This is a genomic window from Bradyrhizobium sp. Arg816 (genome assembly GCF_029989365.1).
Lineage (GTDB): Bacteria > Pseudomonadota > Alphaproteobacteria > Rhizobiales > Xanthobacteraceae > Bradyrhizobium.
This window is the reverse complement of sequence record NZ_JAPRAQ010000027.1, coordinates 1-57,209: the sequence shown is the minus strand read 5'-3', so window position 1 is coordinate 57,209 and position 57,209 is coordinate 1. Positions and strand designations below refer to the sequence as shown.

At 64.5% G+C, this 57,209-nt stretch carries 49 protein-coding genes; 30 read left to right on the top strand and 19 right to left on the bottom strand.

What is annotated here, in order from left to right:
- Window positions 1-147: 147 nt before the first annotated feature.
- Window positions 148-1,221 carry a tartrate dehydrogenase gene (locus tag OWC48_RS38830; protein WP_282524730.1) on the top strand — a complete coding sequence of 358 codons (1,074 nt, stop codon included), beginning with the start codon at window positions 148-150 and terminating at the stop codon, window positions 1,219-1,221.
- 196 nt (window positions 1,222-1,417) lie between these two features.
- Here the strand turns inward: OWC48_RS38830 and OWC48_RS38825 are convergent, their stop codons facing one another.
- From OWC48_RS38825 to OWC48_RS38805, 5 genes are all read right to left on the bottom strand, one after another.
- Entirely contained in the window at window positions 1,418-2,059 is a 642-nt protein-coding gene (locus tag OWC48_RS38825; protein ID WP_282524729.1) for a suppressor of fused domain protein, read from the bottom strand.
- Window positions 2,060-2,224: 165 nt separating this feature from the next.
- Complete coding sequence (locus tag OWC48_RS38820) at window positions 2,225-3,298, bottom strand: malate/lactate/ureidoglycolate dehydrogenase (RefSeq protein ID WP_282524728.1); 1,074 nt, start codon at window positions 3,296-3,298, stop codon at window positions 2,225-2,227.
- A gap of 11 nt (window positions 3,299-3,309) precedes the next feature.
- The gene (locus OWC48_RS38815; protein ID WP_282524727.1) at window positions 3,310-4,221 is read right to left on the bottom strand and encodes an NAD(P)-dependent oxidoreductase; all 912 of its coding nucleotides are present in this window, start codon (window positions 4,219-4,221) and stop codon (window positions 3,310-3,312) included.
- 12 nt (window positions 4,222-4,233) lie between these two features.
- On the bottom strand, window positions 4,234-5,484 hold the full coding sequence (locus OWC48_RS38810; RefSeq protein WP_282524726.1) for a Zn-dependent hydrolase: 1,251 nt from the start codon (window positions 5,482-5,484) through the stop codon (window positions 4,234-4,236).
- 32 nt (window positions 5,485-5,516) lie between these two features.
- A complete protein-coding gene (locus tag OWC48_RS38805) occupies window positions 5,517-6,434 on the bottom strand; it encodes a LysR family transcriptional regulator (protein WP_282524725.1) in 918 nt (305 codons plus the stop codon).
- A 120-nt stretch (window positions 6,435-6,554) separates the two neighbouring features.
- Between OWC48_RS38805 and OWC48_RS38800 the strand changes: the two genes are divergently transcribed.
- The 6 genes from OWC48_RS38800 (at window position 6,555) to OWC48_RS38775 (ending at window position 12,155) form a co-directional block, all read left to right on the top strand.
- Window positions 6,555-7,370 (top strand): putative hydro-lyase, encoded by an 816-nt coding sequence (locus OWC48_RS38800; protein ID WP_282524724.1) that lies wholly within the window; start codon window positions 6,555-6,557, stop codon window positions 7,368-7,370.
- 89 nt (window positions 7,371-7,459) lie between these two features.
- Window positions 7,460-8,704, top strand: a complete 1,245-nt coding sequence (locus OWC48_RS38795) for an ABC transporter substrate-binding protein (RefSeq protein ID WP_282524723.1) — start codon at window positions 7,460-7,462, stop codon at window positions 8,702-8,704.
- 173 nt (window positions 8,705-8,877) lie between these two features.
- Window positions 8,878-9,756 carry a branched-chain amino acid ABC transporter permease gene (locus OWC48_RS38790; protein WP_014496898.1) on the top strand — a complete coding sequence of 293 codons (879 nt, stop codon included), beginning with the start codon at window positions 8,878-8,880 and terminating at the stop codon, window positions 9,754-9,756.
- Complete coding sequence (locus OWC48_RS38785; protein ID WP_282524722.1) at window positions 9,756-10,739, top strand: branched-chain amino acid ABC transporter permease; 984 nt, start codon at window positions 9,756-9,758, stop codon at window positions 10,737-10,739. The genes OWC48_RS38790 and OWC48_RS38785 overlap by 1 nt, the downstream gene beginning before the upstream one ends.
- A complete protein-coding gene (locus tag OWC48_RS38780) occupies window positions 10,736-11,467 on the top strand; it encodes an ABC transporter ATP-binding protein (protein WP_028146884.1) in 732 nt (243 codons plus the stop codon). Before OWC48_RS38785 ends, OWC48_RS38780 begins: the two co-directional genes overlap by 4 nt.
- Window positions 11,451-12,155 (top strand): ABC transporter ATP-binding protein, encoded by a 705-nt coding sequence (locus OWC48_RS38775; RefSeq protein WP_282524721.1) that lies wholly within the window; start codon window positions 11,451-11,453, stop codon window positions 12,153-12,155. The genes OWC48_RS38780 and OWC48_RS38775 overlap by 17 nt, the downstream gene beginning before the upstream one ends.
- A gap of 182 nt (window positions 12,156-12,337) precedes the next feature.
- Here the strand turns inward: OWC48_RS38775 and OWC48_RS38770 are convergent, their stop codons facing one another.
- Complete coding sequence (locus OWC48_RS38770; protein WP_282524720.1) at window positions 12,338-13,012, bottom strand: aldolase; 675 nt, start codon at window positions 13,010-13,012, stop codon at window positions 12,338-12,340.
- A 105-nt stretch (window positions 13,013-13,117) separates the two neighbouring features.
- Between OWC48_RS38770 and ltnD the strand changes: the two genes are divergently transcribed.
- The 6 genes from ltnD (at window position 13,118) to OWC48_RS38740 (ending at window position 22,585) form a co-directional block, all read left to right on the top strand.
- Entirely contained in the window at window positions 13,118-14,035 is a 918-nt protein-coding gene (gene ltnD / locus OWC48_RS38765; RefSeq protein ID WP_282524719.1) for an L-threonate dehydrogenase, read from the top strand.
- 17 nt (window positions 14,036-14,052) lie between these two features.
- On the top strand, window positions 14,053-14,835 hold the full coding sequence (gene otnI, locus OWC48_RS38760; protein WP_282524718.1) for a 2-oxo-tetronate isomerase: 783 nt from the start codon (window positions 14,053-14,055) through the stop codon (window positions 14,833-14,835).
- Window positions 14,832-16,109 carry a 3-oxo-tetronate kinase gene (otnK, locus tag OWC48_RS38755; RefSeq protein ID WP_282524717.1) on the top strand — a complete coding sequence of 426 codons (1,278 nt, stop codon included), beginning with the start codon at window positions 14,832-14,834 and terminating at the stop codon, window positions 16,107-16,109. The genes otnI and otnK overlap by 4 nt, the downstream gene beginning before the upstream one ends.
- Window positions 16,110-16,277: 168 nt before the next feature.
- Window positions 16,278-17,969 carry a methyl-accepting chemotaxis protein gene (locus tag OWC48_RS38750; RefSeq protein WP_282524716.1) on the top strand — a complete coding sequence of 564 codons (1,692 nt, stop codon included), beginning with the start codon at window positions 16,278-16,280 and terminating at the stop codon, window positions 17,967-17,969.
- A gap of 247 nt (window positions 17,970-18,216) precedes the next feature.
- Window positions 18,217-21,396 carry an efflux RND transporter permease subunit gene (locus OWC48_RS38745; RefSeq protein ID WP_282524715.1) on the top strand — a complete coding sequence of 1,060 codons (3,180 nt, stop codon included), beginning with the start codon at window positions 18,217-18,219 and terminating at the stop codon, window positions 21,394-21,396.
- Window positions 21,383-22,585, top strand: a complete 1,203-nt coding sequence (locus OWC48_RS38740; RefSeq protein WP_282524714.1) for an efflux RND transporter periplasmic adaptor subunit — start codon at window positions 21,383-21,385, stop codon at window positions 22,583-22,585. The genes OWC48_RS38745 and OWC48_RS38740 overlap by 14 nt, the downstream gene beginning before the upstream one ends.
- Window positions 22,586-22,622: 37 nt before the next feature.
- Here OWC48_RS38740 and OWC48_RS38735 read toward each other — a convergent pair whose 3' ends face one another.
- Both OWC48_RS38735 and OWC48_RS38730 read right to left on the bottom strand, forming a co-directional pair.
- Entirely contained in the window at window positions 22,623-24,128 is a 1,506-nt protein-coding gene (locus OWC48_RS38735; protein ID WP_282524784.1) for an acetyl-CoA acetyltransferase, read from the bottom strand.
- Window positions 24,129-24,297: 169 nt separating this feature from the next.
- Window positions 24,298-25,431, bottom strand: a complete 1,134-nt coding sequence (locus tag OWC48_RS38730; protein WP_282524713.1) for a nitronate monooxygenase — start codon at window positions 25,429-25,431, stop codon at window positions 24,298-24,300.
- A 255-nt stretch (window positions 25,432-25,686) separates the two neighbouring features.
- Here OWC48_RS38730 and OWC48_RS38725 point away from each other — a divergent pair, with 255 nt between their 5' ends.
- A complete protein-coding gene (locus tag OWC48_RS38725) occupies window positions 25,687-27,360 on the top strand; it encodes an NAD(P)/FAD-dependent oxidoreductase (RefSeq protein WP_282524712.1) in 1,674 nt (557 codons plus the stop codon).
- A 232-nt stretch (window positions 27,361-27,592) separates the two neighbouring features.
- Window positions 27,593-28,474 (top strand): glutathione-dependent disulfide-bond oxidoreductase, encoded by an 882-nt coding sequence (yghU, locus tag OWC48_RS38720; protein ID WP_282524711.1) that lies wholly within the window; start codon window positions 27,593-27,595, stop codon window positions 28,472-28,474.
- A gap of 137 nt (window positions 28,475-28,611) precedes the next feature.
- Here yghU and OWC48_RS38715 read toward each other — a convergent pair whose 3' ends face one another.
- Both OWC48_RS38715 and OWC48_RS38710 read right to left on the bottom strand, forming a co-directional pair.
- Complete coding sequence (locus OWC48_RS38715; RefSeq protein WP_282524710.1) at window positions 28,612-29,229, bottom strand: flavin reductase family protein; 618 nt, start codon at window positions 29,227-29,229, stop codon at window positions 28,612-28,614.
- Between the two features lie 196 nt (window positions 29,230-29,425).
- Window positions 29,426-30,703 (bottom strand): acyl-CoA dehydrogenase family protein, encoded by a 1,278-nt coding sequence (locus OWC48_RS38710; protein ID WP_282524709.1) that lies wholly within the window; start codon window positions 30,701-30,703, stop codon window positions 29,426-29,428.
- 352 nt (window positions 30,704-31,055) lie between these two features.
- Here OWC48_RS38710 and OWC48_RS38705 point away from each other — a divergent pair, with 352 nt between their 5' ends.
- Window positions 31,056-32,291 carry an ATP-binding protein gene (locus tag OWC48_RS38705; RefSeq protein WP_282524708.1) on the top strand — a complete coding sequence of 412 codons (1,236 nt, stop codon included), beginning with the start codon at window positions 31,056-31,058 and terminating at the stop codon, window positions 32,289-32,291.
- Between the two features lie 64 nt (window positions 32,292-32,355).
- On the opposite strand, the gene OWC48_RS38700 is transcribed toward OWC48_RS38705, so the two are convergent.
- Window positions 32,356-32,733 (bottom strand): VOC family protein, encoded by a 378-nt coding sequence (locus OWC48_RS38700; RefSeq protein ID WP_282524707.1) that lies wholly within the window; start codon window positions 32,731-32,733, stop codon window positions 32,356-32,358.
- Between the two features lie 108 nt (window positions 32,734-32,841).
- Window positions 32,842-33,621 (bottom strand): SDR family NAD(P)-dependent oxidoreductase, encoded by a 780-nt coding sequence (locus tag OWC48_RS38695; protein ID WP_282524706.1) that lies wholly within the window; start codon window positions 33,619-33,621, stop codon window positions 32,842-32,844.
- A gap of 179 nt (window positions 33,622-33,800) precedes the next feature.
- Between OWC48_RS38695 and OWC48_RS38690 the strand changes: the two genes are divergently transcribed.
- The 3 genes from OWC48_RS38690 to OWC48_RS38680 are packed head-to-tail and all read left to right on the top strand — an operon-like array spanning window position 33,801 to window position 35,952.
- On the top strand, window positions 33,801-34,589 hold the full coding sequence (locus tag OWC48_RS38690) for an enoyl-CoA hydratase/isomerase (RefSeq protein WP_282524705.1): 789 nt from the start codon (window positions 33,801-33,803) through the stop codon (window positions 34,587-34,589).
- Window positions 34,586-35,572, top strand: a complete 987-nt coding sequence (locus tag OWC48_RS38685; protein ID WP_282524704.1) for a phosphotransferase family protein — start codon at window positions 34,586-34,588, stop codon at window positions 35,570-35,572. Before OWC48_RS38690 ends, OWC48_RS38685 begins: the two co-directional genes overlap by 4 nt.
- Window positions 35,573-35,574: 2 nt before the next feature.
- On the top strand, window positions 35,575-35,952 hold the full coding sequence (locus OWC48_RS38680) for a DUF6285 domain-containing protein (RefSeq protein WP_282524703.1): 378 nt from the start codon (window positions 35,575-35,577) through the stop codon (window positions 35,950-35,952).
- 168 nt (window positions 35,953-36,120) lie between these two features.
- Here OWC48_RS38680 and OWC48_RS38675 read toward each other — a convergent pair whose 3' ends face one another.
- A complete protein-coding gene (locus tag OWC48_RS38675) occupies window positions 36,121-36,900 on the bottom strand; it encodes an enoyl-CoA hydratase-related protein (RefSeq protein ID WP_282524702.1) in 780 nt (259 codons plus the stop codon).
- Window positions 36,901-37,112: 212 nt separating this feature from the next.
- On the opposite strand from OWC48_RS38675, the gene OWC48_RS38670 reads away from it, so the two are divergent.
- The gene (locus OWC48_RS38670) at window positions 37,113-38,387 is read left to right on the top strand and encodes an acyl-CoA dehydrogenase family protein (protein ID WP_282524701.1); all 1,275 of its coding nucleotides are present in this window, start codon (window positions 37,113-37,115) and stop codon (window positions 38,385-38,387) included.
- Window positions 38,388-38,510: 123 nt separating this feature from the next.
- Here the strand turns inward: OWC48_RS38670 and OWC48_RS38665 are convergent, their stop codons facing one another.
- Window positions 38,511-40,091: a fatty acid--CoA ligase gene (locus OWC48_RS38665; protein ID WP_282524700.1), complete on the bottom strand. Its 1,581-nt coding sequence runs from the start codon at window positions 40,089-40,091 to the stop codon at window positions 38,511-38,513.
- A 210-nt stretch (window positions 40,092-40,301) separates the two neighbouring features.
- Complete coding sequence (locus tag OWC48_RS38660; protein WP_282524699.1) at window positions 40,302-41,174, bottom strand: SDR family oxidoreductase; 873 nt, start codon at window positions 41,172-41,174, stop codon at window positions 40,302-40,304.
- Window positions 41,175-41,279: 105 nt separating this feature from the next.
- On the opposite strand from OWC48_RS38660, the gene OWC48_RS38655 reads away from it, so the two are divergent.
- From OWC48_RS38655 to ppc, 6 genes are all read left to right on the top strand, one after another.
- Window positions 41,280-42,089, top strand: a complete 810-nt coding sequence (locus OWC48_RS38655; protein WP_282524698.1) for a crotonase/enoyl-CoA hydratase family protein — start codon at window positions 41,280-41,282, stop codon at window positions 42,087-42,089.
- Between the two features lie 126 nt (window positions 42,090-42,215).
- Window positions 42,216-43,760: an acyl-CoA synthetase gene (locus OWC48_RS38650; protein WP_282524697.1), complete on the top strand. Its 1,545-nt coding sequence runs from the start codon at window positions 42,216-42,218 to the stop codon at window positions 43,758-43,760.
- A 111-nt stretch (window positions 43,761-43,871) separates the two neighbouring features.
- Entirely contained in the window at window positions 43,872-44,666 is a 795-nt protein-coding gene (locus OWC48_RS38645; RefSeq protein WP_282524696.1) for an enoyl-CoA hydratase/isomerase family protein, read from the top strand.
- A gap of 87 nt (window positions 44,667-44,753) precedes the next feature.
- Window positions 44,754-45,833, top strand: a complete 1,080-nt coding sequence (locus OWC48_RS38640) for a rhomboid family intramembrane serine protease (RefSeq protein WP_282524695.1) — start codon at window positions 44,754-44,756, stop codon at window positions 45,831-45,833.
- 51 nt (window positions 45,834-45,884) lie between these two features.
- The gene (locus tag OWC48_RS38635) at window positions 45,885-46,289 is read left to right on the top strand and encodes a YccF domain-containing protein (RefSeq protein WP_282524694.1); all 405 of its coding nucleotides are present in this window, start codon (window positions 45,885-45,887) and stop codon (window positions 46,287-46,289) included.
- 122 nt (window positions 46,290-46,411) lie between these two features.
- Complete coding sequence (gene ppc, locus OWC48_RS38630) at window positions 46,412-49,210, top strand: phosphoenolpyruvate carboxylase (RefSeq protein WP_282524693.1); 2,799 nt, start codon at window positions 46,412-46,414, stop codon at window positions 49,208-49,210.
- A 69-nt stretch (window positions 49,211-49,279) separates the two neighbouring features.
- On the opposite strand, the gene OWC48_RS38625 is transcribed toward ppc, so the two are convergent.
- The 4 genes from OWC48_RS38625 to OWC48_RS38610 form a co-directional block, all read right to left on the bottom strand.
- Complete coding sequence (locus OWC48_RS38625) at window positions 49,280-50,398, bottom strand: SMP-30/gluconolactonase/LRE family protein (protein WP_282524692.1); 1,119 nt, start codon at window positions 50,396-50,398, stop codon at window positions 49,280-49,282.
- A 130-nt stretch (window positions 50,399-50,528) separates the two neighbouring features.
- Complete coding sequence (locus tag OWC48_RS38620; RefSeq protein ID WP_282524691.1) at window positions 50,529-51,443, bottom strand: SDR family oxidoreductase; 915 nt, start codon at window positions 51,441-51,443, stop codon at window positions 50,529-50,531.
- Between the two features lie 182 nt (window positions 51,444-51,625).
- Window positions 51,626-52,765, bottom strand: a complete 1,140-nt coding sequence (locus OWC48_RS38615; RefSeq protein ID WP_282524690.1) for a thiolase C-terminal domain-containing protein — start codon at window positions 52,763-52,765, stop codon at window positions 51,626-51,628.
- 3 nt (window positions 52,766-52,768) lie between these two features.
- Complete coding sequence (locus tag OWC48_RS38610) at window positions 52,769-53,182, bottom strand: Zn-ribbon domain-containing OB-fold protein (RefSeq protein ID WP_282524689.1); 414 nt, start codon at window positions 53,180-53,182, stop codon at window positions 52,769-52,771.
- Between the two features lie 192 nt (window positions 53,183-53,374).
- Between OWC48_RS38610 and OWC48_RS38605 the strand changes: the two genes are divergently transcribed.
- The 4 genes from OWC48_RS38605 (at window position 53,375) to alkB (ending at window position 56,969) form a co-directional block, all read left to right on the top strand.
- On the top strand, window positions 53,375-54,724 hold the full coding sequence (locus OWC48_RS38605; RefSeq protein ID WP_282524688.1) for an amidase: 1,350 nt from the start codon (window positions 53,375-53,377) through the stop codon (window positions 54,722-54,724).
- A complete protein-coding gene (locus OWC48_RS38600) occupies window positions 54,717-55,403 on the top strand; it encodes a DUF2848 domain-containing protein (RefSeq protein WP_282524687.1) in 687 nt (228 codons plus the stop codon). The genes OWC48_RS38605 and OWC48_RS38600 overlap by 8 nt, the downstream gene beginning before the upstream one ends.
- A 156-nt stretch (window positions 55,404-55,559) precedes the next feature.
- Window positions 55,560-56,306 carry a 2OG-Fe(II) oxygenase gene (locus OWC48_RS38595; protein ID WP_282524686.1) on the top strand — a complete coding sequence of 249 codons (747 nt, stop codon included), beginning with the start codon at window positions 55,560-55,562 and terminating at the stop codon, window positions 56,304-56,306.
- Window positions 56,307-56,315: 9 nt separating this feature from the next.
- Window positions 56,316-56,969 (top strand): DNA oxidative demethylase AlkB, encoded by a 654-nt coding sequence (gene alkB, locus OWC48_RS38590; protein WP_282524685.1) that lies wholly within the window; start codon window positions 56,316-56,318, stop codon window positions 56,967-56,969.
- The last annotated feature ends 240 nt before the right edge of the window (window positions 56,970-57,209 follow it).

Genomic DNA, 57,209 nt, shown 5'->3' with positions numbered 1-57,209 from the left:
CTCGGTGGGAACATCAGGATCAAACCAGTAGGCGCTCGGCCGCGCCACGGTCAACATTGCAGTGCAGCGTTGCACTGCTGCCGAGTTTGGTCCATTGCAGTGCGGTCAAAAAGGCGGCGGCTGCCGGACCAACCAAGGACGTTCTCGATGAGCAAGAAACAATACCGGATTGCAGTCATTCCCGGCGACGGCATCGGCAAGGAAGTGATGCCCGAGGGCCTGCGCGTTCTGGAGGCAGCGGCGAAGAAGCACGGGGTGTCCCTGCATTTCGACCATTTCGACTTCTCGTCCTGGGACTATTACGAGAAGCACGGCCAGATGATGCCCGACGACTGGAAAGAGAAGATCGGCAAGCATGACGCGATCTATTTCGGCGCCGTCGGCTGGCCGGCCAAGATTCCGGATCACGTCTCGCTGTGGGGTTCGCTGATCAAGTTTCGCCGCGAGTTCGACCAGTATGTGAACTTGCGCCCGGTGCGGCTGATGCCCGGCGTGCCGTCGCCGCTGGCGAACCGCAAGCCCGGCGACATCGATTTCTGGGTGGTGCGCGAGAACACTGAAGGTGAATATTCCTCCGTCGGCGGCCGCATGTTCCCGGACACCGACCGCGAGTTCGTGACGCAGCAGACGGTGATGACCCGCACCGGCGTCGACCGCATCCTGAAATTCGCTTTCGAGCTCGCACAGTCGCGGCCGAAGAAGCACCTGACCTCGGCGACGAAATCCAATGGCATCTCGATCACCATGCCCTATTGGGACGAGCGCGTGGAGGCGATGGCCAAGAAATTCCCAGGCGTGAAGTGGGACAAGTACCACATCGACATTCTGACCGCGAACTTCGTGCTGCATCCGGACTGGTTCGACGTCGTGGTCGGCTCGAATCTGTTCGGCGACATCCTCTCCGATCTCGGCCCGGCCTGCACCGGCACCATCGGCATCGCGCCATCAGGCAACATCAATCCCGAGGGCGATTTCCCCTCGGTGTTCGAGCCGGTGCACGGCTCGGCGCCCGACATTGCGGGGCAGGGCATCGCCAACCCGATCGGCGCGATCTGGTCCGGCGCGATGATGCTCGAGCATCTCGGCGAGAAGGAAGCCGGCAAGTCGATCGTCGATGCGATCGAGCGCACGCTCGCCGAACGCACGCTGCGGACGAAGGACCTCGGCGGCAACGCCGACACCACCGCCTGCGGCAAGGCGGTTGCGGATATGGTGGATTGAGGCGGCAGATCTTCCCCTCTCCCCTTGTGGGAGAGGGTGGCTCGCCGCATAGCGGCGAGACGGGTGAGGGGTCTGTCTCCGCAGATACAGACCTATCAGTCACAGAATTGTTCGCCGCGAGAACCCCTCATCCGGCGCTTCGCGCCACCTTCTCCCACAAGGGGAGAAGGGAAGGGCAGCGGTGTTTTGGCGAACCCTACACATACGACTTTCGCTTCGGATCGAAGATCGGCGGGTACTCGTTCTCGTCGAGAAGATCGAGAAATGGATCCAGTCCCTCGGACTTGATCAGCGCGAGTTCCTGATGCGAGATCAGGTTCACGGTCAGGATCTCCACCGGATCGCCGGCAATTTCAAGCGCCTCGGCGATCTGCTTGTCGGGGCCGATGACCGGCGTGAGAAACAGAAACGTCTGGAAGTCCGTTCCTGCAACCGGCGGCCACGGCATCGCGACCCGTTGACCAAAACCGAACCAGGTCGTGTCGATGAACGGCAGATTGGCGAGCCAGCGCAGATTGGCGCAGATCTCCTTCGTCGGCTCACGGACGTACCACATCAGCTCGGCACGCGGCTTGGCGTCCCCATGCACTCCCGGCATCCGCTGCTCGCTCATGCCGTTGGTCAGAAGCACATAACCTTCGTCGGAGCCTTCTTCGCACATCGGCACGAAATCGCGGCCAAAGGCGTGAATGTCGATGCGGCGCTCCGCGCTGTCCGTGAAGCTGTGCTCGGGTTCGTCCAGCTCGCGTTCATAGATGGTGAGCCGTTGCCGGTAGAGATCGGCCGCGTGGGACGGCTGACTTGAGCCGGACATGAACTTTGCGAGACGGGAAAGCATGTGAACCTCGGGGGCGGATGTGGGCCGGGATATCCGCGTTGTCGCGAGACAACGCGGGCCGGTTCAAATCCGTCCCACGGACGCGGCGACGATTCGCCGTGGTCCATATCTTCTTGCGCGATTGTGCATTCGGCCAGGCGTATGCGAGATGCGCTTCGTTCCCGATTAGCCCGCGATCTTCTCGATCGCAGCCTGATCCAGCCCAAACGTCTTCCCGGCCTCCAGAATGTCCCGCCACGTGGTCGGATCGACCTGAATGCCTTCGGCCAGGCGCTTCTTCTTGGTTTCGCGTTCGGGGTCGCCTGCGATCTTCACCTTGTCGACCCCGGGGGCGGGTGGTGAGGCGGTCTGCCAGGCGACGAAGCTTTCGACTTCGCGCGCGAGGTTTTCGCCGGTGCCGAGCTTGTCCGGATCGATGATGATCGAGAGCATGCCGTTGAGGACGTTGTACTTGCCGTCGGACGGGCCCTTGACCACCTGCCCGCCGGAGAGCGCGCCGCCGAGGATTTCGCACACCAGTGCGAGGCCGGAGCCCTTGTGCTCGCCGAACGGCAGGATGGCGCCGTGCGGCGGGATCACGGTGTAGCGCGGGTTGGTGGTCGGCTTGCCTTCATTGTCGATGATGGTACCGGGCTCGAGTTCGACGCCCTTGTTGTGGGCGACGCGGGTCTTGCCCTGCGCGATCCTGCTGGTGGCGAAGTCGAGCACGATCGGGTCCTTGCCCCTGCGCGGGATGCCGACGCAGAACGGGTTGGTGCCGTGGCGCGCATCGCTGCCGCCCCACGGCGCCACGATCGGGCGCGAGATCACGTTGACGAAGTGGATCGAGACCAGCCCGTGGTCGATGCACTGCTCGGCCCAATGGCCGATGCGGCCGATGTGGTGCGAGTTGGAGAGGCCGACGAGACACACGCCGTTGCGCTTGGCGCGCTCCGCCGCCAGCTCCATCGCTTCATGGCCGATCACCTGGCCATAGCCGGTGAGGCCGTCGAGAGTGAGGAGCGGACCGGTGTCGAGCACGATCTTGACGTGCGCGTTCACGGCGAGGCCGCCCGTGGTGACGCTCTGGACATAGCGCGGGATCATGCCGACGCCGTGCGAGTCATGTCCTCTAAGATTGGCCTCGACGAGGTTGGTGGCCACGAGCTCGGCTTCGCGGTCCGTAGACCCGCCCGCCTTGACGATGGCACGGACGACGTTGGTGAGCGGCTGTGCCTTGATGGTGCGATAGTCGGCCATTGTTGTTGCTTTTATCCCTTCACGATCCGGCGGCAATGGACCCATGCCGCTTCAATCAGGTTCTCGCTCGCTTCCGGCGTGCGGAAGGCCGAATGCGCCGACAGCGTCACGTTTGGAATCTTCGTCAGCGGATGATCGCCGGGCAGGGGCTCGATGTTGAAGACGTCGAGGCCGGCATGGCGGATGTGGCCGGACCTCAGCGCGTCGATCATCGCCTGCTCGTCGACGACCGCGGCACGCGCGGTGTTGATCAAGATGACACCGGGCTTCATCGCAGAAATCTTCTCGCGCGTGATCATGCCGCGGGTCTCGTCGTTAAGCAGCAGATGCAGCGATACCACGTCGCTTCTGGCCAACAGCGTGTCGAGATCGGTGAACTCGACGCCCGGATGGCTCTTTGGCGACCGGTTCCAGGCGATCACCTTCATGCCTGAGCCGCCCGCAATGCGCGCGACTTCCGCGGCGATGCCGCCGAAGCCGATCAGGCCGAGCGTCTTGCCGGTGAGCTGCATGCCGTCCTCGCGCAGCCAATTGCCGACGCGCATCTCGCGGTCCATCATCGCGATGACGCGGGCAGAGGCCCACATCAGGGCGATCGCGGACTCCGCGACTGCCGTGTCGCCATACCCCTTGATCAGGTGCACGGAGATGCCAAGCTCGGCGAGTTCTTCCGGATTCATGTAGCTGCGCGCGCCGGTGCCGAGGAACACGACGTGCTTGAGGCCGGCGCATTTCTTCGCGACCTCCGTCGGCAGCGCGGTGTGGTCGACGATGGCGATCTCGGCGCCATCGAGAATTTCAGGATATTGCTCGGGCTTGATGTCGGGATCCCTGTGGATCCGCACCTTGGGATCGCCTGATATCTCCAGCCGCTCCATGATCACGGCGAGAGCTTCATTGGCGTCGACGAAAACTCCGCGCATGGTTCTCTCCGATCAGGACGCGACGCCGGCGATCGCCAGCACGGTATGCATCAGCACGTTGGTGCCCGCGGCGCAGTCGGGCTGCGTGGCGTCTTCCAGCTCGTTGTGGCTGATGCCGTCCTTGCAGGGCACGAACACCATCGCCGCCGGCATGACGGTGTTGAGGTTGCAGGCATCGTGGCCGGCGCCGGAGGTGATGCGGCGCGAGGAATAACCGAGCGTCTTCGCCGCGTTCTCGACCGCCGCGATCAGCTTGGGATCGAAATGCGTCGGCGGCTTGCGCCAGACCAGGTCGATCTTGACTTCGACCTTGCGGCGCGCTGCGATCTCGGCAATGGCGGCGCGCAAATCGCGATCGAGCGCATCCATGATGGCACCATCCGCACTGCGGCAATCCATGGTGAAGGCGATCTCGCCGGGAATGACGTTGCGCGAGGGGTTTGCGATCACGGCCTCGCCGATGGTGCCGACTGCCTTCGGCCCGTGCTTCTTGGCAATCGCCTCCATCGCCAGCACGATTTCGGAGAGCGTCGCGAGCGCGTCGCGCCGCAGTGGCATCGGCGTCGATCCCGCATGGCTCTCGAAGCCGGAAATCTTGCCGTCGTACCAGAGCACGCCCTGGCCGGAATCGACCACGCCGATGGTCTTGCCCTCGGCCTCGAGGATCGGACCCTGCTCGATGTGCAGCTCGACGAAGCAGCCGAGCTTCTGGAAGCCGACCGGCTTGTCGCCGCGATAGCCGATGCTGTCGAGCGCCTGGCTGACGGTCGTGCCGTCGATGTCCTTGCGCGACAGGATGTCATCGGTGGTGAAATCGCCGACGTAAGCCGCGGACGCCATCATCGCCGGTGCGAAGCGCGAGCCTTCCTCGTTGGTCCAGTTGACGACGCAGATCGGCGCTTCGGTTTCGATGCCGGCGTCGTTCAGCGTGCGGATCACTTCCAGCGCGCCGAGCGCCCCCAGAATGCCGTCATACTTGCCGCCGGTCGGCTGGGTGTCGAGATGCGAGCCGATGCCGACGGGCAGCTTCGACATGTCGCGGCCCTTGCGCAGGCCGAACTGCGAGCCGAGCGCATCGGTGTGCACCTCGAGGCCGGCGTCCTCGCAAGCCTTGCGGAACCAGTCGCGCACCTGCTTGTCTTCGCTGCTCAGCGTCAGCCGCCGTACGCCGCCCTTGGCCGTCCCGCCAAACTGGGCGGTCTCGTGGATGGAGCCCCAGAGGCGGGCGGAATCGATTTGCAGATTGGTGGCGGCTCGGCTCATGCGGTCGGTCTCTCGGTTGTCCGGCGCCTTTTTCAATGACGCGCCGGCGCGGACTCGTCAACCGCGAGGCTGCTCTGCGCAATCTGCCGTGCGAGCTCGGCGACGCGCTCCACCGCGACGACGTCAGGCGAGGCGAGCCAGCTCGCCGTGAACGTCAGCGGCGCGATGGTGAGATCGGTTTCGAGCAGTTGCAACCGCCCGTCGGCGAGCTCGTTCTCGACGATGGCGTCGGGGATCACGGCGATGCCGAGCCCTTCGACCGCCATATGGATGACCGTCGCCAGCGATGCGGACGCATGCAGCCGGATCGGCGGCAGCTCCGGCCGGTCGAAGACTTCGCGTACGACCTCATAGGGTCTGGTCTTGCGCGGGAAGGTGATGATCGGAAACCGCGCGAGGTCGGCGCGCGTCACCGGGCCGTCGCCGAGCCCGAGCGAGGGGCTTGCAAGAAAGCCGATCGGATAATCCGCGAGCACGCGATTGTGGACGCCCGACGCCGACAGCGGCCCCACCACGAAGGCGAGCTCGATCTCCTGCGCGAGCAGGCGCGCAGTGAGGTTCGGCGTGATGTCGACCTCGATCTCCAGCGACAGGTTCGGATAGACTTCGTTCATGCTCTTGACGAGCCGCGGCAGCCAGGTGTGCACGATGGTCTCGGCGACGCCGAGGCGCATCACGCCGCGCATTGCGGAGCGGTCGCCGATCTCGGCGATCATCTGGGCGCGGAGACCGATCAGCTTCTCGGCATAGACCATCATCTGTCGGCCGCTCGGCGTCGGAGAAGCAACGCGATGATCGCGGTTGAGGAGCTTCACGCCCATCTCGCGCTCGAGCTGGGCGATGCGCTGGGAGATCGCCGGCTGGGTCGTATTGAGCCGTGCTGCGGCGCCGCGAAAGCTCCCGAGCTTCACAACCCAGAGGAAAGTTTCGATCGACCTGAAGTCCAGCATTGAGAAGGATTTTCCCGTCCGATAAATTGAATTTATCGACATCGATTAAAAAGGAAGATTAGACTTTATAGCATGCTTGGTGTTGGCTGTCTTTGTCGAGTTTATAGGCAGGTCGATCAAATGACTGTTTTGGTGGCAGCGCAGCAAACTGAAACGCCCGACACCCTCCCGAGCCGTCAGGCGCGGCTCGCCTATCGCGGCGGCCAGGTCGGATCTACCGCCGGCGTCGCTCCCGGCTTCGTCCAGGGCAATCTGGCGATCCTGCCGGCCGAATACGCCAGCGCCTTTCACCGCTTCTGCCAGCTCAATCCGAAACCGTGCCCGATCATCGGCATGTCCGATGTCGGCAGCCCGCACATTCCCGCGCTCGGCGCCGATCTCGACATCCGCACCGACGTGCCGCGCTACCGCGTCTGGCGCGACGGCGAAGTGGTCGACGAGCCGACCGACGTGACCAAGCATTGGCGCGACGATCTCGTGACCTTCGTGCTCGGCTGCTCGTTCTCGTTCGAAGAGGCGTTGCTCGACGAGGGCATGCCGATCCGCCACATCGAGCAGAACGTGCGCGTGCCGATGTACCGCACCAACATCGCCTGCGGCGAGGCCGGTCCGTTCGCCGGTCCCATGGTGGTGTCAATGCGTCCGTTCAAGCCGGCCGATGCGATCCGCGCGGTGCAGATCACCTCGCGTTATCCCGCCGTGCACGGTGCACCCGTGCATCTCGGGCATCCGCACCTGATCGGCATCAAGGATCTCGCCAAGCCGGACTACGGCGATCCCGTGCCCGTCGCCGACGACGAGATCCCGGTGTTCTGGGCCTGCGGCGTGACGCCGCAATCGGTGATCAACGCCGCCAGGCTGCCGTTCGCGATCACGCATTCGCCCGGCCTGATGCTGGTAACGGATCTGAAGAACCGGAACATGGCCGTGATTTAGTAGGCAGCGTTTGCTGCTTCTTCGGGCTTTACCGCATCCATCAATCGCTCCATTCGATCACTCGAAATTTAGTAACAGGGGACTTTGCCATGACGATCTCTCGCCGCGACGTGCTGCTAGGAGCCACCGCCACTGCCGCGCTGGTGCCGCTCGCTGCACGCGCCCAGACCTCGGAAATCGTGATCGGCGTCATCTATCCGTTCTCCGGCGGCAGCGCGCAGCAGGGCGTCGACGCGCAGAAGGCCTATGAGACCGCGCTCGAGGTCATCAACAAGGACACCGATTTCGATCTGCCGCTGGCCAAGGGCGAGGGTCTGCCGGGCCTCGGCGGCGCAAAAGTCCGTCTCGTGTTCGCCGACCATCAGGCCGATCCGCAAAAGGGCCGCGCCGAAGCCGAGCGCCTGATCACGCAGGAGAAGGTCTCCGCGATCATCGGCACCTATCAAAGCGCGGTCGCGGTCACCGTCAGCCAGATCTGCGAACGCTACCAGATACCGTTCGTCTCCGCCGACAACTCCTCGCCGAGCCTGCATCGCCGCGGCCTCAAATATTACTTCCGCGCCGCCCCGCACGACGAGATGTACTCGGCCGCGATGTTCGACTTCTTCGATGCCTTGAAGAAGAAGGGCACCAAGATCGAGACGCTGTCGCTGTTCCATGAGGATACCATCTTCGGCACCGATTCCGGCAACGCCCAGGCCAAGATCGCCGGCGAGCGCGGCTACAAGATCGTCACCGACATCAAGTATCGCGCCAACTCGCCCTCGCTCTCGGCCGAGGTGCAGCAGCTCAAGACCGCCAATGCCGACGTGCTGATGCCGTCGAGCTACACCACGGACGGCATCCTGCTGGTCAAGACCATGGCCGAGCTGGGCTACAAGCCGAACGCGATCGTGGCGCAGGACGCCGGCTTCTCGGAGAAGGCGCTCTATGACGCCGTCGGCGACAAGCTCGAAGGCGTGATCTCGCGCGGCACCTTCTCGCTCGATCTCGCGCAGAAGCGTCCGATGGTCGGCAAGATCAACGAGATGTTCAAGGCGCGATCGGGCAAGGACTTCAACGACCTCACCTCGCGCCAGTTCATGGGTCTGATCATCCTGGCCGACGCCATCAACCGCGCCAAGTCGGCCGACGGCGAGAAGATCCGCGATGCACTGGCCGCGACCGACATCCCGGGCGAGCAGACCATCATGCCTTGGAAGCGCGTCAAGTTCGACGAGGCCGGCCAGAACAACGACGCCGACCCGGTGCTGCTGCAATATGTCGGCGGCAAGTTCGTCACCATCTTCCCGCCGCAGGCCGCGATCGCCGAAGCGATCTGGCCGATGAAGTAAGCGTTTCGGAGCGCGGGAGCAGGGGAGCAAATCGAGATCGTCGCACGTGCCTCGTCATTGCGAGGAGCGAAGCGACGAAGCAATCCAGAGTGTCTCCGTGGCGAGATGCTGGATTGCTTCGCTTCGCTCGCAATGACGGAGCAAACGATGACGTTTCGAACGGGGGACTACAGTTGACAGCTCAAGCCATTATCCAGAGTCTCGCGAGCGGCCTTCTCATGGGTCTGCTCTACGGACTGATCGCGGTCGGCCTCGCGCTGATCTTCGGCCTGATGGACGTCACGAACTTCGCTCACGGCGAGTTCCTGATGATCGCGATGTACCTGTCCTTCTTCCTGTTCGCCTTCTTCGCCATCGACCCCCTGCTGTCGGCGCCATTGGTCGCCGCGGCAATGTTCGTCTTCGGAGCGGTGGTCTATCTACTCCTTGTACGCTTCGCCATGCGGGCCAAGGCCAATGCCGGCATGGTGCAGATCTTCACGACTTTCGGTCTGGCGATCGTCATGCGCGGCCTCGCGCAGTACTTCTTCACGCCGGACTATCGCAGCATTCCACAGTCCTGGCTCGGCGGTAAAACCATCTCGGTTGCCGGCATCTTCCTGCCGGAGCCGCAACTGGTCGGGGCGCTGGTCTCGATCGCGGCCTTCGCCGGTCTCTACCTGTTCATCCACCGCACCGACTTCGGCCGCGCCCTGGAAGCGACGCGTGAAGATCCGGGCGCTGTCGCACTCGTCGGCATCGACAAGAACCGCGTGTTTGCGTTCGGTTGGGGCCTTGGCGCCGCGCTGGTTGGTCTCGCCGGCGCGATCATGGCGGTGTTCTTCTACATCTATCCCGACGTCGGCGCGTCCTTTGCCCTGATCGCCTACGTCACGGTGGCGCTCGGCGGCTTCGGCAGCGTGTTCGGCGCCTTTGCCGGCGGCATCATCGTCGGTCTCGTCGAGGCTGTCACGGCGCTGGTGCTGCCGCCGTCGCTGAAATCGGTCGGCATCTACGCCGTCTACCTGCTCGTCGTCTTCATCCGGCCGCGCGGCCTGTTCGGGTCGATGTGATGGACAAGAATTTTGCCGCGCGGCGCCGCCGCGACCTCATCATCGCCGCGGTGTTGGTCGCACTCGCGGCGCTCGCCCCGCTGCTCATCAAGGATGTCTACGTCCAGAACATCCTGATCCTGACCCTGATGTATGCGGCGCTGTCGCAGAGCTGGAACATCCTGTCCGGCTATTGCGGGCAGATCTCGCTGGGACATGCACTCTATTTCGGCATCGGCGCCTACACCACCGAGTTGCTGTTCACCAAGTTCGGCGTGCTGCCCTGGTTCGGCATGCTCGCCGGCGGCGTGATTGCGGCGATCATCGCAATGGGGCTCGGCTATCCCTTCTTCCGCCTGCGCGGCCATTACTTCGTGATCGCGACCATCGTCATCGCCGAGATCGGACTGCTCTTGTTCCAGAACTGGGAATGGGCGGGGGCTGCGATGGGAATCACCGTTCCCGTGCGCGGTGACAGCTGGCTGAAATTCCAGTTCATGCGCAGCAAGCTGCCGTACTTCTATTTCGCGCTGGTGCTGTGCAGCCTCGCCTGGTTCGTCACCTGGTGGCTGGAAGACTCCAAATGGGGCTTTTGGTGGCGCGCGGTGAAGGACAATCCGGAAGCAGCCGAGAGCCTCGGCGTCGTCGTGTTCAACTCCAAGATGGGCGCGGCCGCGGTCTCCGCCTTCCTCGTTGCCATCGGCGGTGCCTTCTATGCGCAGTTTCTCGCCTATATCGATCCTGAAAGCGTGATGGGCTTCCAGTTCTCGCTGCTGATGGCGCTGCCGGCCGTGCTCGGCGGCATCGGCACCCTCTGGGGCCCGGTGCTAGGGGCGGCCATCCTGATCCCGATGACCGAGCTGACGCGCTCCTATATCGGCGGCTCCGGCCGTGGCGTTGACCTCATCGTCTATGGCGCACTCATCGTGGCGATCTCGCTGGCCCTGCCGCGCGGTCTGGTGAGCCTGTTCTCCCGTTCAAAAGCGAAGGGAGCCACGCGATGACCGCGCTCCTTGAAACCCGCGGTGTCTGGCAGCGGTTCGGCGGCCTCGTCGCCAACAGCGATGTCTCGATCTCGGTCGGCCGCGGCGAGATCGTCGGCCTGATCGGGCCGAACGGTGCCGGCAAGTCGACGCTGTTCAATCTGATCGCCGGCGTGTTGCCGCCGACACAGGGGTCGATCTGGTTCGACGGCGAGGATGTCACCAACATGCCGGCGGCCGAGCGCTGCCAGCGTGGCGTCGGGCGCACCTTCCAGGTGGTCAAGAGCTTCGAGACCATGACTGTCATCGACAACGTCATCGTCGGTGCTCTCGTCCGCAACACCGTGATGCGCGAGGCACGCCGCAAGGCGCATGAGGTTCTCGAATTCACCGGCCTTGCCGCGCGCGCCGACGTGCTCGCGAGCGACCTCGTGCCGGCCGAGAAACGCCGCCTCGAAGTCGCCCGTGCGCTGGCGACCGAACCGAAGCTGCTGCTGCTGGACGAAGTCCTCACCGGCCTGACGCCGACCGAGGCGCAGACCGGCGTCGCGCTGGTGCGCAAAGTGCGTGATGCCGGCATCACCGTCTTGATGGTCGAGCATGTCATGGAGATCGTGATGCCGCTGGTCGACCGCGCCATCGTGCTCGACCTCGGCAAGGTGCTAGTCGAGGGTAAGCCTTCCGACGTCGTTCGCGATCCCAAGGTGATCAGCGCATATCTGGGAGATCGTCATGCTGTCGGTGCATGAAGTCACGACCGCCTATCAGGGCCTGGTCGCGATCTCCGCGGTGTCGATCGAGGTCCAGAAGGGCGAGATCGTCTGCGTCGCCGGCGCCAATGGCGCGGGCAAGTCGACGCTGCTCAAATCCATCGCCGGCGCCGAGCGCCCGCGCTCGGGCACGGTGACGTTCGACGGCAAGCGCCTCGACGGCATGGCGCAGCATCACATCACCGCCACCGGCATCGCCTATGTGCCGGAGAACCGCCGTCTGTTCCCGCGCCTGTCGGTGCGCGACAATCTGCGCCTCGGCAGTTATCTCTATCGTGGCGAGACGGATCGTGAAGGGCCGCTCGACTTGGTCTTCAAGCTGTTCCCGCGTCTCCAGGAACGTTTGGAGCAGCGCGCCGAGACGCTGTCCGGCGGCGAGCAGCAGATGCTCGCGATCGGCCGCGCGTTGATGACGCGCCCGCGGCTGTTGATGCTGGACGAGCCCTCGCAGGGCATCATGCCGAAGCTGGTCGACGAGATTTTTCAGGCGGTGAAGCTCATCCGTGACTCCGGCATGACCGTGCTGATCGTCGAGCAGCGCATGGCCGAATGCCTCGAGATCGCCGACCGCGCCTACATCCTGCAAACCGGCCGCGTGCTGATGCAGGGCCCGGCAGCGGAGATCAGGGGCAACCCGGATGTGCGCAAGGCGTATCTGGGGCTGTAGTCGCAAAGTGTGGGGCACGCTCGTCCCACATTTTCGGTGTCATCGCCCGACTTGATCGGGCGATCCAGTATTCCGAGACATCAGAGGGATACGGAGAAGCCGCGGCGTACTGGATTCCCCGCTTTCGCGGGGAATGACAGCGGTGGATGGGGTGACTCTATCCCGCCCATGACGGTACGACGCTAATGCTCATGCGCATGCTCCGGCAGCGTCACCCCGAACACCTTCACCAGATCCGTCACCTGGTCCGGCGACAGATACCGCGGGTTCATCCCGCGCAGCAGCAGGTACAGCTTCGCCGTCTCTTCCAGCTCCTCCGTCGCGAACACCGCGGCCTCCAGCGTGTCGCCGGCGACCACCGGGCCGTGATTGGCGAGCAGCACGGATGAATATTTGCCGGCCAGTCCCTTGATCGCATCCGCCACGGCAGGATCGCCGGGGCGGTAATAGGGCAGGAGCGCGGTGGCGCCGCATTTCATCAGATAATAAGCCGTCATCGGCGGCAGCGCGGCGCGCGGGTCGATCTCGGGCAGCATCGAAAGCGCGACTGAATGGGTGGAGTGCAGATGCACGATGGCGCGTGCGCTTCCGCGTGTGTCGTAGAGCGCGGTGTGCAGCGGAACTTCCTTGGTCGGGGCGTCGCCCGAAACCAGCCGGCCCTGATCGTCCAGCCGCGACAGTTTCGCGGGATCGAGGAAGCCGAGCGAGGCATTGGTCGGCGTCACCAGCCAGCCGCCGCCGTCCAGCCTGACGCTGATATTGCCGGAAGAGCCCGGCGTCAGCCCGCGCTCGAACAAGGACCGTCCGAAGCGGCAGATATCCTCACGCAGCCGGGTCTCGTTGCTCATGGCCGTCATGCCCGCTTGTCTCACGCTTTGGCAGCGCGGCCAAGCCGTGTTATTCGGATCAGTGAGCCGCCGCAAAGGGCGGCCGTCCAGGAAACGTTCGCAAGGGTCAGTTGCATGTCCGCCTCCACGTCACAAAATCAGCGTATCGCCGTCATCGGGCTCGGCTCGATGGGGTTCGGCATGGCGACCTCGCTGAAGCGCGCCGGTCATGCCGTGACCGGCTGCGACGTCTCGGCTGACGCGGTGGCGCGTTTCGTGAAGGACGGCGGCGCAGGCGCCAGCACGCCGGCGGAAGCGGCCAAGGGCGCCGATATCGTCGTCAGCGTCGTCGTCAATGCCGCGCAGACCGAGACCATCCTGTTCGGCAAGGATGGCGCCGCCGAGACCCTGCCAAAGGACAGCGTCTTCCTGTCCTCCGCCACCATGGACCCGGATGTAGCCCGTCGCCTCGCAAAACAGTTGGAGGCGACCGGCCGTCACTATCTGGATGCGCCGATCTCCGGCGGCGCGCAGCGTGCGGCCCAAGGCGAGCTGACGATCCTTGCCTCCGGCAGTCCCGCTGCCTTTGCAAAGGCACGGCCGGCGCTCGATGCCATGGCGGCAAAACTCTACGAGCTCGGCGACGCCGCTGGGCAGGGCGCCGCCTTCAAGATGATCAACCAGTTGCTCGCCGGTGTGCATATCGCCGCCGCCAGCGAAGCAATGGCGTTCGCTGCCAAGCAGGGCCTCGACATCCGCAAGGTCTATGAGGTCATCACGGCTTCCGCCGGTAATTCCTGGATGTTCGAGAACCGCATGCCGCACGTGCTCGACGGCGATTATACGCCGCGCAGCGCGGTCGAGATCTTCGTCAAGGACCTCGGCATCATCCAGGACATGGCGCGCAGCGCCCGATTCCCGGTGCCGGTCTCGGCCGCCGCTCTCCAGATGTTCCTGATGACATCAGCGGCCGGCATGGGCCGCGATGACGACGCCTCGGTGGCGCGCATGTACGCGCAGGTCACCGGCGCAAAACTTCCCGGCGACAAGTAGAGCCAAGAGGATTTCAAATGCCCCGTTTCGCCGCCAATCTCTCGATGATGTTCACCGAGGTGCCGTTCCTCGACCGTTTCGACGCCGCCGCGCAAGCGGGCTTCACCGCGGTCGAATTCCTCTTTCCCTACGAGCATCCGGCCGAGGTGGTTGGCGAGCGGCTCAAGCGCAACGGTTTGACGCAGGCGCTGTTCAACCTGCCGCCGGGCGACTGGGATGCCGGCGAGAAGGGCTTTGCTGCGCTTCCCCAGCGCTTCGCCGATCTCAAGGCGAGCCTGGAGACCGCGTTGCCTTACGCCAAGGCGACCGGTGTCAAGCGGCTGCACTTGATGGCCGGCATTGCCAACCGCGGCGAGCGCGTCGCGATCGAGGCGTTCTACAAATCAGTGGCGTGGGCTGCGGAGTTCTTCGCTCCGCACGGCATCGACATCGTGCTCGAGCCGATCAATGCGCGCAACGTGCCCGGCTACTTCCTCAACGATTTCGGCTTCGCGCGCGACCTGATCCAGGAGCTGAGACTGGCGAACCTGAAACTCCAGTTCGACATCTATCACTGCCAGATCATCCACGGCGACGTCACCATGCGCCTGCGCGAGATGATGCCGATCATCGGCCACATCCAGATCGCCAGCATCCCCTCGCGCAACGAGCCCGACGGCGAGGAGCTGAACTATCCGTTCCTGTTCACTGAACTCGACCGGCTCGGCTATACCGGCTTCGTCGGTTGCGAATACAATCCGCGCGGCAAGACGACCGATGGCCTCGCCTGGTTCAAGCCTTATGCGGGAGTGAAGCCGTGACGCTCGCACTGGGTTGCATCGCCGACGACTACACCGGCGCCTCCGATCTCGCCAACACGCTGACGCGCGCGGGCCTGCGTACCGTGCAGACCATCGGCGTGCCCGCGGACGACCTCGCGCTGCCCGAGGTCGACGCAGTCGTGGTGTCGCTGAAGAGCCGCTCGATCGGGGCAGGCCTTGCCGTGTCGCGCTCGCGCGCGGCGGAGACATGGTTGCGTGGCCGCGGGGCGCGCCATGTGCTGTTCAAGATCTGCTCGACCTTCGATTCCACCGATGCAGGCAATATCGGCCCGGTGATGGACGCGCTGCGCGCCGATAGCGGCGAGGCCGTCGTGCTGGTGACGCCGGCCTTCCCGGAGACCGGTCGCACGGTCTACCAGGGCAATCTGTTCGTCGGCGCCGTGCCGTTGAACGAGAGCCCGCTCAAGGACCATCCGCTCAACCCGATGCGCGATTCCAACCTGGTGCGCGTGCTGGCGCGCCAGAGCAGGACGCAAACCGGCCTGGTCGATCTCGCGACCGTCACGCGCGGCGCAGATGCCGTGCGGGCGCGGCTGGCCGAGCTCGCGGGCAAGGGCATCGGTGCCGCGATCATCGACGCCGTCTTCGACCGCGACCTTGAGACCATCGGCCTCGTCGCCGCCGAACATGGGCTATCTGTCGGCGCCTCAGGCATCGGCCTTGGGTTGGCGCGTGCGCTGGTGTCGACCGGAAAGGTGCGGTCGAACATTGCGGGCAACGACGCGGGTGCCGTGGTCGGCGGCCCGGCTGCCTGCCTTGCCGGAAGCTGCTCGCAAGCGACGCTTCAGCAGATCGCGAATGCCGAGCGGGTCATGCCGGTGCTGCACCTCGATTCCGCGCAAATTGTCGCAGGTGCAAGCGAAGCGCGGCGTGCGCTCGCCTGGGCCAGACCGCGGCTCGCCGAGGGGCCGGTCCTGATCGCCTCGAGTGCGACACCGGATCAGGTCGCCGCGCTGCAGGCGCGTCACGGCCGCGATGCCACCGGACATGCCATCGAGCAGGCGATGGCCGACATCGCCGAAGGCCTGGTGCAGGCCGGCGTCCGGCGCTTGATCGTCGCGGGTGGCGAAACATCCGGCGCCGTGGTCGACCGGTTGAGGATTCCCGGATTTCTCGTGGGAGTAGAAATCGCAGCGGGCGTCCCGGTGCTGCGCGCGGTCGGTGCGGATGCGGGCGAGATGTTGCTCGCTCTTAAGTCCGGAAATTTTGGCGGCGCGGAGTTTTTCACGGACGCACTTGGGCTCATGCGCTGAGCGCAGAGCATTTTTAGCCGCCTGTTCATTTCTTTCGGGTTCCGTACTCGTACGGAGTCGTAGTTAACATCTGCTCAGGTGCTCTGGTGTTGGATGTCGGTGCTGCTCCCTTTGATTGATTCGTAAAATTTCCGGACGCGCACCGCGCCAGCACAAAGAGACCCGATCATGCTCGCCACCATCTCAATCCGCGCCAAGATCATCAGTGTCGTGGCGCTCCTGCTGGTCGCGATGACCGGCATGGGCCTGCTCGCCGTCACGAAGATGCGGTCGATGAACGCCAACACCACCGACATCACCACGAGCTGGCTGCCCAGCGTCCGGGTGCTCGGCGAACTCCGGGCCAGCGTCATCACTTATCGCAACGTCGTTCGCCAGCACATGCTGTCCGAGACCCTCGAGGACAAGCTCGCCAACGAAAAAACGGCCGGCATCGTGATCGAGGCGCTCGCCAAGTCCCGCAAGGCCTACGAGCCGATGATCACCTCACCCGAAGAGCGCCGGCTGTACAACGAATGGGCCAAGCTCTGGGACGATTACAAGAAGGGCACCGAAGACGTCTTCGCGCTGTCGCGCAAGGAGGCCGGCAAGGTTCCGCATGACGCGCAGGAGCTGAATACCAAGACGGTCAACAAGATCGGCCTTGCGTCGGATGAGGTCCTGATGAAGGACATCGAACTCAACACCAAGGGCGGCGACCAGGCCGCCCAGGATGCCTCCGACAGCTATTTCTATGCCTTCATGCTGGTCTCGATCATCCTCGGCGCCGCCGTGATCATCGGCATCGGCGTCAGCTTCTACCTGGTCCAGGACGTCTCCGCCGGCATCAACTCGATCATCCAGCCGATGCAGGCGCTCGGCAAGGGCGACCTCTCCGCCGAAGTCCCGCATCGCGGCGAGAAGACCGAGATCGGCGCCATGGCCGATGTGCTCCAGATCTTCAAGGAAGCCTTGATCGCCAAGAAAGCCGCCGACGAGGCCGCCGCCGCCGATGCCGAAGCCAAGATCGAGCGCGGCCGCCGCGTCGACGGCATCACCCGCGATTTCGAAACGATGATCGGCGAGATTGTCCAGACCGTGTCCTCGGCCTCGACCCAGCTCGAAGCCTCCGCCTCGACGCTGACCTCGACCGCCGACCGCTCGCAGCGGATGGCGACGACGGTCGCCGCGGCCTCGGAGGAAGCATCCACCAACGTGCAGTCGGTGGCCTCGGCCACCGAGGAGATGGCTTCCTCGGTCGGCGAGATCAGCCGCCAGGTGCAGGAATCGGCGCGGATGGCGGGCGATGCCGTCGGCCAGGCCCGCGCCACCACCGAGCGCGTCAGCGAACTGTCCAAGGCGGCCTCCCGCATCGGCGACGTCGTCGAGCTGATCAACACCATCGCCGGCCAGACCAACCTCTTGGCGCTGAACGCGACCATCGAGGCGGCGCGCGCCGGTGAAGCCGGCCGCGGCTTCGCGGTGGTGGCTTCCGAGGTGAAGGCGCTCGCCGAGCAGACCGCCAAGGCGACCGGCGAGATCGGCCAGCAGATCTCCGGCATCCAGGCGGCGACCAACGACTCGGTCGGCGCCATCAAGGAGATCTCCTCGACCATCGAGCGTCTCTCCGAAATCTCCTCGGCGATTGCGGCTGCGGTGGAAGAGCAGGGCGCCGCGACCCAGGAGATCGCCCGTAACGTGCAGCAGGCGGCGCAGGGCACCCAGCAGGTCTCCTCCAACATCACCGACGTGCAGCGCGGCGCGACCGAGACCGGCACGGCCTCCTCACAGGTGCTGTCGGCAGCGCAGATGCTGTCCAACGACAGCACGCGGCTGAAGACCGAGGTCAGCAAGTTCCTGACCAACGTCCGCGCGGCCTGAGCCGGGATACCATCTCAGTTCTGAAAGCGGCGCCCCGCGGGCGCCGCTTTTTTACGTGGGGGCAAGCCGCTTCCATAATCTTCCGGCCGCAAGCTGCATATCTGGAATGCGATTTCGCAGTGCGATAGCAGGGAAGTGACCGCACGGGGCGGCGCTGTCGTTGGCCATTTCCGCGGTGTTCGGGTAAATCAGCTCAGGGAAGCCGTGGGGCGTGTTCCCTGTCCCCCGATTTGGAATTGCCTGACGAATGATTGCTCTGGTTCGTATTGCCCTGAGCCGACCCTACACGTTTGTCGTGCTCGCGCTTCTGCTCCTGATCATCGGGCCGCTCGCGGCCCTGCGGACGCCGACGGACATTTTCCCGGACATCCGCATCCCCGTGATCGGCGTGGTCTGGCAGTACACCGGCCTGCCGCCGGACCAGATGTCCGGCCGCATCACCACGCCGTTCCAGCGCGCGCTGACGACGACCGTCAACGACATCGAGCACATTGCCGCCAACTCCTATAACGGCTTTGGCATCATCAAGATCTTCTTCCAGCCGAACGTCGACATCCGCACCGCCAACGCGCAGGTCACCGCGATCTCGCAGACGCTGCTGAAGCAGATGCCGCCGGGCGCAACGCCGCCCCTGATCCTGAACTACTCCGCCTCGACCGTGCCGATCATCCAGGTGGCTTTGTCGGGCGATGGCCTGACCGAGCAGAACCTCGCCGACATCGGCATTAACAATCTGCGCACCCCGCTGGTCACCGTGCCCGGCGCGGCGATCCCGTATCCGTTCGGCGGCAAGCAGCGCCAAATCCAGATCGACCTCGATCCGACCGCGCTCCAGGCTCGTGGCCTGTCGGGCCAGGACGTCGCCAACGCGCTCGCAGCCCAAAACCTGATCACACCGGTCGGCACCCAGAAGATCGGCCAGTTCGAATACAACATCCAGCTCAACAACTCGCCGCTGAAGATCGACGAGCTCGGCAATCTGCCGATCAGGACCGTCAACGGCGCGATGGTCTATGTGCGCGACGTCGCGACCGTGCGTGACGGCAATCCGCCGCAGACCAACATCGTCCATGTCGACGGCAACCGCTCGGTGCTGATGATGGTGCTGAAGGCGGGCGCGACCTCGACGCTCGATATCATCGCAGGCATCAAGCAGAAGGTGATCGACGTCAAGGACCAGCTGCCGGACGCGCTGAAGATCGGCTTCATCGGCGACCAGTCGGTGTTCGTCCGCGGTGCGATTCAAGGCGTCGCGATCGAAGGCGTGATCGCGGCGCTGCTGACCAGCGTCATGATCCTGCTGTTCCTCGGCAGCTGGCGTTCCACGGTCATCATCGCGGTCTCGATCCCGCTCTCGGTGCTCGGCGCCATCATCATGCTGTCGGCGATCGGCGAGACGCTGAACATCATGACGCTCGGCGGCCTCGCGCTCGCGGTCGGCATCCTCGTCGACGACGCCACCGTGACCATCGAGAACATCAACTACCATCTGGAGCAGGGCAAGCCGGTCGAGCAGTCGATCCTCGACGGCGCCAACCAGATCGTGACGCCGGCCTTCGTCTCGCTGCTCTGTATCTGCATCGTGTTCGTGCCGATGTTCTTCCTCACCGGCGTCGCACGCTTCCTGTTCGTGCCGATGGCCGAAGCCGTGATGTTCGCGATGATCTGGTCGTTCATCCTGTCGCGCACGCTGGTGCCGACCATGGCGAACTATCTGCTGCAGGCGCACGTCCATCATGAGGGCGGCCCGCCGAAGTCGCGTAATCCGCTGGTGTGGTTCCAGCGCGGTTTCGAGGCCCGGTTCGAGCGCATTCGCGGCGGCTACCATGACTTCCTCGGGCTCGCGCTGGCGCACCGCACGGTGTTCGTGATCGGCTTCCTCTGCGTGGTCGGCGCGTCCTTCGCGCTGGTGCCGTTCCTTGGACGCAACTTCTTCCCGGCGGTCGATGCCGGCAATATCCTGATGCATGTCCGCACCCAGGTCGGCACCCGCGTGGAGGAGACGGCGAACCAGCTCGCCGACGTCCAGAAGGCGATCCGCAAGCTGATCCCCGGCGAAATCGAGACGCTGACCGACAACATCGGCATGCCGATCTCCGGCATCAACATGACCTACAACAACACGGGCGTGATCGGCCCGCAGGACGGCGACATCCAGATCAAGCTGAAAGAAGGTCACAAGCCGACGGAAGAGCACGTGCGCGTGCTGCGCGAGCAGCTGCCGCGCCTGTTCCCCGGCGTCAGCTTCGCCTTCCTCCCCGCCGACATCGTCAGCCAGATCCTGAACTTCGGCGCGCCGGCGCCGATCGACCTGCAGATCCGCGGCGCCAACATCAACGCCAACTTCGCCTACGCCAACAGCCTGCTGGCGAAGGTCCGCAAGATTCCCGGCGTTGCCGATGCGCGCATCCAGCAGTCGCCGAACAACCCGACCTTCAACATCGACGTCGACCGCACCCGCGCGCAATATGTCGGCCTGACCGAGCGCGACGTCACCAATAGCCTCGTGGTCAATCTCGCCGGCTCCTCGCAGGTGGCGCCGACCTACTACCTCAACCCCGACAACGGCGTGTCCTACTCGATCGTGATGCAGACGCCGCAATATCAGATCGACTCGCTCAGCGCGCTCCAGACGCTGCCGATCACGGCGGCCGGCAATTCGCAATCGCCGATCCTCGGCGGCATCGCCGACATCAAGCGCTCGACCTCGAGCGCGGTGGTGTCGCAATACGACATCCAGTCGATGGTGCAGATCTTTGCCACGACCTCGGGCCGCGATCTCGGCGCGGTCGCCGCCGACATCCGCCAGGTGATCGCCGACACCGCCAAGGACGTGCCGAAGGGCTCTTCCGTGGTGCTGCTCGGCCAGGTGCAGACCATGAACAGCGCCTTCACCGGTCTTCTGTTCGGCCTGCTCGGTGCCGTCGTGCTGATCTACTTCCTGATCGTCGTGAACTTCCAATCCTGGTCCGATCCGTTCGTGATCATCACGGCGCTGCCGGCCGCGCTCGCCGGCATCGTCTGGATGCTGTTCATGACCGAGACGACGCTGTCGGTGCCGGCGCTGACCGGCGCGATCATGTGCATGGGCGTTGCCACCGCCAACAGCGTGCTCGTGATCTCGTTCGCCCGCGAGCGCTACGAGGAGCTCGGTGACCCCGTCGCCGCTGCACTCGAGGCCGGCTTCGTCCGGTTCCGCCCGGTGCTGATGACCGCGCTCGCCATGATCATCGGCATGGCGCCGATGGCCCTGGGGCTCGGGGAGGGCGGCGAGCAGAATGCGCCGCTTGGCCGTGCCGTGATCGGCGGCCTGATCTTTGCAACTTTCGCCACGCTGATGTTTGTTCCCGTGGTGTTCAGTATGGTACACAAGAAACAAGGCGCCAAAGCCGCCGCCCCATTGGAGACTCCGCATGTCGCCCACTGAACCCCGCTCCCCGGTGTCGCACCGGAAACTGGGCATCTTCGGCGTGGTGGCGCTGATTGCGGCAGGCCTCGTCGTCGGCACCGGCATTCGTGCCCGCGAGGAGCAGGGCTCCAAGCTCAAGGAATGGACCGACGATCAGGCCGTTCCCAGCGTTGCGGTGACGCTGCCGAACGCAAAATCCCTCAACGGCACCATCGACCTGCCGGGTCGGCTCGAAGCCTATTACCGCGCGCCGATCTTCGCACGCGTCTCCGGCTATCTGAAGAGCTGGAGCGTCGACATGGGCGCGCGCGTCAAGGCGGGGCAGGTGATCGCTGAGATCGAGGCGCCCGACCTCGACCAGCAACTGCTTCAGGCCCGTGCCGATCTGGCCAGCCAGCAGGCAAGCGCCAGGCTCTCGGAAGCAACGCTCAACCGGCGCAAGACGCTGGTCGCCTCCAACTTCGTCTCCGCGCAGGAGATCGACGAGCGCACCGCCGATCTCTCCAACAAGAACGCGGCCGTCCACTCAGGCCAGGCAAATGTCGAGCGGCTTGAAGCGCTGGCCGGCTACAAGAAGATCACGGTGCCGTTCGATGGCGTGGTCACGGCGCGCGATACCGACGTCGGCGCGTTGATCAATGCCGGCGGCGGCTCCGGCCCGGCGATGTTCGTGGTCTCCGACATCACCAGGCTGCGCGTCTACGTCAACGTTCCCCAGAACTACGTGCCGGCGATCAAGATCGGCGCCAAGGCCACCATGGTCATGCCGGAATACCCGAACCGGACATTCCAGGCGACGGTCGAGGCGTCTTCGCAGGCCGTCGACGTCGCCTCAGGCACCACCCGCATGCAGCTTCGGCTCGACAATTCCAACGGCGAGTTGATGCCCGGCGGCTATGCCAGCGTGAAGCTCAACCTGCAGCGCGAGACCGCGCCGCTGAGCATTCCCGCCAGCGCGCTGATCTTCAACGGCAGCGGCCTGCGTGTTGCGACCGTCGGTGCGGACGACAAGGTGCAATTCAAGACCGTGACCATCGCGCGCGATCTCGGCAAGGAGGTTGAACTCGCCTCGGGCATCGCCCCCGACGACCGCGTCATCACTGCCCCGCCGGATGGTCTTTCCGACGGCGACCAGGTTCGCGTTACCGGCGCCGGCGCTAAGGGCAAGCCGGCGACGGCCTCGGAGAAGCAGGCGCCCAAGGGCTAGACTTCTTCACCTCTCCCCGCGAGCGGGGAGAGGGAGATTAACCGACCCGCCACTCCGGAACGCCATCCGCGGCCATCGTGATCTCGCCGAGCGATCCTACCGGCGTGCGATCCATGTTGAGCAGATGCGCCAGCGTCGCCGCGTCACTTGCCGGAATGCGCGCGAGTGTGCGCCGCTCGTCCGCCGTCCGCAGCATCACCACGCCGTGTTCGACCTCGCTGCCTCGGCCATAGAGCACCGTAAAGCTCTCGACCTTGCCCTTGCCTGAGGCTTCGGTGACGAACTCGGACACCGCGCGCTTGTTGCGGTCGGCCTCGCCTTGCACGCTCGTCTCCTGCGCCAGCGCCTCACGCGGCGTCTTCGACACCACCAACGCGTGGTGCTTGGTGACGAAGCCGCCCTGGCCGTAGAGCAGCCCGAGCTTGGCACCATTGCGCACGCGCCGCACCATCGCGCAGGCCGCATGCGTCATGTAGGTGTTGAGCGGCGCACCGAAGAAGGTGAGACCACCGGTCACGGTCGGCTGCACGTCGGCGCCGAGGCCCAGCGTCCTCCGCGCCATCTTGGGCACGCAGGGGAAGCAGCTATAGAGCTCGATCGCGTCGAAGGCGTCGCCGCCGGCGAGGTCCATCACGGCCTTCAACACCGCGTTCTGCGGATGGCTTTCATAGAACTGATCGCGCAGGAGGTAATCGCGCGGCTCTTCCGCCGAGGCGCCGCCGAGCGGATAGACCAGTCTGTCCTCCGCGATGCCGGCCGCGCGCGCCTTGGCGAGGCTGGTGAGCAGCAGCGCGCCGCCCATGTTGACGCTGGGGTTGGCAACCATGAGCTTGTTGTAGGGCCAGGCGATCAGCCGGTTGTCGGCCGTCGGCGTCGTGATCTCGTCCGGCGCATAGCTCCGCTTCAGCCAGGCGTTGGGATTTTCGGCGGCGGCCTCCGAGTAGCGCGACCACAGCGTGCCGGACTCTGCCATGGCTTCGCGCGGCGTCTGGCCCCAATGGGCGGAGGAGGCGGACTCATAGAAGGGATAAACGGTGACGGGACGGAACACGCCGAGCTTCACCGCCAGCGGCTTCTGGAAAGCCGCCCCACGCTTGGGCTCCTCGACGTCATGGGCGAACGGCGTCCAGGGCAGCTTGATCCCGGCGCGCTCCGCCTTGGTCGCGGTCGACTGCGCCTCCGCACCGCAGACTGCCGCCACCATGCATTCGCCACGCGCAATGCGCTTTGCCGCCTCGTGGATGTAGCGGATCGGACTCTCGCCGCCGACCGGGCCGTAATAGCAATGCGCAGGCGCAATGCCGAGCCGCTGCGCCAAAATCTTCTCCGGCTCGCGATAGCGCCAGCTCAGGAAGTTGACGACGTCGAGCGAATGCACCTCGGCAAGCAGTTTTGCGCCGGCGTCCTGCTCGGCCCGCCGCAGCGCCTGTTCGAGCAGATCCAGCGGCTCGAGGCCGTCGGTGATCTCCTTGGGGCGATCGACGATCTCGCCGATGCCGACGATGACGGGGATACGGTCTTCGGGTAGATTGGTCTTGGTCATTTCTTCTTGCTTCACGTTTCAGATCTTGGTCACGCCGTCGCCCTTCGAGGGCCGCTGAAGAAGCGGCCACCTCAGGGTGACGGCTACGGAGGAAGCGTCATCCTGAGGTGCGAGCCGAGCGACGCTTGCGGCGCTTGGCGAGCCTCGAAGGATGAGCCGCACACACCAATCACTCCGCCACCAGCGCATTCATGTGCTCGACGGCTTCGGCGAACTCTTCCTTGAACTCCTGCACCACCGCGCCCGCCGACTTCACGCTGTCGATCAGGCCGACGCCCTGGCCGACGAAATAGCTGACGAGATCGCGCGCCTTGGCGTTGCCGCTTGCGGCTGCGCGATCGATCGCGTTGAAGGCGTCGCGGCTGATGACGCTTTGCAGCGGCATCGGCAGCGCGCCGGGGCTTTCCGGCGCACGATCCCAGGCATCGGTCCAGACCGAGCGAAGTTGCCGGGCCGGCTTTCCCGTGCGCCCCTTCGAACGGATCGCGTCGCGCGAGGACGCCGCAATCATCTTCTCGCGAAAAATCTCCGTGGTCTCGGCCTCGACGGTGGCGAGCCATACCGAACCGGTCCAGGCGCCGGCCGCGCCCATCGCCATGCAGGCGGCCATCTGCCGTCCCGTCATGATGCCGCCGGCCGCGAGCACCGGCACGTCGCGGATGTTCTTGATCGCCTTGATCACCTCCGGCACCAGCACCAGGGTGGAGACCTCGCCGCAATGCCCGCCGGCCTCGGTGCCCTGCACCACGAGAATGTCGACGCCGGCCGCAACCTGCCGCAATGCATGCTCCTTGGCGCCGACGAGGGCGGCAACCGGCACGCCGTGCTTCCTGCCCATCTCGATCATCGCCTTCGGCGGCACGCCGAGCGCGTTGGCGATCAATCGGATCGGATGGTTGAAGGAGACCTCGAGCAGCTGAAGTGCCGTCTTCGCGTCGAACGGTTGCGGCTGGTTGTCGGCCACATCACCTGTCGTCAACTCAATATCGTATTTTTTCAAGAGGTCGCGCGTGTAGGCGCGATGCTCCTGCGGCACGCGCGCCTCCAGGCTCTTCCAGGTGACGTCCTTCTCGCCTGCGGTCGAGATGTTTTCGGGGATCAGCACGTCGATGCCGTAGGGCTTGCCGTCGACATGCTCGTCAATCCATTTCAGCTCGCGCTCGAGCGTGTCAGGCGTGTGCACGGTGGCACCCAACACGCCAAAGCCGCCGGCGCGGCTGACGGCGGCAACGACGTCGCGGCAATGGCTGAATGCGAGCAGCGGGAACTCGATGCCCAGCATGTCGCAGATCGGCGATTTCATGGCTCTCTCCCGGCAGCCGTCGCGTTGCTGTTGTTGCTTTGCTCGAGCGAAGGCGCTTCGACGCTAGCCCATCGTCGCTAGCGATGCCAATCCGGATTTGGCCGCGCATCTTGCGTGCAGACGCCACGCGGCGGATGAGCCATTCCGCTGCACAAAATAAACCGACCGGAGCCCGCCGATTTGCCTCTTGCGCTTTTGTGGGTCTGTGAGAATGCTGGCTCAAACAAAGAGAAAACAGCGAGGGAGCGCCAACCGATGTCGTCAGCGCAAGCGAGTCCGGTCCGAACCGTGAAGGCCCAAACCGTGAAAGCCTACGACGTGGTCGTCGTCGGCGCGGGCTTTGCCGGCATGTACATGCTGCACCGTCTGCGCGGTCTTGGCTTCTCGGCGCGCGTCTATGAGCAGGGTGGTGGCGTCGGCGGCACCTGGTACTGGAATCGCTATCCCGGCGCGCGCTGCGATGTCGAGAGCATGCAGTATTCCTATTCGTTCTCGGAAGAGCTTCAGCAGGAGTGGGACTGGAGCGAGCGCTACGCGCCGCAGCCGGAGATACTGAACTACGCCAACCACGTTGCCGACCGTTTTGATCTTCGCCGCGACATCCAGTTCGACACCCGCGTCGAGCGCGCGGTATTCGACACGGGCGCGCAGTGCTGGTCGGTGACGACGTCTGACGGCTTGACGGTTGAGGCCCAGTTCATCGTGCTTGCGACCGGCTGCCTCTCGAACGCGCGCAGGCCCGACATCAAGGGCCTCGAGAGCTTCAAGGGACCTGTCTACCACACCGGCAGCTGGCCGCATGAACCGGTCGATTTCACCGGTCAGCGCGTCGGCCTCATCGGGACTGGTTCATCGGGTATCCAGTCGGCCCCCATCATTGCCGAGCAGGCGAGACATCTCACCGTGTTTCAGCGCACGGCGAATTTTTCGATTCCCGCGCGCAACGCCGCGCTGACCGACGAAGAACGCAGCAACGTCCGCAACACCTATCCGGAGATCCGCCGCTTCGCCCGCGAAGTCGCGCGCAACGGCATTTTCGCCGAGCAGCCCGATCGCGGCGCACTCGACGACAGCGACGAGACCAGGAATGGCAAATATTCGGCGCGCTGGGAGCGCGGCGGGCTCACCTTCATGTATGTCTACAACAATCTCGGCCTCGAGCGATCCGCGAACGATACCGCGGCGAACTTCGTGCGCGGCAAGATCGCCGAGATCGTGAAGGACCCCGAAACCGCGAAGCTGCTGCAGCCGAACAGCCATCCGATCGGCACCAAGCGGATCTGCATCGATACGGAGTATTTCGCGACCTTCAACCGGCCGAACGTCTCGCTGGTCGACATCAAGACCAATCCGATTGAGGAGATCACGGCGAATGCCGTGCGCGTCGCAGGCAAGGACCACGAGGTCGACGCGCTGGTGATGGCGACGGGCTTCGACGCCATGACCGGATCAGTCGCGAAGATCGACATCAGTGGCCCGGGCGGACGGACGCTGAACGAGAAGTGGGCGGAAGGCCCAAAGACCTATCTCGGGCTGATGAGCGCGGGCTTTCCGAACCTCTTCATCATCACCGGGCCCGGCAGTCCGTCGGTGCTCTCGAACATGATCGTCTCGATCGAGCAGCATGTCGACTGGATCGCCGATTGCCTCGTCCACATGCGCAGGCAGGGTGTTGCCACCATGGAGGCGAGCGGGGAGGCCGAGGACAAGTGGGTCGCCCATGTCAACGAGGTCGCCCACGGCACGCTCTATCCGCAGGCCAATTCCTGGTACATGGGCGCCAACATTCCAGGCAAGCCGCGCATCTTCATGCCCTATATCGGTGGCGTCGGCGTCTACCGCCGGATCTGCGACGAGGTCGCGGCGAAGGGATATGAGGGATTTTTGCTGGGTCGGGCCGGGCAGGGGCTGACGGCGGCTGCGTCATAGAGGCTGTCATTCCGGGGCGCGCCACCTGGCGCGAGCCCGGAATCCATCTCTTCGAGCATTTCCGCGGCCCGATGGATTCCGGGCTCGCCCTGCGGGCGCCCCGGAATGACAGGGGAGGGCTTGCCATGACGAAAAGTAGAGTTGCCCAGCCGGGCAATGCATTTTGGTACCCTTGCCATCGGCCATTCGCGGGCTAATTAATGCAGGCGCATCTTTTCGCCGGAGCCCCCGCATGACCGACGCCCCCGCCTACGTGCCGCCCAAAGTCTGGACCTGGAACAAGGAGAATGGCGGGCAGTTCGCCAGCATCAACCGGCCCATCGCCGGTCCCACCCACGACAAGGAGCTGCCGGTCGGCAAGCATCCCTTCCAGCTCTATTCGCTGGCGACGCCGAATGGCGTGAAGGTCACGGTGATGCTGGAGGAACTGCTGGCGCTCGGCCACAAGGGCGCCGAATACGATGCCTGGCTGATCAGGATCGGCAATGGCGACCAGTTCGGCAGCGGCTTTGTCGACATCAACCCGAACTCGAAAATTCCCGCGCTGGTGGACCGGTCCGGTCCCGAGCCTGTCAGGGTGTTCGAGTCCGGCTCGATCCTGGTCTACCTCGCCGAGAAGTTCGGCGCCTTCCTGCCGAAGGACATCAAGAGCCGCACCGAAGCGATGTCCTGGCTGTTCTGGCAGATGGGCAGCGCGCCCTATCTCGGCGGCGGTTTTGGTCACTTCTATGCCTACGCGCCGACCAAGATCGAATACGCCATCGACCGCTTTGCGATGGAGGTCAAGCGCCAGCTCGACGTGCTCGACCGGCGCCTCGCCGACAACGAGTACCTCGCGGGCCTTGAGTACACCATCGCCGACATCGCGGTGTGGCCCTGGTACGGCGCGCTCGCCAAGGGGCTGGTCTATGGCGCCGGCGAATTCCTGTCGGTGCAGGACTACAAGCACGTGCAGCGCTGGACCGACCAGATCGCCAAGCGCCCGGCCGTCAAGCGCGGCCGCATGGTCAACCGCGTCTCCGGCGATCCCGCCAGCCAGCTCCACGAGCGGCACGACGCCGGCGATTTCGACACCAAGACCCAGGACAAGATCGGCGAGCCGGCCGCGACGTAGTGCTGTCGTTGTAGGGTGGGCAAAGCATCTGCCGTCGCTCGCAGAGCGAGGGCGGATGCGTGCCCACCATCTTCGTCCCGCGCGAGAAATGGTGGGCACGTCGCGCGAAGTGCGCGCCTTTGCCCACCCTACGCGGCCTACTTCCCCTTCGCCCCCTCCGCGGCCGGAAACACCACGCGATCATCCGTGCGGCAGTAGCGATCTGCGAACATGCGGCCGATCGGGTGATAGCGGTCCATGTGCACCCGCATTGCCTTGTCGTCCCACAGCTCGTCGCGGATATGGAAGTGGACGCCTTCGCCCATGATCAGCCGGCGATCGTCGTTGACGTCGATCATCTTCCAGAGCTTGCACTCCATCGCCCAGGGCGTGTCGGCGAGCCGCGGCACGGCGATCCTGGTCGAGGGCGCGAGCTTCAGCCCGAGATAGTCGGGCTCGCCGATTTCGGGCGGAAAATCTCCGCTGCTCTCGTGCATGACCTTCGCCAGCGGCTCGTCGGCGAGGTTGACCACGAACTCGCCGGTGCGCTGGATGTTGAGAAACGTGTCCTTGTCTTGGCCGTTGGGCTTGCGGTTCGCCGCGAACATGCACAGCGGCGGATCTTCGCAGAAGGCGTTGAAGAAGCTGAACGGCGCGGCGTTGACGATTCCGGTCGGCCCGACCGAGGTCACCCACGCGATCGGCCGCGGCAGGATGAATGACGTCAGCACCTTGTAGCGCTCGCGTGGCGTCAGCTCGCTGGCGGCGTATTCCATGGTGGCTCCGTGAGTTGTCGCCGCGCCCATGTCCGCCGAAGCTTTAGCGAAGGCGGATGCGGGGAGAGGTCGAATTCGATCGCAGATCGAATTCGGGTAACGGGGTACAGGTCCCTCGATGATCTCATGTGTGGAGAGAGGCCCCTCACCCCAACCCTCTCCCCGTAAGAACGGGGAGAGGGAGAGGAGAGAGTCTTCACGCCATGCTCAGCTCGTGGCGTCCCACCACCATCCAGTGAACCTCGTCCGGGCCGTCGGCGAAGCGCAGGTGGCGGACGTCCTGGTACATCTCCGCGAGCGGGGTCCAGTGCGAGATGCCGGTGGCGCCGTGCATCTGGATCGACTGGTCGATGATCTTGCAGGCGCGCTCCGGCACCATGGCCTTGACCATGGAGACCCAGACGCGGGCCTCCTTGTTGCCGAGCACGTCCATGGCCTTGGCGGCCTTCAGCACCATCAGCCGCATCGCCTCGATCTCGCAGCGCGCCTGCGCGATGATCTGCATGTTGCCGCCGAGATGGGCGATCTTCTTGCCGAACGCCTCACGGGTGAGGCCACGCTGCACCATCAGATCCAGCGCCTTCTCGGCCTTGCCGATGGTGCGCATGCAATGATGGATGCGGCCCGGGCCGAGGCGGAGCTGCGAGATCTCGAAGCCGCGGCCTTCGCCCAGCAGCATGTTTTCCTTGGGCACACGGACGTTGTTGAAGCGCATGTGCATGTGGCCGCGTGGGGCGTGATCCTGGCCGAACACGTACATGGGCCCGAGCACCTCGACGCCGGGCGTGTCGCGCGGCACCAGGATCTGCGACTGCTGCTTGCTCGGCGCCGCATCCGGATTGGTCTTCACCATCACGATTAGGATCTTGCAGCGGGGATCGCCGACGCCGGAGATGTAGTACTTCTCGCCGTTGATGACCCATTCGTCGCCGACGAGCTTTGCGGTCGTCGAAATGTTCTTGGCGTCGGAGGAGGCGACGTTCGGCTCGGTCATGACATAGGCTGAGCGGATCTCGCCGTTCATCAGCGGCTTCAGCCACTTCTCCTTCTGCTCCTTGGTGCCGACGCGCTCCAGCACTTCCATGTTGCCGGTGTCGGGCGCCGAGCAGTTCATCGTCTCGGAGGCCAGCGGACTCTTGCCGAGTTCGGAGGCGATATAGGCGTAGTCGAGATTCTTCAGGCCCTGGCCGGTCTCGTCGTCGGGCAGGAAGAAGTTCCAGAGGCCTTCCTTCTTCGCCTTGTTCTTGGCGACCTCGAGCACCTCGAGCTGCTTCGGGGTGAAGCTCCAGCGATCCTCTTTGCCTTCGCCGGCCTTGGTGAACTCGATCGACATCGGCTCGACGGTGTCGCGGATGAATTTCCTGACGTGATCGTAGAGCGGCCGGACCTGGTCCGACATGCGGAGATCGTTGAGCTCGTCGCCGGGATTGAGGGTGTAGTTGGTGGTGCGGGGTATGTAGGCGTGTTTTGTCATTGTTCCTCCCGGGGTCACTGAGATCGCGTTGGGTTGGAGAATAGTCGCAGCGCGCGCAAAGTGCGAGCGCGCTTTTTTTCACGCGAGCCATCCCATCTCATGGAATATCGCAATGACGTTTCAAACACTGTTTGAGCGAGCTCGGCATCGCGGCGGCGACAGTCGGATGACCTGCCTGCTCGCAGATCTTCAGCAGGCGTCTTGCGATCTGACCATGTGGGTTGGTCGACGGGGCGCGCCAGCAGACCCGCGGCTCCTCTGGCCGGTTCCGGACTGATTCCCGGCGGCTATTGGGACTTTTGCGCGCCGCTGTAACCGGCTAACCTCCGGCTCGCGCAGAGGGAGAGAGCATATGAGTTCTTCCGTTGTACGCGAAGTGCAGTTTCCTAAGCAGCCGGCGCTCCAGTTGATCTACGATACAGCGCCGATCGGGCTTGCTTATCTTTCGCCGGACTGCCGCTATTTGCAGATCAACCAGCGCCTCACCGAGATCTGCGGTATCTCGGTCGAAGGCCATCTCGGGCATACGGTGCGGGATTGCGTGCCCGGGCTCGCATCCGCCGTCGAGGGCATCGTTCGCTCCATCATGGAAACCGGCGAGCCGGTCACCGGGATCGAGGTTTATGGCCAGCGTCCCGGCTATAATGACGAGCGCTGCTGGATCACCTACTGGCATCCGCAGCGCGGACCGAACGGCAACATCGTCGGCGTCAACGTCGCGGCGGAGGAGATCACCGAACGCAAGCGCAGCGAACGCGAGCTCCGCAGTGCCCGCGACGCGGCCGAGGCGGCGTTGCAACGCCTGAAGGAGGCTCAGGATTCACTGGTCGAGGCGGAGAAGCTCGCGGCTCTCGGACGGCTGGTGGCCGGCGTGGCACACGAGATCAACAGTCCTGTCGGCACCAGCCTGACCGTCACCTCTGCGCTTGAGCGCAAGGCGGTAAAGTTTGCGGCGGAAGTCGCGCGAGGCGGGCTGAAGCGATCGAGCTTGAATGAGTTCGTCACGGTCGTTCAGACCGCATCAACGCATCTGGCCGACAATCTCGCCCGCGCGGCCGAATTGATCCAGGCGTTCAAGCAGGTCGCGGTCGATCAAGGCTATCTCGAGCGCCGCAGCTTCGATCCGGGCGAGCTAACGCGACAGGTTGCCGCGAGTCTACAGCAGGAATTGCGGAAGAACGGTTTGGCGCTCAATGTTGATTGCCAGCCCGGTCTCGCAATGAACAGCTATCCCGGTCCATACGCACAGGTGGTGACAAACCTGATTAAGAACGCGATGGTGCACGCGTTTCCGCACGGCAAGAGCGGCAGCATCAACATCGAGATTCGCACGTGCGGCCGGGATGATATCGAGATCACCATTTCCGACAATGGCTGCGGCATGAGCGAGGACCTCCGCCGGCAAGCCTTCAATCCGTTCTTCACGACGCGTCGCAGTCAGGGCAGCATCGGCCTCGGCCTGCACGTCGTCCATAACATCGTCTTGAATCGGCTGGGCGGCCGCATCAATCTCGAAAGCGAGCCAGGCGAGGGGACCCGGATCGGAGTGATTGCGCCGCGAGTGGCGCCCGAGCCAAGCGATGCCTAATGAGGATGCTGTCCGTCGACGGCAGAGAATATCCCTGCCATCGACGGCGCAGTGAGTGCTTCGCTCACGCCATCCGATGCATCGCGCAGATCTTGTTACCGTCGAGATCGCGCAAATAAGCGATGTAGAGCTTGTTCCCTGCGCCCTCGCGGATGCCGGGCGGATTCTCGATCGGCGTTCCGCCGGCGGCGATACCAGCGGCGTGCCACTTGTCGACCTGCTCAGGCGAGTTGGCGGCAAAGCCGATGGTGCCGCCATTCGCGCAGGTGGCGGCCTCGCCGTTGATTGGCTTCGTCACCGAGAACACGCCGGTCTTGGTGATGTAGAAGATGCGATGGCCGTCGACCCTGGCCGGGCGCACCTCGAGAGTACCGAGAAGGTTGTCGTAAAAGGCCTTGGCCTTGTCGAGGTCGTTGGTGCCGATCATGATGTGCGAGAACATTTGCCCATTCCCCTCAGAGTTTGTAGCCCGGATGGAGCGCAGCGAAATCCGGGTCTTGCTTGCTTTTGAAATCCCGGATTACGCTTCGCTCCATCCGGGCTACGAGATTCAAAACGCCGTGTAGCCGCCGTCGATCACGAACGTATCCGCGGTGTGATACGACGATGCCTTGCTCATCAGATACACCGCGATGCCGCCGAAATCGCTGGCCTCGCCGAAGCGCCGCATCGGAATGCGCGGCATCACATTGGCGACGAACTTCTCGTTGGCCATGATGCCCGCGGTCATGTCGCTCTTGATCCAGCCGGGCAGGATCGCATTCGCGGTGACGCCGTGGCGCGCCAGCTCGACGCCGAGCGCGCGCACCAGCGCGTTGATCGCGGCCTTGGTCGCGGCATAATGCTCGTTGCGCGCAGTGCCGAAGATCGAGGCGAGGCTCGATGTCGCGACCAGCCGGCCGAAGGGATCGCCGGCATTGGCGCGCTCGGTCATGTGTTTTGCTGCGGCCTGGAACGCGTGGAACACGCCGTCCAGATTGGTCGCAAACATGGTGCGCCACTCTTCCTCGGTGCGCTCGATGAAAGAGCGCCGGCCGCCGCCGCCGATGCCGGCATTGGCGAAGCAGCCGTCGACCCGGCCGAAAATGTCGAGCGTGGCCTTCATAGCGGCATTGACCGAGGCCGGATCGGTGACGTCGCAGACGCGGCTGTCGACCTTGCCTGATAGCCCCGTCATGCTCGCGGCAGCAGCCTTGTTCTTGTCAGGATTGCGGCCCCAGATCGAGACGCTGCAGCCCTGGCCGGCGAGCGCCTGCGCGATGCCGAGCCCGATACCGCCATTGCCGCCGGTGATCACGGCGACGCGGCCGGTCAGGTCGAAAAGGTTCATGGCGCGTTTCCTCTTCTTGGCACGGGCGCGCGCCAGCCTGTGCGCGCAAGATTGTGCGATACGACGACAAGGTATGTTCGGACCACCATGGACAAGGCCGCGACAAAAATCAAATATGCGCCCCGGCAAAACTAATTCCGGTCTGCGAAACATCGCTAGTACCAACTGACGAGGAAACCATGCAGTTCAAACACGTCACGCTAGATTTCGATGGCTCGGTCGCGATCCTCCGGCTCGACCATCAGGAGGTGATGAACGCGGTCTCCATGGACATGCTGGGCGGCCTCTCCGATGCGCTCGACGCGATCGAGGAGAAGAAGGGCGACGTGCGCTGCGTGGTGCTGACCGGCGCCGGGCGGGCGTTCTGCACCGGCGCGAATCTGCAAGGGCGCAACAACCAGTCGAAGAAGGCCAAGGCCGGCCTGACGCTGGAGACCGGCTTTCATCCCTTCCTGCGCCGCATCCGCAATCTGCACTGCCCCATCGTCACCGCCGTCAACGGCCCGGCGGCCGGCGCCGGCATGAGCTTCGCGCTGCTCGGCGACATGATTTTGTGCGCGCGGTCCTCTTACTTTCTTCAAGCCTTCCGCCGCATCGGCCTGGTGCCGGATTGCGGCTCGACCTGGCTGCTGCCGCGTCTCGTCGGCCGGGCGCGCTCGATCGAATTGTCGCTGATGGGCGAGCGCCTGCCGGCCGAGAAGGCGCTGGAATGGGGCCTCGTCAACCGCGTCTACGACGACGGCGTGCTGATGGAGGAGGCGATGAATCTAGCGCGCGACCTTGCGAGCGGCCCGACGGTCGCGCTGTCGCTGATCCGCAAGCTCTACTGGGACAGCCCCGAAAATTCGTTCGAGGATCAGCTCAATCTCGAATTCCAGTGCCAGCTGCGCGCCGGCGACACGGACGATTTCCGTGAAGGCGTTGGCGCGTTTCTGGAGAAGCGCCCGGCGCAGTTCAAAGGCAAATGATCGAGCCGCAACTTGGACGAATCGTCAGCTCCTGGCACGCGGGTGCCTTCGGAGTAGCCAATTCTAAGAGGCTCTCCGGAGGCGCGAGCCAGGAAACCTGGTCGTTTGATATCATGCACCCTGACGGCTTGGCGGGGGCGATCTTACGCCGTGCGCCTCAGGGGTATGGGGCCGCACCGACGCGAGCAGCCGGCTTGGCAGCTGAGGCGAAGCTGATGCAGCTCGCGTTTGAAGCCGGTGTTCCTTCACCTCGTGTGCTGTACGTGCTGAGACCGGAAGATGATCTCGGTACCGGTTTCATCATGGAGCGCGTCGAAGGAGAAACTATCGCGCGGAAGATCCTTCGCGATGCCAAGTTTGCTAGAGCTCGGCCGAAGCTCGCGCGGCAGCTTGGGGAAGTATTGGCAGGCCTGCACAGGCTGCCGCTGTCGAAACTGCCCGAGCTGCGCAGCCGGTCCGCGACCCAGGAGATCGGCGAGTTCGAGCGCGACTATCGTAGCCTGAACTGGCCCAAGCCCGTGTTCGAGCTGGCGCTGCGCTGGCTGCGCGACCATGATCCGGGGCCGTCGGCCGAGACCACGTTGGTGCACGGCGATTTCCGCAACGGCAATCTCATCATCGGCGCCGACGGCGTCCGTGCCGTGCTCGACTGGGAGCTCGCCCATCTCGGCGATCCCATGGAGGATCTCGGCTGGGTCTGCGTCAATTCCTGGCGCTTTGGCGAGATCGACAAGCCGGTGGGTGGTTTTGGCACACGCGAGGAATTGTTCGCCGGCTACGAAGCGGCAGGCCGAAGAGTCGATCCCGTGCGCGTCAAATTCTGGGAAGTGATGGGCACGCTGCGCTGGGGCATCATGTGCGGCGGCATGATGCAGCGATTCCGCGAGGGGCCGGATCATTCGATGGAGCGCGCCATGATCGGCCGCCGCGCCTCCGAGACCGAGATCGATCTGTTGCGGCTGCTGGCGCCGCGCGGGAGCTGACCATGCAGGACGAACCGACCCCGATCGAGCTGACCAAGGCGGTCGCCGATTTCCTCCGCAACGACATCACGCCGCTGATCTCCGGCCATCAGGCCTTCAAGTTGCGCGTCGCCATCAACATCCTCGACCTCGTGACGCGGCAGCTGACGCAGGAGGAGGGGTGCGACGCGAAGGAGGTCGAGCGTTTGCGCGCGCAGCTCGGCATGGACGGCTCGGTCGCCGATCTCAACCGAGCGCTCGCCGATCGCATCGCGAAAGGCGAGATCGACCTCGCAACGCCGGGTCTCGCCGAGCATCTGTGGGCGACCACGATGGACAAGCTCGCGGTCGATCAGCCGAATTACGCGTCGTACAAGCGGGAGCTGGGGCGGGGCGGGTAGGGAGGTCGCGCGCCTCATACTCACTGTCATCGCCCGCGAAAGCGGGCGATCCAGTATTCCAGAGACCGCAGTGACATACAGAGAAGCCGCTGCGTACTGGATGCCCGGTCAAGCCGGGGCATGACACCGATGATGTTGGGGGCGCTCGTCGTCGTGACGGGAGACCTCTTACTTCCCCACCCATTTCGGCGGCCGCTTCTCCGAAAACGCCTTCGGGCCCTCGATATAGTCCTGCGAGGCCACCATCGCCTTCACCGCCGGATATTCCCGCTGCTCCTCGATCGCCTGCTCCAGTGACACGGCAAGCCCCTTCTGGATGGTCTGCTTCGAGGCCCGGATCGACATCGGCGAGTTCTTGGTGATCATCTCCGCCCAGCGCAGCGCGGCGGTCAGCGCCTCGCCCTGCGGCACCACCTCGTTGACGAAGCCGAGCTCATGGCCCTCCTTGGCGCTGACATGGCGCGCGGTGAGGATCATGCCCATGGCGCGCTTCAGTCCGATCTGGCGCGGCAGCCGGTGCAGGCCGCCGGCAAGTGCGGCGAGGCCGACGCGCGGCTCGGGCAGGGCGAAGGTTGCGTTCTCGGACGCGATGATCAGATCGCAGGCCAGCGCGATCTCGAAGCCGCCGCCCATGGCGACGCCGTTGACCGCAGCGATGATCGGCTTGTCGCAGTCGAAGCGCGAGGTGAGGCCGGCAAAGCCGCCCTTGTCCCAGCCGCGCTTGCCGCCGGCGGCCTGCCACTTCAGATCGTTGCCGGCGCAGAACGCCTTGTCGCCGGCACCGGTGACGATCGCGACCCACTGCTCGGCATCGGCCGAGAAATCGTCGAACACCTTCTGAAGTTCGAAATGCGCGTCGGTGTGGAGCGCGTTGTAGACCTCGGGCCGCGACAGCGTGATGATCGTGATCGGCCCCTTGCGTTCCACCTTTGAGAATTTCAGATCCATCGCGCGCTCCCGCATTTTCTCGTGAAGGAATATTGCGGACATACTAGCGCGCGTCAGTGCCGCGACACCATCGAATTGCGCGGACGCGCCTTGCGCCTGTCACACGCCTTGCCTTGCTTGACTTGCGCGCGCACTTCTCACCTTAATCGCGCGAAGCGAAAAGCGCGGTAGCGCCTTAACGCAAAACAACAAAATCAATCCGGGAGAGAGCCGTGGATTTCTCATTGCCTGCCGATCTCGTCACCTATCTCGGAGAACTCGATCGTTTCATCGAACGCGAGATCAAGCCGCTCGAACAAGCCGACGACAACATCCGCTTCTTCGATCATCGCCGCGAATGGGCGCGCACCGATTTCGACAATGGCGGCCTGCCGCGCCATGAATGGGAAGCGCTGCTGCGCAAGGCCAAGGATCTCGCGGATGCCGCCGGCCATCTGCGCTTTCCGGTGCCGAAGCAATATGGCGGCAAGGACGGCTCCAACCTCTGGATGGCCGTGATACGCGAGCACTTTGCCGCCAAGGGTCTCGGCCTGCACAACGATCTCCAGAACGAGCACTCCATCGTCGGAAACTTTCCTGTCGTCACGATGCTCGACCGCTATGGCCGCGACGACCAGAAGGCGATGATCGACGGCTCGATCAAGGGCAAGTACCGCATCACCTTTGGCTTGACGGAGCCGCATCACGGCTCGGACGCCACCCATATGGAGACGCGCGCGGTGCCCGCGACCCGCGACAACATCAAGGGCTGGATCATCAACGGCGAGAAGATGTGGACGACCGGCATGCACGTCGCCACGCATTGCGCGCTGTTCGCGCGCACCTCGGGCAATGACGGCGATGCCCGCGGCATCACCTGCTTCCTGGTGCCGGCCAAGAGCCACGGCGTGAAGGTCGAAGAATATATGTGGACCTTCAACATGCCAACCGACCATCCCCGCGTCAGCTTTACGGACGTGTTCGTGCCGGAGGATGCGCTGTTCGGCGAAGTCGGCCGCGGCCTGTCGCTGGCGCAGTGCTTTGTCCACCAGAACCGCATCCGCCAGGCGGCAAGCTCGCTCGGCGCCGCCGTCTACTGCATCAACGAGAGTGTGAAATACGCGCGCGAGCGAAAGCCGTTCGGTAGGGCGCTCGCCGAGAACCAGGCGATCCAGTTCCCGCTGGTCGAGCTCGCCACGCAAGCCGAGATGCTGCGCCTGTTGATCCGCAAGACCGCGTGGGAGATGGACCAGCTCACCGAGGAGCAGATCGAGCGCACGCTTTCCGACCGCGTCTCCATGTGCAACTACTGGGCAAACCGCCTCTGCTGCGAATCCGCCGACCGTGCCATGCAGGTCCACGGCGGCATGGGCTATTCACGCCACAAGCCGTTCGAGCACATCTACCGCCATCACCGCCGCTACCGCATCACGGAGGGGAGCGAGGAGATCCAGATGCGCAAGGTGGCGGGGTTTTTGTTCGGGTATATGGGGCCGGGGAAGCATTAGCTGCTGGTGCGAGCACAGCTATCGTAGGGTGGGCAAAGCGAAGCGTGCCCACCACATCTCCCGGTATCGAAGAATGGTGGGCACGGCGCTCTGCGCCTTTGCCCACCCTCGGGCACCGCGGGTTCAATTCACCCGCCGATCCTTCCCCGCCCAATACGGCTCCCTCAACTGCCGCCGCAAGATCTTGCCTGACGGGTTCCTCGGCAGCGCCGGCAGGAACTCCACGCTCTTCGGCGTCTTGAACCCGGCAATGCGTTCGCGGGTGAAGTTGATGATGTCGTTGGCGGTCGCCTGCTTGCCGGGCTTCATCACCACGACGGCCTTCACCGCCTCGCCCCATTTGTCGTCGGGCACGCCGATCACGGCTGCTTCCGCGACGTCGGGATGATCGCACAGCGCGCTCTCGACCTCGGCCGGGTAGATGTTCTCGCCGCCGGAGATGATCATGTCCTTGATGCGGTCGTGGATGTAGAGATAGCCGTCCTCGTCCACATAGCCGGCGTCACCGGTGCGCAGCCAGCCATCGCCGCGCAGCGTCGCCGCAGTCGCCTCAGGCAGGTTCCAGTAGCCCGCCATGTTCGAGCCCGAGCGCGTCGCGATCTCGCCGACCTCGCGCGGCGGCAGTGGTTTGCCGTCCGCATCGAGGATTGCGATCTCGACGCCCGGCAGCGCCTTGCCGGCCGATCGCATCCGCTCGAGGCCCTCGACATGGTCCTCCGGCGGCAGCGCGACGATGGTGCCTGTCGTCTCGGTCATGCCGTACATCTGCACGAAGCCGCATTTGAAGACCTCGATGCATTCCTTCAGCAGCGCCGCCGGAATCGGCGAGGCGCCATACAGCATGTATTTCAGCCGCGAGAAATCGACTGTCCTCGCGCGCGGCTGCCGCACCACGAACTGCATCGCCGCCGGCACCATGAACAGCTTTGTGATGCCCGACTGCTCGAAGAAATCCAAAACCTTGGTCGGATCGAACTCGCGCGCGATCACGCCGCGGGCGCCGTGATAGAGGCCCATCACGCCCCAGCCGGAGCCGCCGATGTGAAAGATCGGCATCGCCACCAGCGACACGTCGTCGATGGACCACCGGTTCCATTCCGGCTTGTCCGCGGCATTGCCGGTCTGCACGAGGTTGAGGAAGTTCGCATGCGACAGCATCGCGCCCTTCGGCTTGCCTGTGGTGCCTGACGTGTAGAGCTGGATCGCGATATCCCTGGTGTCGATCGGCACCCTGGGATCATCGCCGCTCTGCGCATCGCGCCAGGCCGTAAAATCTTGCCATTCCGGCGCGCCGCCTTCGGTGGTGATGACAGTGCGCACGCCAGGCAACTGGTCCTTGATCTGGCGGACCTGCGTGATGAACTCCGGTCCTGCGAATAGCACCGGCGCCCTGCAATCCGCGACGATGAAGGCGACCTCGGGCCCTGCGAGACGCCAATTCACCGGCGCCATCACCACCCCGGCCTTCATCGCGCCCATCAGCAGCTCGAAATAAAGGTCGCTGTTCTTGCCGAGATAGGCGATGCGGTCGCCCTTCTCCACGCCCATCGCGATCAACGCGTTGGCGACCTTGTTGGTCTTGACGTTAAACTCGGCAAAGCTGGTGACGCGGCCCTCGAACTCATAGGCGGTGGCGTCGCCGCGGCTCGTCGCGCGCTCGCGCACCATGTCGGCGAGATTCGCCAATGGCTGTGTGGTGGACATGTCTCTCCCGTGGCGTCTTGTTTTTATGCCTGGGAGTGTGGCGCCATCCGCGGGTGAAGACAAGATGGGAGAGGCCCCGCCGTCGTTCCGGACAAGCGCAGCGCAGGGACCCATGCTGCTGCTTCCGCGTTTGAAGAGAGATGGGCCCCGGCTCAGCAGCGCACCACGCCGAAGGCGGCGCGCCGCGCTGCGTCCGGGGCAGAGAGAGCATCACCCCCGCTTGGCCCGGTCCTTCTCGTTCTGCGCCATGATGCTCTCGCGCGCGGTTTTCCAGTCGTCGTCGCTCCAGTCGCGGAGCTGGTAGAAATTGCCGCCCATCGCCAGCGCCTGCGCGCCGTCCATCGCGATGGTCTCGCCGCTGATCCAGTCGCAGCCGCCGGAGATCAGGAACACCGCGAGGTTCTGCAATTCCTCCATGGTGCCGACGCGGCCCATCGGGTTCATCGCCTTGGTGCGCGCGCCGGCTTCGTCGCCGGGCTTGATGCGCTTGCTCATGCCCTCGGTCGGGATCTCGCCCGGCGCGATCGTGTTGAGGCGGATGCCGTACCGGCCCCATTCGGTCGCGAGCGACATCGTCATGGCGTGGATCGCCGACTTGCTCATCGCCGACGGCACCACGTAAGGCGAGCCGTTGCGCACCCAGGTCGTGGTGATGGAAACGACATTGCCGGGCTGCTTCAAGGCGATCCAGCGCTTGCCGACCGCATGGGTCACGTAGAACGTGCCGTGCATGACGATGTTGGCGACGGCATCGAAGCCGCGCGGCGACAGCTCTTCGCTGCGCGAGATGAAATTGCCGGCCGCGTTGTTGATGAGATCGGTGAGGGGGGCGTCACGAAAGATGGTCTCGACCATCTCTTCGACCGCGAGCGCGTTGCGGATGTCGACGCCGTGGCTGGTGACGCGGCCGCCATACTGATCCATCAGCTCGGTCGCGGTCTCGTCGCAGACGATCTTGCGCCGGCCGCAGATGTGCACTTCGGCGCCGAGCTGAAGGAAGCGCGCCGCCATCGACTTGCCGAGCCCGGTGCCGCCGCCGGTCACGAGAATGCACCGCCCAGCCAGAAGATTTTCCTTGAACATGGCTGTTTCTCCCGTACGGATTGTCAGTTAATTGGTCGATTGACTAAATCCGCCCGTCAGCTTTCTGTAAAGCGGCACCGAACAAGAACAGGGGAGAATTCATCCATGGAAGAGCGCGTCTCGATCTCGATCTCGGAAGGCGTCGCCGACGTGCGCCTGGTGCGCGCCGACAAGATGAATGCGCTCGATCAGGCGATGTTCGAGGCCCTTGTTGCCGCAACCGACCGGCTTTCCAAAGAAAAAGGCGTGCGTGTCGTCGTGCTCTCGGGCGAAGGCCGCGCCTTCTGCGCCGGTCTCGACATGGGGCGTTTTGCCGCCATGAAGGAGACAGGCGGCAACGGAATTCCGGGTGGCGAAAATCGCGATCTCACCAAGCGCACCCATGGCCAGGCGAACTTCCCGCAACAGGCGGTGTGGGGATGGCGCCAGCTTCCGGTTCCCGTGATCGCGGCCGTGCACGGCGTTGCTTTCGGCGGTGGCTTCCAGCTCTCGCTCGGCGCGGACATGCGCTTCCTTAGCCCCGATGCGCGGATGTCGGTGATGGAGATCAAATGGGGCCTCGTGCCCGACATGGCGGGCACGCCGATCCTGGCCTCGCTCGTGCGCGACGACATATTGCGCGATCTCACCTACACCGGCCGCATCTTCTCGGCGCAGGAGGCGATGAGCTACGGCCTCGCGACGCGCATCTGCGACGACCCGCGCGCCACGGCTCTCGAAGTCGCGCGCGAGATCGCCGGCAAGAGCCCCGATGCGATCCGCGCCGCCAAGCGTTTGCTCAACAATCTCTCGGTCGACCCCGGCCCGGCGCTGCTCGCCGAGTCCGTCGAGCAGCAGAAGCTGATCGGCAGTGCGAACCAGACCGAAGCGGTGCGCTCCAATCTGGAGAAGCGCGCGGCGAAGTATGCGGATTAGCACAGACCTCATCCCGAGGAGCCGCGAAGCGGCGTCTCGAGGGATGGGCCATGGGCTCTCATGGTTCGAGACGGCGCTGTGCGCCTCCTCACCATGAGGGTCGACAACAACAAAGAAAAAACAAAAATGAGCGAAACGTCAGAGTTCCTCGGCATCGTCTCCGGCGAGCGCCGCCGCGCCCACGCCGAAATCGCCACCCGCGCCGATCGCATCGCGAGCGGCCTCGCCAAAATCGGCGTCAAGCAAGGCGATTGCGTCTGCATGCTGATGCGCAACGACATCGCCTTTCTCGAAGCTGCCTACGCCGCGATGCGGCTAGGGGCCTATGGCGTGCCGATCAACTGGCACTTCAAGCCGGAGGAGATCAACTACATCCTCAACGATACCGGCACGTCCGTGCTGATCGGGCATGCCGACATGCTGCATGCCTTGCGCGATGCCATTCCGAAGGGCGTCACCGTGCTCAGCGTGCCGACGCCGCCTGAGATCCTGTCCAACTACAAGATCGATCCCGGTCATCTGAAGACGCCGGACTTCGCGATGGATTTCGAATCCTGGCTTGCGCAACACCAGCCCTATGACGGCCCAATCGTGCCGCAGCCCATGAACATGATCTACACCTCAGGGACGACCGGCCATCCCAAGGGCGTGCGGCGCAATGCGCCCACGCCGGAACAGGCGGCGGCCGGCGAGCGCATGCGTGCGATGATCTATGGGCTCAAACCCGGCGCTCGCGCGATCCTGCCGGGTCCGCTCTATCACTCCGCGCCGAACTCGTTCGGCATTCGCGCCGGCAAGCTCGACGGCGCGCTGGTGCTGATGCCGCGCTTCGAGCCCGAAGAATTTCTGGACCTGATCGAACGATACAAGATCGACACCATCTTCATGGTGCCGACCATGTTCATCCGCCTGATGAAGCTGCCGGAGGCGGTGCGCGGGAAGTATGATGTCTCGTCGCTGCGCCACATCATCCATGCCGCAGCGCCATGTCCGGCCGACGTCAAACGCGCCATGATCGAATGGTGGGGGCCGGTGATCTACGAATTCTACGGCTCGACCGAATCCAGCGCGGTCACCTTCGCGACCTCTGAAGATGCGCTCAAAAGGCCCGGCACTGTCGGCAGGATTTCGCCCGGTGCCGAACTGCGCTTCATCGGCGATGACGGCCGCGTGCTCCCCGTGGGCGAGATCGGCGAGATCTATTCCCGCATGGCCGGGATGGCCGACTTCACCTACCACAACAAGCCGGAGAAGCGCACCGAGATCGACCGCGACGGTTTCATCACCTCGGGCGACGTCGGCTACATCGACGAGGACGGCTACGTCTTCATCTGCGACCGTAAGCGCGACATGGTGATCTCGGGCGGCGTCAACATCTATCCGGCCGAGATCGAATCCGTGCTTCACGCCGAGCCCGGCGTGCATGATTGCGCGGTGTTCGGCATCCCCGATGCCGAGTTCGGCGAGGCGCTGATGGCCGTGGTCGAGCCGCAACCGGGTGTCACACTCGATGCCGGCGATATCCGCACCCGGCTCAAGGGCTCGCTCGCCGATTACAAGGTGCCCAAGCACATCGAGATCCGCAGCGGGCTTCCGCGCGAAGATTCAGGAAAGATCTTCAAACGTCGCCTCCGTGATCCCTATTGGGAGCAGGCGGGGCGGAAAATTTGAGGGCCTTGTAGCCCGGATGGAGCGAAGCGCAATCCGGGGCGGTGCTCGCGTCAAAAAGACCCCGGATTTCGCTGCGCTCCATCCGGGCTACGAACACAGGAACGAATGATCATGACCGACGCCGCAAACGAAGTGCTCTACGAGGTCGCCGACCACATCGCGGTGATCACGCTGAATGCGCCGGAGCGCATGAACACCATCTCCGGCCCGATGTTGAACGATCTGGCGCGGCTGCTGACCGAAGCCAACGAGGACAAAAACGTCCGCGTCGTGATCCTCACCGGCAAGGGCAGGGCGTTCTGCGCCGGCCTCGACCTACGCAAGGAGCGCGACGGCAACGGCCTCAGCGCCGCGTCCTCGCCGACCACGATCAATCTCCGCAACACGCCGCCGACGGTTTTGCAGGCGATGGACAAGCCGACCATCTGCGCCGTCAACGGCGGCGCGGCCGGCTATGGCATGGACACCGCGCTCGGCTGCGACATCCGCATCATGGCGGAGTCCTCGAAGCTCGCCGCCGCCTTCGTCAAGCGCGGCGTCGTGCCCGAATCCGGCGGCACCTGGCTGTTGCCGCGGATGCTCGGCTGGGCCAAGGCTTCCGAGCTGATCTTCACCGGCCGGACGCTAAGCGCCCGCGAGTGTCTGGAATGGGGCCTCGCCAACGAGGTCGTGCCGGATGTCGACTTGATGGGCCGCGCCCGCGCCATCGCCTGCGAAATCGCCGCCAACGCGCCGCTCGCGGTGCAGGCCTCCAAGCGCATGATGCGGATGGGCCTCAACGAGAACTTTTCAGATCACGTCCATCACGTCTATCTCCAGCTCCTGCCGCTGTTCAAAACCCAGGACATGGCCGAGGGCATGAAGGCGTTCATGGAGAAGCGCGAGGCGAAGTTCGAGGGGCGGTAGCCGACGCGGGCTGGTACGCGCTGGGGTAGCAATCATCGATCGGCTCGGCTAGGTTGGCGTTCCCACGCTAACCCCCTGCGATCACCCATGCCCTCATACCGCGCCGGTCCCGGCTTCTTCGAAGTCCCTCATGCCGCCGTCTACGCGCTGATGACGGTGACGGTCCTCGCGTCGGGGTTCTGCTTCATCCTGGCGGGCGGCGCGTCGGCGCCGGCAGAGTTGCTGTATCGGTCCGGCGGCATGTATGCGACCGCAATCGCGCGGCATGAGTACTGGCGCCTCGTCGCTTATGGCTTCCTGCACGTCAATTTCGTCCACCTCACCATGAACATGTTGTGCCTGGTGCTGTGGGGCGCACATCTCGAGCGGCGGGTCGGACCGGCCTATTTCCTCATCATCTACCTCTGCGCGATGGTGTTCGGTGCCGTCATCGGCAATGGCATCCATTCCACCCCTTATTTGACGGTCGGCGCATCCGGCGCCACGTCGGGCATTTTGGGCGCACTGCTTTGCCTGTGGATTCTCGGCAAGCTCGACCTCAGGCTTGATTTCTTCGCCATCAACATCGGATTGAACATCGTGTTCGCGTTCAGCAATTCGCGGATCGATTGGGGCGTCCATCTCGGCGGCTTTGCGGCGGGCTTGATTGCATGCGCATTGCTGGACCTTGTCGAGAAGGCGAATGCCTATGTCCTTCGCTGCAAGTTTCCCGAAATCGTGAAGGTCAATCTGACCCTGCTTGCTTGCGTCACCGCGCTGTGGGCCTGGAACGGTCAGGCCCACGCCACTTCCGGATGGGGTCTGATGATCGTCGTCGTGGTCGCATGCTGTGCCGTCGTGAAGCTGGTCGATCTCGCGCTCTCCATGAAGAAGGGTCTCGCGATCGTCGTGACGGCCTTGGCCGGAATGAACGCTGCCGCCGTGATGCTTTGCGGTTGGGCTCTGGCGTTTTATTGCTGGCCCCACATGCCAATTGGATACATTCCGCTCGACATTTTTCTTGTCATATTTTGCCCCTATCCCTTTTTCATCTCGGGAGTCGCCGCGATTGGCGTCGCCGCGCTGACGCTTTGTCTCGGCGCGAAGGAGATTTCGCGAGGGATCGAGGATGTTGGATTCGTCGCCACGTCGCTGCGTGCCGAACGCAGCCGGCGTCATGGACTATGACCTCGGGGGGCGTGCTATAGTGAGGGGGTCATTGACCCCGCGGATAAAGCCATGACCCCCGTTTCCATCCTGCTCAACATCCTCTGGATTCTCATCGGCGGTGCCTGGATGGCGTTCGGCTGGCTGGTTGCCGCAGTCATCATGGCCGTCACCATCATCGGCCTGCCCTGGGCACGGGCGGCGTTCAACATCGCCGTCTACACGCTGCTGCCGTTCGGCTCGAGAGCGGTCAACCGCTACGAGGTCACCGGCACGAGCGACATCGGCACCGGCCCACTCGGGGTGATCGGCAATATCATCTGGTTCGTGCTCGCCGGCTGGTGGCTGGCGCTCGGCCACCTCGTGACCGCGCTGGTTCTCGCCATCACCATCATCGGCATCCCCTTCGCCTGGGCCCATCTGAAGCTCGCCGGCATCGCGCTCTGGCCGATCGGCAAAGTGATCGTGCCGGCCTAGCCGCAAGGAGCGATCGTCCCTTTCAGTGTGCGCCGCCCCCAACTTCATCTTGCGCTGCGGCAAAAAACTTGCACACTCGGCTGAGCCGGGCAGCGAAGCGAGCTCGAACAAGGAAGCGAGCCATGTCCCTCCAGACCGTGCCACCCGACGCCATTGACAACCGCCCGAACCGCGCTGAGGACGCCCAGGCGCTGGAGGCCGATGCGCGGCTGCGTGACGACATCCGCCTGCTCGGGCGTATTCTGGGCGACACCGTGCGCGACCAGGAGGGCGCGGAATTGTTCGACCTGGTCGAGCGTATCCGCCAGACCTCGATCCGGTTCCATCGCGACGAAGACCGGCTCGCCCGCCGCGAGCTCGAGCAGATCCTCGACAGCATGTCGACCTCGGAGACGGTGCGGATCGTCCGCGCCTTCAGCTATTTCTCCCACCTCGCCAACATCGCCGAGGACCAGAACAACATTCGCCAGATGCGCGCCCGGAGTGCCGCCCAGAGCGCCGGCTCCGGCGTGCTGGCGGAGACGCTGGCCCATGCCAGGGACGCCGGGATCAGCTCCGATGTGCTGCGCAATTTCTTCAAGACCGCGCTGGTCAGCCCGGTCCTGACCGCGCACCCGACCGAGGTCCGCCGCAAGAGCACCATGGACCGCGAGATGGAGGTTGCTAGCCTGCTCGACCGCCGCGAGCGCGTGGCGCTCACTGAAGACGAGGCCGCCGCCAGCGACGAACAGCTCCGCCGCGAGGTGCTGACGCTGTGGCAGACCAATCTCTTGCGCCGGACCAAGCTCACGGTGCTCGACGAGGTCGCCAACGGCCTGGCGTTCTACGACTACACCTTCCTGCGCGAGGTGCCGCGGCTGGTCAATGTGCTCGAAGACCGGCTGGAGGAGGCTGGCGAGGCGGCGGCCACCGAGCTCGCCTCGTTCCTGCGCATGGGCAGCTGGATCGGCGGCGACCGCGACGGCAATCCCTTCGTCACCGCCGACGTGATGCGCGGGACGCTGCGGCTCCAGTCGAGCCGGGTGATGCAATTCTATCTCAACGAGCTGCACGTGCTCGGTTCGGAGCTGTCGATCGCGGCACACCTCGCCGACGTCTCCGAGGAGCTGCGGACGCTGGCGGAACGCTCGCCCGACACCTCGCCGCACCGGAGCGGCGAGCCCTATCGTCTCGCGGTCTCCGGCATCTATGCGCGCCTGACCGCGACGGCCGAAAAGCTCGAGGTCGAGATCACGCGCCGGCCGGTCGGCAAGGGCAGGCCTTACGAGACCGTCAGGGAGCTGCAGGCCGATCTCGACGTGCTGCACCGCTCGCTGATCTCCAACAATGCCCGCGTCATCGCCCGCGGCCGGCTGCGGCTGCTCCGGCGTGCGGTGGATTGCTTCGGCTTCCATCTGGCGCGGCTCGACATCCGCCAGAACTCGGCCGTGCACGAACGTACCATCGCCGAGCTGATGGATGCCGCGAACCCCGGCATGTCCTATCTCGCGCTCGGCGAGGACGCGCGCATCTCGCTGCTCACCAATGAATTGCGCAGCACGCGCTCGCTGGTCTCGCCATTCGTCAAATACAGCGACGAGACCATGGGCGAGCTCAACGTCTTCCATTCCGCCGCGGAGGCGCATGGGAAGTTCGGCTCGGACGCGATTCCCCAATGCATCATCTCGATGTGCAAGGGCATGTCCGACATGCTCGAAGTGGCCGTGCTGCTCAAGGAGGTCGGCCTCGTCCATCCCTCCGGGCGGAGCGCCATCAACATCGTGCCGCTGTTCGAGACCATCGAGGATTTGCAGGCCTCCAGCGGCATCATGGATCGCATGCTGTCGCTGCACGATTACCGCCGCCTCGTCGACAGCCGCGGCAGCGTGCAGGAGGTCATGCTCGGCTATTCCGACTCGAACAAGGACGGCGGCTTCGTCACTTCGGGCTGGGAGCTCTACAAGGCCGAGATCGGCCTCGTCGACGTGTTCGAGCGGCATCACGTGCGGCTGCGCCTGTTCCACGGCCGCGGCGGCTCGGTCGGCCGCGGCGGCGGCCCGAGCTATGATGCCATCATCGCGCAGCCCGGCGGCGCGGTGAACGGACAGATCCGCATCACCGAGCAGGGCGAGATCATCTCGTCGAAATATTCCAACGCCGAAGTCGGCCGCAACAATCTGGAGATCCTCGCCGCCGCGACGCTGGAGGCGAGCCTGTTGCATCCGCGCCAGAGCGCGCCGCGCCGCGAATATCTCACCGCGATGGACGAGCTTTCAAATCTCGCTTTCAAGGCCTATCGCGGCCTCGTCTACGAGACCGACGGTTTCGTCGATTATTTCTGGGCGTCCACGGTCATCAACGAGATCGCGACGCTGAACATCGGCAGCCGTCCGGCCTCGCGCAAGAAGACCCGCGCGATCGAGGATCTGCGCGCCATTCCCTGGGTGTTCTCCTGGGCGCAATGCCGCCTGATGCTGCCGGGCTGGTACGGCTTTGGCAGCGCAGTCGAGCAGTGGATCGCGGAACATCCCGACAAGGGCATGCCGTTCCTGAAGGAGCTCTACAGGGAATGGCCGTTCTTCCGCATGCTGCTGTCGAACATGGACATGGTGCTGGCGAAAAGCTCGATCGCGATCGCCTCGCGCTATGCCGAGCTCGTCCCGGACGAAGCCTTGCGCGAAAAGATCTTCGGCCGGATCCGCCGCGAATGGCATTCCTGCATCGAGACGCTGCTCGACATCATGGGGCAGGATCGCCTGCTCCAGGGCAACCCGCTGCTGGAGCGCTCGGTGCGCCACCGCTTCCCCTATCTCGATCCGCTCAACCACGTGCAGGTCGAACTGCTGAAAGAGCATCGCGCGCAGAACCCGGACGAGCAGGTGCTGCGCGGGATTCAGCTCACGATCAACGGCATCTCGGCGGGGCTGAGGAATACGGGGTAAGTGGCGAGTTGCGAATGGCGAGTAACGAATAGAACCCTATTCGCCACTCGCCACTCACTATTCGCTGCCTCAACAGAAATGCGCCCCCTGCGTCTCCACATAGACCGCATACAGCGACTGGCTCGCGGTCATGAACAGGCGGTTGCGCTTCTTGCCGCCGAAGCAGACATTCGCGCAGGTCTCGGGCAACAGAATCTGCCCGATGCGTGCGCCGTCGGCGCCTGAAAACACCTGCACGCCGTCATAACCGGGGCCGACCCAGCCGGCACCGACCCAGATGTTGCCCTCGGTGTCGACGCGCAGGCCGTCCGGGAAGCCTGACTTTCCGTCGAGCGTCATGTCGATCAGCTTCTTCGGGTTCGACAGCTTTGGCCCGTCGATGTCGTAGGACCACACCACGTTCTTGGCTTCAGGGTAGTGCGTGATGCCGGTGTCGCAGACATAGAGTTTCTTGTAGTCGTGAGAGAACGCGATGCCGTTGGGTTTGAACGGCTCGTCGGCGACCTTTGAAACCTGTCCGGTTTGCGTGTCCAGCCGATAGACCGCCTCCTTCTGATAGGGCTGCAGCGAGCCGGTATTGGCGAGCTTGCCTTCGTAGATGCTGATCGCGCCATAGCCGGGATCGGTGAACCAGATCGCCTTGTCGTTGGGGTGCACCACCATGTCGTTCGGGCCGTTGAGCGGCTTGCCGCCCGCCTGCTCGGCCAGTGTCGTGACCGAACCGTCGTGCTCGTGGCGGACGAGGCGGGTGCGCTCGGCGCTGAGCTGGCGTCCTTCGGTGTCGAACGAGTTGCCGTTGGCTTCGTTCGACGGCTTGTGGAACTGCTCGGAGATATGGCCGTCGTCGTCGAGATAGCGAAGCTGCCGGTTGGCCGGGATGTCGCTCCAGACGAGATATTGCCCCTGCGCATTCCACGCCGGACCTTCCGCCCACAGGCAGCCGGTATAGAGCCGCTTGATCACGGTGTTGCCGACCTTGGCCTTGAAGCGCTTGGGATCGATGACGACGATGTCGGGGTCGGGATAGCGCTGCGGCTCGGCGCTGGCGCCGAAGTCGCGGGCCTCGCTGCGCGAGGCGAGCAGGGCCGATGCGGCCAGGGTTGCCGTGCCCTTGAGGAGAGTGCGGCGGCCGAGACCGCCACGCTCGCTTGCAGTCGTATCGTCAGAGTTGGTCAGTGTTCTTGTCATGGTTTCCTCCCAAAGTTTTGTTGGGAGGACACCATTCGCCCGCAATCGGGCATAAAGCGGGGCGATCTCCGGACCAGACAACCAGAGATCGCAGGGCATGGATGCCGGAAATGCGGCTAGACGGGATCCTTTACACGGGATCCCAGGGGAAGATGTCGGCGGAACGGTCAAGCTTGTAGAACGAGCCCTTCAGCGCCGGCATGCCGTGTTCCGCGATCGTTTGCGGCGTCCAGCCTTCGCTCCGATGCACCGAGCGCAGCGGACGGTTCTGGCTGAACAGGAACAGCTCGTTCATGCGTGCGCCGAAGATCTGCCCGGAGACGTCCTTGGCGGCATCGGACAGCAGATAGGCGCAGATCGGCGCGATCTTCTCCGGTCCCATCTGCTTGATCTTCTCGACGCGCGCCTTTTCGGCTTCGGTCTCGGTCGGGATGGTGCCGATCATGCGGGTCCAGGCGAACGGCGAGACGCAGTTGGAGCGAACGTTGAAGCGGCCCATGTCGAGCGCGATCGACTTCGACAGCCCGATGATGCCGAGCTTGGCCGCGGCGTAGTTGGCCTGGCCAAAATTGCCGATCAGGCCGGAGGTCGAGGTGAAGTGCACGAAGGAGCCGCTCTCCTGCTCGCGAAAGATCCGCGCCGCGGCGTGGCTGACGTAGAACGAGCCCATCAGGTGAACCTTGATGACGGCCTCGAACGCTTCCACGCTCATCTTGTGGAAGATCATGTCGCGCAAGATGCCGGCATTGTTGACGACGCCGTCGAGCCGGCCGAAATGATCGGTCGCGGTCTTCACGATCTTGCTGGCGGGGACGGCTTCCGCCACCGACTCGAAGTTCGGGACGGCGATGCCGCCGCGCTTCTTGATTTCCTCGACAACCTCTTCGGCCGGCGTGGCGCTGGTACCGGCGCCGTCGGCGGCGACGCCGGGGTCGTTGACGACGACCTTGGCGCCCTCCGCCGCGCAGAGCAGCGCGATCTCGCGCCCGATGCCACGGCCTGCGCCGGTGACGATGATGACCTTGTCCTGCAGTGATTTTGTCATGTGGGGTTCTCCGCTATTCGTTCCGACGTTTCTTACCTCGCCCCGCTCGCGGGGAGAGGTCGGATTGCATCGAAGATGCAATCCAGGTGAGGGGGACTCTCCGCGAGTCCGGTGTGTGGAGGCAGACCCTCACCCCAACCCTCTCCCCGTAAGAACGGGGAGAGGGAGAGGCGAGCAGCGCGTCACCTCTCGTTCGTAAACACGATCGTGCCACTTGCGGCGAACATGCCGCCGACGCCGTGGCACACTGAAATCTTCGCATTCGGCACCTGTGCCGGCGCAATCCCGCGCATCTGGCGTACGCTCTCCTGAAGTGCGTACATGCCGTACATGCCCGAATGCATGTAGCTCAATCCGCCGCCATTGGTGTTGAGCGGGAGCTTGCCGCCCGGCCGGGTGTTGCCGTCGGCGATGAACCTGCCCGTCTCCTCATGCGGCATGAAGCCGAGATCGCCGAGGCCGAACAGCGGCAGATGCGCAAACGCATCGTAGATCATGAGATGGTCGACATCCCGGTGCGCGATGCCGGCTTCCCTGAACGCCAGCGGGCCGGCGGTCTTGAACGCGCGCGAGGAGTTGAACGTTTCCATCTGGCTGACCATCGGCGTCTCCACGCTCTCGCCGGTGCCCATGATGTAGACGGGCTTGCGTGGAAAATCCTTGGCGCGGTCGGCCGAGGTCAGGATCAGCGCGCCGCCGCCGTCGGTGACGAGGCAGCACTGGAGCAGCCGGAACGGATAGGCGATCATGCGCGAATTGAGCACGTCGGCGACCGTGATCGGGTCCTTCATCATTGCGCGCGGATTCTTCGCCGCCCATTCCCGCTGCACGACCGCCACCGAGGCGAGCTGCTCATGCGTGATGCCGTAGGTCTTCATGAAGCGCAGCACGGGGATCGGGAACATGCTGGGCGGGCCGTAGACGCCGAACGGCGCCTCGAACTGCCCTTGCAGGCTGTCGGCGGGGATCGAGCGCGGCGCCTTGCCGATCATCGACTTGCCGCTCTCGGCATGGGTGATCAGCACGGTCTTGCAGAGACCTGCCTCGATCGCCGCCGCCGCATGGCGAACGTGCAGCATGAACGAGCAGCCGCCGACCGAGGTGCCGTCCACCCAGGTTGGCTTGATTCCGAGGTAATGGCAGACCTGCTGCGGCGTTTCGACCGCGGTGGCAAAGCCGTCGATGTCGGACAGTTTCAGCCCGGCATCGGCGATGGCGTTGAGCGCCGCATCCGCGTGAAGCTGGAGCTGCGAGGCGTTGGGGATGACGCCGAGCTCGGTGGTCTCGGCCGCGCCGACGACGGCAACCTGGTTCCTGCGCATGGCTTACCCCTTCGCCGGACGGAAGACGGGGAGGGTGATCTTGTCGTCGAGTGCCTCGAAGGCGACCTCGAGCTTCATGTCGAGCTCGAGCGCCTCCGGCGTCTGCGGACAATCGATGATGTTGCTCATCATCCGCGGTCCTTCGGCGAGTTCGACCACCGCGATCGCATAAGGCGGCGTGAAGCCGGGCGCGGCGGGACGATGATTGATCACGTAGCTGTAGAGGAAACCGTTGCCACTCGCCTTGAAGATGCTGACCTTGCGCGAGGCGCAGGAGGGGCAGAACGGGCGCGGCGGGAAATAGACATGCGCGCAGGCGTCGCAGCGCTGCAAACGCAATTCGCCCGCTTTCGTGCCGTCCCAGAAATGCTGGGTCTCCGGCGTCGGTTTTGGGCGCGCGCGCTGCGGTTCGGCCATGTCGGAAAACCCTCCCAAAGGCAATTCTTGCTAAGGCATGGCTTCACGCCTGCCTGTTTCGATCCTGATGCGACAATCGACCATGGCGCGTCAACGGTCCAGCAATGCGCATGCATGCCATCATGCGCACAATGCTTGTGTCGAACCGAGGCGGCGCTATAGATTGCGCGCGCAATATTCCGTGAGACAGACATGCCCGATTTTCCGACACTGGCGAAGCTCGCCGACGACCTCGAAAGCGGCCGCACGACCTCCCGCAAGCTGGTCGAGGCCTGCCTCGCCAGGATCGCCGATCCGGCCGGCGAGGGTCGACGTGCCTTCATCCACGTCGACAAGGACGCCGCGCTCGCAACCGCGGATGCGATGGACGGCTTGCGCAAGGCCAAAGCCGCGCCGTCGCGCTATACCGGCATCCCGATCTCGATCAAGGATCTCTTCGATATCAGGGGGCAGACGACGCGCGCCGGCTCTCGTGCGCTCGACGATTCCGATCCGGCGGAGCACGATGCGGCGGCGGTTGCGCGGCTGCGCCACGCCGGCTTCGTCGTGATCGGGCGGACCAACATGACCGAGTTCGCCTATTCCGGCATCGGCATCAATCCGCATTACGGCACGCCGAAGGGCGCCTGGAACCGGGCCGAAGGACACGTGCCCGGCGGCTCGTCCTCGGGCGCCGCGGTGTCCGTGCTCGACGGCATGGCGCATGGCGCGCTCGGCACCGACACCGGCGGCTCCTGCCGGATTCCGGCCGCCTTCAACGGCATCGTCGGTTACAAGCCGACGCAGCGCCGCGTGCCGCTGGACGGCTCCGTGCCGCTGTCCTTCTCGCTCGACAGCATCGGGCCGCTGGCGCGATCGGTCAGCTGCTGTGCCATTCTCGATGCCGTGCTCGCGAACGAGCCGATCGTTCCGCTGAAGCCGCGACCGGCAAAGGGCATGCGGCTCGCAGTGCCGACCACGATTGCACTCGACGATCTCGATGCGGAAGTTGCCTCGACCTTCGAGCGCGCGCTCAAGAGCCTCGCCGATCACGGTGCGATCATCGAGCGCATCGAGATGGCCGAATTTCACGACATCGGCCCGATGAACGCCAAGGGCGGCTTTGCGGCATCCGAAAGCTACGCCTGGCATCGCTACCTCATCACGGCCAAGGGCGACGTCTACGATCCCAGGGTCTTCGTGCGCATCATGCGCGGCGAGGCGCAGAGCGCGGCCGATTACATCGATCTTCTCAACGAGCGCCGCTCGCTGATTGCGCGCGTCAATGCGCGCATGGCGCCCTATGACGCGTTGGTGCTGCCCACCACCGCCAACACCCCGCCGAAGATTTCCGATCTCGCCGATGACAAGGCGTTCACCAGGGAAAACCTGCGCGCGCTGCGCAATTGCACTCTCATCAACATGATCGACGGTTGCGCCATCTCGCTGCCCGCGCATCGCGAGGGCGAAATTCCCGTCGGCCTGATGCTGGCGGGCGCGGGCGGATCGGACCGTCGTATTTTCGAGCTTGCTGCCGGCATGGAGGCCGTAATTCGTGTTTGACCTGACTTTCACCGTCGACGCCCAGGACACCACCACGCCGCTGACGCTGGCGATCGACCAGATGGTCATTGCCGGCTGGACCGGCCGCGATCCCGTCGCCCGCGACAAGCACATCGCCGAGCTGCAAGAGATGGGCATCGCCCCGCCGGCCTCGACGCCGATCTACTATCGCGGCTCGGCGCGGCGGCTGACTCAGGAAGACCGCATCGAATGCACCGGTGGGGATTCCTCCGGCGAGGTCGAGTTCGTGCTGATCGGCTGGCAGGGTCGCATCTTCGTCGGTTGCGGCTCCGACCATACCGACCGCAAGGTCGAGGCCTACAACGTCACCGTCTCCAAGCAGATGTGCGACAAGCCGGTCGCATCGACGCTCTGGGAGCTCGAGGACGTCATCGGCCATTGGGACAGGATGATTTTGCGCTCCTACGCCTGGATCAAGGGCGAGCGCGTGCTCTACCAGGAGGGCACGCTCGACGCGATGCTGCCGGTCGCCGACCTCATCGCGCGCGGCTTTGAGGGTGGCAAGTTCCCCGACGGCTGCGCCATGTTCGGCGGCACCTTCGCCGCCAAGGGCGGCATCCGCCCCGCCGATCGCTTCGAGTTCGAGCTTGAGGATCCCGTGCTGAAACGGACGATCAAGCACGGCTATGACGTGACGACGCTGCCGGTGCGAGGCTGATACCTCTCCGCCGTCATTGCGAGGAGCCCTTGCGACGAAGCAATCCAGGATCCCTCTGCGGAAAGACTCTGGATTGCTTCGCTTCGCTCGCAATGACGAGGAGATAGTCGGGAATCGGGTGGCAAAGGGCGGGGCGGTCTTGCGAAGGTGGCAGTCATGACAGCAATGGCACGCAAATCACCCCCTAAACCCTCAGTCGACCTCGCCGCCCACGTCGACGCCCTCGATTGGCCCCAGATCACCGCCGAACTCGACTCCCAGGGCAGCGCCGTCCTGAAGAATCTGCTGACACCGGACCAATGCCGCGCCGTCGCCGAACTCTACCCGGACGACACCCACTTCCGCAGCCGCATCGTCATGGGCCGCCACGGTTTTGGCCGTGGCGAGTACAAATATTTCTCCTACCCGCTGCCCGATCTCATCGCGCAGCTGCGCCCGGCGCTGTATGCGCACCTTCAGGCCGTCGCCAATCGCTGGAACGAGGCGATGGGGATCGACATCCGTTACCCGGCCGCGCATGCGGCGTTCCTCAAGCGCTGCCACGAAGCAGGCCAGGCGCGGCCGACGCCGCTGCTGCTGCAATACGAGACCGGCGATTTCAACTGCCTGCACCAGGACCTCTACGGCGAGCACGTGTTCCCGCTTCAGGTCGCGATCCTCCTGTCCGAACCGGGACGCGATTTCACCGGCGGCGAGTTCGTGCTCACCGAGCAGCGGCCACGCATGCAGTCCCGCGCCGAGGTCGTGCCGCTGATGCAGGGCGATGCGGTCGCCTTCGCTGTGCATCACCGCCCGGTGCAGGGGACACGCGGCACCTACCGCGTTAATCTCCGCCATGGCGTCAGCCGGATCAGGTCCGGTCAGCGCCACACGCTGGGTGTGATCTTCCATGATGCCAAATGAGCGCTGCGATTGACGGGTGATCTGTTCGACACGGCCGCCGAGGCACAGCCGTCGCGCGAGGATCTCGCCGACGGCGCCGTGTTGCTGCGCGGATTCGTCAGGCCGATCGAGAGCGAGCTGATCGCCGCCGTGCGCGCGATCGTGGCGCAGTCGCCGTTCCGCCGCATGACCACGCCCGGCGGCCATTTGATGTCGGTGGCGATGACCAATTGCGGCGAGCGCGGCTGGATCACCGATCACACCGGCTACCGCTACGATCCCATCGATCCGCGAACCGGCGCGCCCTGGCCCGCGATGCCGCCGGTGTTGCGCGACCTGTCCCGGCGCGCGGCGGAGCAGGGCGGTTTCACCGGCTTTGCGCCCGATGCCTGCCTCGTCAATCGCTACGAACCCGGCACGCGGCTGTCGCTGCATCAGGACAAGGACGAGCTGGACTATTCGGCGCCGATCGTCTCGGTCTCGCTCGGACTGCCCGCGACCTTCCTGTTCGGCGGCCTGGCCCGCAGCGACAAGCCGCGCCGCTTCCGGCTCGTCCATGGCGACGTGGTCGTCTGGGGCGGGCCCAGCAGGCTCGCCTATCACGGCGTTGCGCCGCTCGCCGATGGCGAGCACGCGCTGCTCGGGCGGAAGCGGATCAATTTGACGTTTCGCAGAACGCGGTGACCTTCCTTCTCCCCTTGTGGGAGAGGGTGGATCGCTGACGCGAAGCGGCAGCGAGACGGATGAGGGGTCTGTCTCCGCGGATAGAGACCCCTCATCCGCCTTCCCTTCGAAGGCACCTTCTCCCACAAGGGGCCTGTTGCGTTATCGGCTCTTGAGGCTGAAGACGTCAGGAGAGAAGGCCTTGGTCCCGGTAATTTCCTGCCAAGATCTGTAGTTGTCGCCCTCGGCGGGCGGCTCACG

Excerpts from the sequence above, each read along its gene's own strand:
- OWC48_RS38830 (WP_282524730.1), top strand. The coding sequence starts at position 148 with ATGAGCAAGAAACAATACCGGATTGCAGTCATTCCCGGCGACGGCATC.
- OWC48_RS38825 (WP_282524729.1), bottom strand. The coding sequence starts at position 2,059 with ATGCTTTCCCGTCTCGCAAAGTTCATGTCCGGCTCAAGTCAGCCGTCC.
- OWC48_RS38820 (WP_282524728.1), bottom strand. The coding sequence starts at position 3,298 with ATGGCCGACTATCGCACCATCAAGGCACAGCCGCTCACCAACGTCGTC.
- OWC48_RS38815 (WP_282524727.1), bottom strand. The coding sequence starts at position 4,221 with ATGCGCGGAGTTTTCGTCGACGCCAATGAAGCTCTCGCCGTGATCATG.
- OWC48_RS38810 (WP_282524726.1), bottom strand. The coding sequence starts at position 5,484 with ATGAGCCGAGCCGCCACCAATCTGCAAATCGATTCCGCCCGCCTCTGG.
- OWC48_RS38805 (WP_282524725.1), bottom strand. The coding sequence starts at position 6,434 with ATGCTGGACTTCAGGTCGATCGAAACTTTCCTCTGGGTTGTGAAGCTC.
- OWC48_RS38800 (WP_282524724.1), top strand. The coding sequence starts at position 6,555 with ATGACTGTTTTGGTGGCAGCGCAGCAAACTGAAACGCCCGACACCCTC.
- OWC48_RS38795 (WP_282524723.1), top strand. The coding sequence starts at position 7,460 with ATGACGATCTCTCGCCGCGACGTGCTGCTAGGAGCCACCGCCACTGCC.
- OWC48_RS38785 (WP_282524722.1), top strand. The coding sequence starts at position 9,756 with ATGGACAAGAATTTTGCCGCGCGGCGCCGCCGCGACCTCATCATCGCC.
- OWC48_RS38780 (WP_028146884.1), top strand. The coding sequence starts at position 10,736 with ATGACCGCGCTCCTTGAAACCCGCGGTGTCTGGCAGCGGTTCGGCGGC.
- OWC48_RS38775 (WP_282524721.1), top strand. The coding sequence starts at position 11,451 with ATGCTGTCGGTGCATGAAGTCACGACCGCCTATCAGGGCCTGGTCGCG.
- OWC48_RS38770 (WP_282524720.1), bottom strand. The coding sequence starts at position 13,012 with ATGACGGCCATGAGCAACGAGACCCGGCTGCGTGAGGATATCTGCCGC.
- ltnD (WP_282524719.1), top strand. The coding sequence starts at position 13,118 with ATGTCCGCCTCCACGTCACAAAATCAGCGTATCGCCGTCATCGGGCTC.
- otnI (WP_282524718.1), top strand. The coding sequence starts at position 14,053 with ATGCCCCGTTTCGCCGCCAATCTCTCGATGATGTTCACCGAGGTGCCG.
- OWC48_RS38750 (WP_282524716.1), top strand. The coding sequence starts at position 16,278 with ATGCTCGCCACCATCTCAATCCGCGCCAAGATCATCAGTGTCGTGGCG.
- OWC48_RS38745 (WP_282524715.1), top strand. The coding sequence starts at position 18,217 with ATGATTGCTCTGGTTCGTATTGCCCTGAGCCGACCCTACACGTTTGTC.
- OWC48_RS38740 (WP_282524714.1), top strand. The coding sequence starts at position 21,383 with ATGTCGCCCACTGAACCCCGCTCCCCGGTGTCGCACCGGAAACTGGGC.
- OWC48_RS38735 (WP_282524784.1), bottom strand. The coding sequence starts at position 24,128 with ATGACCAAGACCAATCTACCCGAAGACCGTATCCCCGTCATCGTCGGC.
- OWC48_RS38730 (WP_282524713.1), bottom strand. The coding sequence starts at position 25,431 with ATGAAATCGCCGATCTGCGACATGCTGGGCATCGAGTTCCCGCTGCTC.
- OWC48_RS38725 (WP_282524712.1), top strand. The coding sequence starts at position 25,687 with ATGTCGTCAGCGCAAGCGAGTCCGGTCCGAACCGTGAAGGCCCAAACC.
- yghU (WP_282524711.1), top strand. The coding sequence starts at position 27,593 with ATGACCGACGCCCCCGCCTACGTGCCGCCCAAAGTCTGGACCTGGAAC.
- OWC48_RS38715 (WP_282524710.1), bottom strand. The coding sequence starts at position 29,229 with ATGGAATACGCCGCCAGCGAGCTGACGCCACGCGAGCGCTACAAGGTG.
- OWC48_RS38710 (WP_282524709.1), bottom strand. The coding sequence starts at position 30,703 with ATGACAAAACACGCCTACATACCCCGCACCACCAACTACACCCTCAAT.
- OWC48_RS38705 (WP_282524708.1), top strand. The coding sequence starts at position 31,056 with ATGAGTTCTTCCGTTGTACGCGAAGTGCAGTTTCCTAAGCAGCCGGCG.
- OWC48_RS38700 (WP_282524707.1), bottom strand. The coding sequence starts at position 32,733 with ATGTTCTCGCACATCATGATCGGCACCAACGACCTCGACAAGGCCAAG.
- OWC48_RS38695 (WP_282524706.1), bottom strand. The coding sequence starts at position 33,621 with ATGAACCTTTTCGACCTGACCGGCCGCGTCGCCGTGATCACCGGCGGC.
- OWC48_RS38690 (WP_282524705.1), top strand. The coding sequence starts at position 33,801 with ATGCAGTTCAAACACGTCACGCTAGATTTCGATGGCTCGGTCGCGATC.
- OWC48_RS38685 (WP_282524704.1), top strand. The coding sequence starts at position 34,586 with ATGATCGAGCCGCAACTTGGACGAATCGTCAGCTCCTGGCACGCGGGT.
- OWC48_RS38680 (WP_282524703.1), top strand. The coding sequence starts at position 35,575 with ATGCAGGACGAACCGACCCCGATCGAGCTGACCAAGGCGGTCGCCGAT.
- OWC48_RS38675 (WP_282524702.1), bottom strand. The coding sequence starts at position 36,900 with ATGGATCTGAAATTCTCAAAGGTGGAACGCAAGGGGCCGATCACGATC.
- OWC48_RS38665 (WP_282524700.1), bottom strand. The coding sequence starts at position 40,091 with ATGTCCACCACACAGCCATTGGCGAATCTCGCCGACATGGTGCGCGAG.
- OWC48_RS38660 (WP_282524699.1), bottom strand. The coding sequence starts at position 41,174 with ATGTTCAAGGAAAATCTTCTGGCTGGGCGGTGCATTCTCGTGACCGGC.
- OWC48_RS38655 (WP_282524698.1), top strand. The coding sequence starts at position 41,280 with ATGGAAGAGCGCGTCTCGATCTCGATCTCGGAAGGCGTCGCCGACGTG.
- OWC48_RS38650 (WP_282524697.1), top strand. The coding sequence starts at position 42,216 with ATGAGCGAAACGTCAGAGTTCCTCGGCATCGTCTCCGGCGAGCGCCGC.
- OWC48_RS38645 (WP_282524696.1), top strand. The coding sequence starts at position 43,872 with ATGACCGACGCCGCAAACGAAGTGCTCTACGAGGTCGCCGACCACATC.
- OWC48_RS38640 (WP_282524695.1), top strand. The coding sequence starts at position 44,754 with ATGCCCTCATACCGCGCCGGTCCCGGCTTCTTCGAAGTCCCTCATGCC.
- OWC48_RS38635 (WP_282524694.1), top strand. The coding sequence starts at position 45,885 with ATGACCCCCGTTTCCATCCTGCTCAACATCCTCTGGATTCTCATCGGC.
- ppc (WP_282524693.1), top strand. The coding sequence starts at position 46,412 with ATGTCCCTCCAGACCGTGCCACCCGACGCCATTGACAACCGCCCGAAC.
- OWC48_RS38625 (WP_282524692.1), bottom strand. The coding sequence starts at position 50,398 with ATGACAAGAACACTGACCAACTCTGACGATACGACTGCAAGCGAGCGT.
- OWC48_RS38620 (WP_282524691.1), bottom strand. The coding sequence starts at position 51,443 with ATGACAAAATCACTGCAGGACAAGGTCATCATCGTCACCGGCGCAGGC.
- OWC48_RS38615 (WP_282524690.1), bottom strand. The coding sequence starts at position 52,765 with ATGCGCAGGAACCAGGTTGCCGTCGTCGGCGCGGCCGAGACCACCGAG.
- OWC48_RS38610 (WP_282524689.1), bottom strand. The coding sequence starts at position 53,182 with ATGGCCGAACCGCAGCGCGCGCGCCCAAAACCGACGCCGGAGACCCAG.
- OWC48_RS38605 (WP_282524688.1), top strand. The coding sequence starts at position 53,375 with ATGCCCGATTTTCCGACACTGGCGAAGCTCGCCGACGACCTCGAAAGC.
- OWC48_RS38595 (WP_282524686.1), top strand. The coding sequence starts at position 55,560 with ATGACAGCAATGGCACGCAAATCACCCCCTAAACCCTCAGTCGACCTC.